The 57,671-nt window shown below is 39.8% G+C and carries 52 protein-coding genes and 2 pseudogenes (2 of these 54 running past the window's edge); 25 read left to right on the top strand and 29 right to left on the bottom strand.

Annotation, left to right across the window (positions count from 1 at the left end):
- On the bottom strand, positions 1 to 142 hold the 5' end (the start) of the coding sequence (locus tag F565_RS23405; RefSeq protein WP_020213235.1) for a GldL-related protein. Its footprint begins 449 nt before the window's first position; 142 of the gene's 591 nt are visible here — the first part of the coding sequence; the start codon lies at positions 140 to 142; the stop codon falls past the left edge of the window.
- 173 nt (positions 143 to 315) lie between these two features.
- Here F565_RS23405 and F565_RS0110755 point away from each other — a divergent pair, with 173 nt between their 5' ends.
- Positions 316 to 3,732 carry a hypothetical protein gene (locus F565_RS0110755; RefSeq protein ID WP_020213234.1) on the top strand — a complete coding sequence of 1,139 codons (3,417 nt, stop codon included), beginning with the start codon at positions 316 to 318 and terminating at the stop codon, positions 3,730 to 3,732.
- 69 nt (positions 3,733 to 3,801) lie between these two features.
- Here the strand turns inward: F565_RS0110755 and F565_RS0110750 are convergent, their stop codons facing one another.
- From F565_RS0110750 to F565_RS0110720, 7 genes are all read right to left on the bottom strand, one after another.
- Positions 3,802 to 4,572, bottom strand: coding sequence for a T9SS type A sorting domain-containing protein (locus F565_RS0110750; RefSeq protein ID WP_020213233.1), 771 nt, complete (start codon positions 4,570 to 4,572; stop codon positions 3,802 to 3,804).
- Between the two features lie 3 nt (positions 4,573 to 4,575).
- Complete coding sequence (locus tag F565_RS0110745; protein ID WP_020213232.1) at positions 4,576 to 5,091, bottom strand: ankyrin repeat domain-containing protein; 516 nt, start codon at positions 5,089 to 5,091, stop codon at positions 4,576 to 4,578.
- A 7-nt stretch (positions 5,092 to 5,098) separates the two neighbouring features.
- Positions 5,099 to 5,647, bottom strand: a complete 549-nt coding sequence (locus tag F565_RS0110740) for a YceI family protein (protein ID WP_020213231.1) — start codon at positions 5,645 to 5,647, stop codon at positions 5,099 to 5,101.
- A 12-nt stretch (positions 5,648 to 5,659) separates the two neighbouring features.
- Entirely contained in the window at positions 5,660 to 6,019 is a 360-nt protein-coding gene (locus tag F565_RS0110735; protein ID WP_231559647.1) for a cytochrome c, read from the bottom strand.
- Between the two features lie 8 nt (positions 6,020 to 6,027).
- Positions 6,028 to 6,870, bottom strand: coding sequence for a DUF5777 family beta-barrel protein (locus F565_RS0110730; protein ID WP_026300000.1), 843 nt, complete (start codon positions 6,868 to 6,870; stop codon positions 6,028 to 6,030).
- Between the two features lie 6 nt (positions 6,871 to 6,876).
- Positions 6,877 to 7,263 (bottom strand): OB-fold protein, encoded by a 387-nt coding sequence (locus F565_RS0110725; protein ID WP_020213228.1) that lies wholly within the window; start codon positions 7,261 to 7,263, stop codon positions 6,877 to 6,879.
- Between the two features lie 179 nt (positions 7,264 to 7,442).
- Entirely contained in the window at positions 7,443 to 7,931 is a 489-nt protein-coding gene (locus tag F565_RS0110720; protein WP_026299999.1) for a hypothetical protein, read from the bottom strand.
- 101 nt (positions 7,932 to 8,032) lie between these two features.
- Here F565_RS0110720 and F565_RS21475 point away from each other — a divergent pair, with 101 nt between their 5' ends.
- Complete coding sequence (locus F565_RS21475) at positions 8,033 to 8,623, top strand: tetratricopeptide repeat protein (protein ID WP_020213226.1); 591 nt, start codon at positions 8,033 to 8,035, stop codon at positions 8,621 to 8,623.
- A gap of 28 nt (positions 8,624 to 8,651) precedes the next feature.
- Here F565_RS21475 and F565_RS0110710 read toward each other — a convergent pair whose 3' ends face one another.
- Both F565_RS0110710 and F565_RS0110705 read right to left on the bottom strand, forming a co-directional pair.
- Entirely contained in the window at positions 8,652 to 10,052 is a 1,401-nt protein-coding gene (locus tag F565_RS0110710) for a di-heme oxidoreductase family protein (RefSeq protein WP_020213225.1), read from the bottom strand.
- Positions 10,053 to 10,116: 64 nt separating this feature from the next.
- Positions 10,117 to 11,322 carry an imelysin family protein gene (locus F565_RS0110705; RefSeq protein WP_020213224.1) on the bottom strand — a complete coding sequence of 402 codons (1,206 nt, stop codon included), beginning with the start codon at positions 11,320 to 11,322 and terminating at the stop codon, positions 10,117 to 10,119.
- A 164-nt stretch (positions 11,323 to 11,486) separates the two neighbouring features.
- Here F565_RS0110705 and F565_RS0110695 point away from each other — a divergent pair, with 164 nt between their 5' ends.
- The 11 genes from F565_RS0110695 to F565_RS0110645 all read left to right on the top strand — a co-directional run bounded on the left by F565_RS0110695 (position 11,487) and on the right by F565_RS0110645 (position 25,463).
- Positions 11,487 to 12,599 (top strand): imelysin family protein, encoded by a 1,113-nt coding sequence (locus tag F565_RS0110695; protein ID WP_026299998.1) that lies wholly within the window; start codon positions 11,487 to 11,489, stop codon positions 12,597 to 12,599.
- A gap of 3 nt (positions 12,600 to 12,602) precedes the next feature.
- Entirely contained in the window at positions 12,603 to 13,967 is a 1,365-nt protein-coding gene (locus F565_RS0110690; protein ID WP_020213221.1) for an HTTM domain-containing protein, read from the top strand.
- On the top strand, positions 13,906 to 16,383 hold the full coding sequence (locus F565_RS0110685) for a TonB-dependent receptor domain-containing protein (protein ID WP_231559646.1): 2,478 nt from the start codon (positions 13,906 to 13,908) through the stop codon (positions 16,381 to 16,383). Before F565_RS0110690 ends, F565_RS0110685 begins: the two co-directional genes overlap by 62 nt.
- A 153-nt stretch (positions 16,384 to 16,536) precedes the next feature.
- Positions 16,537 to 17,409 carry a hypothetical protein gene (locus F565_RS0110680; protein ID WP_020213219.1) on the top strand — a complete coding sequence of 291 codons (873 nt, stop codon included), beginning with the start codon at positions 16,537 to 16,539 and terminating at the stop codon, positions 17,407 to 17,409.
- Positions 17,409 to 17,852, top strand: coding sequence for a thioredoxin family protein (locus F565_RS0110675; protein WP_020213218.1), 444 nt, complete (start codon positions 17,409 to 17,411; stop codon positions 17,850 to 17,852). Before F565_RS0110680 ends, F565_RS0110675 begins: the two co-directional genes overlap by 1 nt.
- A 4-nt stretch (positions 17,853 to 17,856) precedes the next feature.
- A complete protein-coding gene (locus F565_RS0110670) occupies positions 17,857 to 18,846 on the top strand; it encodes an FAD:protein FMN transferase (RefSeq protein ID WP_020213217.1) in 990 nt (329 codons plus the stop codon).
- A gap of 6 nt (positions 18,847 to 18,852) precedes the next feature.
- Entirely contained in the window at positions 18,853 to 19,065 is a 213-nt protein-coding gene (locus F565_RS0110665; RefSeq protein WP_020213216.1) for a DUF4266 domain-containing protein, read from the top strand.
- A 3-nt stretch (positions 19,066 to 19,068) separates the two neighbouring features.
- Positions 19,069 to 20,565 carry a DUF3570 domain-containing protein gene (locus F565_RS0110660; RefSeq protein WP_020213215.1) on the top strand — a complete coding sequence of 499 codons (1,497 nt, stop codon included), beginning with the start codon at positions 19,069 to 19,071 and terminating at the stop codon, positions 20,563 to 20,565.
- A gap of 31 nt (positions 20,566 to 20,596) precedes the next feature.
- Complete coding sequence (locus F565_RS22355) at positions 20,597 to 21,244, top strand: lipocalin-like domain-containing protein (RefSeq protein WP_154652589.1); 648 nt, start codon at positions 20,597 to 20,599, stop codon at positions 21,242 to 21,244.
- 119 nt (positions 21,245 to 21,363) lie between these two features.
- Entirely contained in the window at positions 21,364 to 24,687 is a 3,324-nt protein-coding gene (locus F565_RS0110650) for an Ig-like domain-containing protein (RefSeq protein WP_020213213.1), read from the top strand.
- Entirely contained in the window at positions 24,684 to 25,463 is a 780-nt protein-coding gene (locus tag F565_RS0110645; protein WP_020213212.1) for a T9SS sorting signal type C domain-containing protein, read from the top strand. The genes F565_RS0110650 and F565_RS0110645 overlap by 4 nt, the downstream gene beginning before the upstream one ends.
- Positions 25,464 to 25,875: 412 nt before the next feature.
- Here F565_RS0110645 and F565_RS0110640 read toward each other — a convergent pair whose 3' ends face one another.
- Both F565_RS0110640 and F565_RS0110635 read right to left on the bottom strand, forming a co-directional pair.
- The gene (locus F565_RS0110640) at positions 25,876 to 26,328 is read right to left on the bottom strand and encodes a hypothetical protein (protein ID WP_020213211.1); all 453 of its coding nucleotides are present in this window, start codon (positions 26,326 to 26,328) and stop codon (positions 25,876 to 25,878) included.
- Positions 26,329 to 26,331: 3 nt separating this feature from the next.
- Complete coding sequence (locus F565_RS0110635) at positions 26,332 to 27,339, bottom strand: hypothetical protein (RefSeq protein ID WP_020213210.1); 1,008 nt, start codon at positions 27,337 to 27,339, stop codon at positions 26,332 to 26,334.
- Positions 27,340 to 27,508: 169 nt separating this feature from the next.
- On the opposite strand from F565_RS0110635, the pseudogene F565_RS23400 reads away from it, so the two are divergent.
- Positions 27,509 to 27,665: pseudogene (locus F565_RS23400) on the top strand (glutamate racemase); the annotation flags it as partial.
- A gap of 157 nt (positions 27,666 to 27,822) precedes the next feature.
- Here the strand turns inward: F565_RS23400 and F565_RS0110630 are convergent.
- Positions 27,823 to 28,239 (bottom strand): lysozyme inhibitor LprI family protein, encoded by a 417-nt coding sequence (locus F565_RS0110630; protein WP_020213209.1) that lies wholly within the window; start codon positions 28,237 to 28,239, stop codon positions 27,823 to 27,825.
- 212 nt (positions 28,240 to 28,451) lie between these two features.
- On the opposite strand from F565_RS0110630, the gene F565_RS22860 reads away from it, so the two are divergent.
- The gene (locus F565_RS22860; RefSeq protein WP_154652588.1) at positions 28,452 to 28,667 is read left to right on the top strand and encodes a hypothetical protein; all 216 of its coding nucleotides are present in this window, start codon (positions 28,452 to 28,454) and stop codon (positions 28,665 to 28,667) included.
- Between the two features lie 223 nt (positions 28,668 to 28,890).
- On the top strand, positions 28,891 to 29,673 hold the full coding sequence (gene murI, locus F565_RS0110620) for a glutamate racemase (RefSeq protein WP_020213207.1): 783 nt from the start codon (positions 28,891 to 28,893) through the stop codon (positions 29,671 to 29,673).
- A gap of 5 nt (positions 29,674 to 29,678) precedes the next feature.
- Here the strand turns inward: murI and F565_RS0110615 are convergent, their stop codons facing one another.
- Entirely contained in the window at positions 29,679 to 30,188 is a 510-nt protein-coding gene (locus F565_RS0110615; RefSeq protein ID WP_020213206.1) for a gamma carbonic anhydrase family protein, read from the bottom strand.
- A gap of 64 nt (positions 30,189 to 30,252) precedes the next feature.
- Positions 30,253 to 31,251, bottom strand: a complete 999-nt coding sequence (locus F565_RS0110610) for a PorP/SprF family type IX secretion system membrane protein (RefSeq protein ID WP_020213205.1) — start codon at positions 31,249 to 31,251, stop codon at positions 30,253 to 30,255.
- Between the two features lie 499 nt (positions 31,252 to 31,750).
- Between F565_RS0110610 and F565_RS0110600 the strand changes: the two genes are divergently transcribed.
- A complete protein-coding gene (locus F565_RS0110600; RefSeq protein WP_020213203.1) occupies positions 31,751 to 32,650 on the top strand; it encodes a NifU family protein in 900 nt (299 codons plus the stop codon).
- Positions 32,651 to 32,726: 76 nt separating this feature from the next.
- Here the strand turns inward: F565_RS0110600 and F565_RS0110595 are convergent, their stop codons facing one another.
- The 5 genes from F565_RS0110595 to F565_RS0110575 all read right to left on the bottom strand — a co-directional run bounded on the left by F565_RS0110595 (position 32,727) and on the right by F565_RS0110575 (position 39,226).
- The gene (locus F565_RS0110595) at positions 32,727 to 35,585 is read right to left on the bottom strand and encodes an AsmA family protein (RefSeq protein ID WP_051087089.1); all 2,859 of its coding nucleotides are present in this window, start codon (positions 35,583 to 35,585) and stop codon (positions 32,727 to 32,729) included.
- Between the two features lie 411 nt (positions 35,586 to 35,996).
- A complete protein-coding gene (locus F565_RS22675) occupies positions 35,997 to 36,122 on the bottom strand; it encodes a FeoB-associated Cys-rich membrane protein (protein ID WP_020213201.1) in 126 nt (41 codons plus the stop codon).
- A 5-nt stretch (positions 36,123 to 36,127) separates the two neighbouring features.
- Positions 36,128 to 38,239 (bottom strand): ferrous iron transport protein B, encoded by a 2,112-nt coding sequence (gene feoB / locus F565_RS0110585; protein ID WP_020213200.1) that lies wholly within the window; start codon positions 38,237 to 38,239, stop codon positions 36,128 to 36,130.
- Between the two features lie 4 nt (positions 38,240 to 38,243).
- Positions 38,244 to 38,477 (bottom strand): FeoA family protein, encoded by a 234-nt coding sequence (locus F565_RS0110580; protein WP_020213199.1) that lies wholly within the window; start codon positions 38,475 to 38,477, stop codon positions 38,244 to 38,246.
- A 56-nt stretch (positions 38,478 to 38,533) separates the two neighbouring features.
- Positions 38,534 to 39,226 (bottom strand): SCO family protein, encoded by a 693-nt coding sequence (locus F565_RS0110575; protein ID WP_020213198.1) that lies wholly within the window; start codon positions 39,224 to 39,226, stop codon positions 38,534 to 38,536.
- Positions 39,227 to 39,385: 159 nt separating this feature from the next.
- On the opposite strand from F565_RS0110575, the gene F565_RS0110570 reads away from it, so the two are divergent.
- On the top strand, positions 39,386 to 41,449 hold the full coding sequence (locus tag F565_RS0110570) for a M13 family metallopeptidase (protein WP_020213197.1): 2,064 nt from the start codon (positions 39,386 to 39,388) through the stop codon (positions 41,447 to 41,449).
- A 143-nt stretch (positions 41,450 to 41,592) separates the two neighbouring features.
- Positions 41,593 to 42,255 carry a response regulator gene (locus tag F565_RS0110565; protein ID WP_020213196.1) on the top strand — a complete coding sequence of 221 codons (663 nt, stop codon included), beginning with the start codon at positions 41,593 to 41,595 and terminating at the stop codon, positions 42,253 to 42,255.
- 80 nt (positions 42,256 to 42,335) lie between these two features.
- On the opposite strand, the gene F565_RS0110560 is transcribed toward F565_RS0110565, so the two are convergent.
- The 5 genes and pseudogenes from F565_RS0110560 to F565_RS0110530 form a co-directional block, all read right to left on the bottom strand.
- Positions 42,336 to 43,127 carry an SDR family oxidoreductase gene (locus F565_RS0110560; RefSeq protein WP_020213195.1) on the bottom strand — a complete coding sequence of 264 codons (792 nt, stop codon included), beginning with the start codon at positions 43,125 to 43,127 and terminating at the stop codon, positions 42,336 to 42,338.
- A 370-nt stretch (positions 43,128 to 43,497) separates the two neighbouring features.
- Positions 43,498 to 45,027: pseudogene (locus tag F565_RS21465) on the bottom strand (GNAT family N-acetyltransferase); the annotation flags it as partial.
- Between the two features lie 1,125 nt (positions 45,028 to 46,152).
- Positions 46,153 to 47,364 (bottom strand): NO-inducible flavohemoprotein, encoded by a 1,212-nt coding sequence (hmpA, locus tag F565_RS0110540; protein WP_020213191.1) that lies wholly within the window; start codon positions 47,362 to 47,364, stop codon positions 46,153 to 46,155.
- Between the two features lie 27 nt (positions 47,365 to 47,391).
- Entirely contained in the window at positions 47,392 to 47,682 is a 291-nt protein-coding gene (locus tag F565_RS0110535) for a hypothetical protein (RefSeq protein WP_020213190.1), read from the bottom strand.
- Positions 47,683 to 47,793: 111 nt separating this feature from the next.
- Positions 47,794 to 48,390, bottom strand: a complete 597-nt coding sequence (locus tag F565_RS0110530; protein WP_020213189.1) for a Crp/Fnr family transcriptional regulator — start codon at positions 48,388 to 48,390, stop codon at positions 47,794 to 47,796.
- A gap of 167 nt (positions 48,391 to 48,557) precedes the next feature.
- Here F565_RS0110530 and F565_RS0110525 point away from each other — a divergent pair, with 167 nt between their 5' ends.
- Positions 48,558 to 48,842 carry a hypothetical protein gene (locus tag F565_RS0110525; protein WP_020213188.1) on the top strand — a complete coding sequence of 95 codons (285 nt, stop codon included), beginning with the start codon at positions 48,558 to 48,560 and terminating at the stop codon, positions 48,840 to 48,842.
- Between the two features lie 32 nt (positions 48,843 to 48,874).
- On the opposite strand, the gene F565_RS0110520 is transcribed toward F565_RS0110525, so the two are convergent.
- The 4 genes from F565_RS0110520 to F565_RS0110505 form a co-directional block, all read right to left on the bottom strand.
- The gene (locus F565_RS0110520; RefSeq protein WP_020213187.1) at positions 48,875 to 49,870 is read right to left on the bottom strand and encodes an acyl-ACP desaturase; all 996 of its coding nucleotides are present in this window, start codon (positions 49,868 to 49,870) and stop codon (positions 48,875 to 48,877) included.
- 9 nt (positions 49,871 to 49,879) lie between these two features.
- Entirely contained in the window at positions 49,880 to 50,614 is a 735-nt protein-coding gene (locus F565_RS0110515; protein WP_020213186.1) for a lysophospholipid acyltransferase family protein, read from the bottom strand.
- A gap of 436 nt (positions 50,615 to 51,050) precedes the next feature.
- On the bottom strand, positions 51,051 to 51,461 hold the full coding sequence (locus tag F565_RS0110510) for a BrxA/BrxB family bacilliredoxin (RefSeq protein ID WP_020213185.1): 411 nt from the start codon (positions 51,459 to 51,461) through the stop codon (positions 51,051 to 51,053).
- 74 nt (positions 51,462 to 51,535) lie between these two features.
- The gene (locus F565_RS0110505) at positions 51,536 to 52,681 is read right to left on the bottom strand and encodes a lycopene cyclase family protein (protein WP_020213184.1); all 1,146 of its coding nucleotides are present in this window, start codon (positions 52,679 to 52,681) and stop codon (positions 51,536 to 51,538) included.
- 206 nt (positions 52,682 to 52,887) lie between these two features.
- Here F565_RS0110505 and F565_RS0110500 point away from each other — a divergent pair, with 206 nt between their 5' ends.
- The 5 genes from F565_RS0110500 to F565_RS0110470 all read left to right on the top strand — a co-directional run.
- Positions 52,888 to 54,042, top strand: coding sequence for an ATP-binding protein (locus F565_RS0110500; RefSeq protein WP_020213183.1), 1,155 nt, complete (start codon positions 52,888 to 52,890; stop codon positions 54,040 to 54,042).
- A 373-nt stretch (positions 54,043 to 54,415) separates the two neighbouring features.
- Positions 54,416 to 55,144 (top strand): metallophosphoesterase family protein, encoded by a 729-nt coding sequence (locus tag F565_RS0110490; RefSeq protein WP_020213181.1) that lies wholly within the window; start codon positions 54,416 to 54,418, stop codon positions 55,142 to 55,144.
- A 442-nt stretch (positions 55,145 to 55,586) separates the two neighbouring features.
- Positions 55,587 to 56,954 (top strand): PSP1 domain-containing protein, encoded by a 1,368-nt coding sequence (locus F565_RS0110480; RefSeq protein ID WP_020213179.1) that lies wholly within the window; start codon positions 55,587 to 55,589, stop codon positions 56,952 to 56,954.
- Positions 56,935 to 57,426, top strand: a complete 492-nt coding sequence (locus tag F565_RS0110475; RefSeq protein WP_020213178.1) for a gliding motility lipoprotein GldH — start codon at positions 56,935 to 56,937, stop codon at positions 57,424 to 57,426. Before F565_RS0110480 ends, F565_RS0110475 begins: the two co-directional genes overlap by 20 nt.
- Before the next feature lie 13 nt (positions 57,427 to 57,439).
- Positions 57,440 to 57,671: the start of a penicillin-binding protein 1A gene (locus F565_RS0110470; RefSeq protein WP_020213177.1), read on the top strand. The gene runs 2,081 nt beyond the window's last position; only the first 232 of its 2,313 coding nucleotides appear in the window; the start codon lies at positions 57,440 to 57,442; its stop codon lies beyond the right edge, outside the window.

Genomic DNA, 57,671 nt, shown 5'->3' with positions numbered 1-57,671 from the left:
GCGCGAAGCTGAGAAATAAATATAATATTGCCAACAATAAAAAGGAAAGTATTATGGTTATGCTTCCTCCCGGAAATAGCTTTAAACTTAAAACTACACCTGTTAGACCAAATCCCCCAAGAATTAATTCTACGTTTTTCATAATTTAATAGTATATGTTTCCAAATCTACTCAAATATAGTAACCTGCTAAATAAAATTATACCAGCAGTCCTATTATAATATTTTTTTTGAGTAAAAAACCAAGGCAAACCCATATCTTAAATCTTCTCTTTAAATACACTACTTTTGCTGTTTTTGAGTTTATATTTCTGTGATGCTTAAAAACAGGCTTTTATGGGTGCTTTTATGTTGCGTTTCTGTCGTTTACGGGCAGGAAACACCTACGCCCTATAAAAACATAAAAACCGCTGCCGTGCGCGATACCATACGTATAGACAGCGTGAGCATAAACCCTGCTTATTTTTCGCTTCAGGATTTAGCAGGCAAAACTATAGATACCAGTTATTATAAGGTTGATTATAATATCGGGCTCCTCACTTTTAAGAACGGCTTTACCACACAGGATTCGCTTACTGTAAACTATCTTGCTTACCCCGAATACCTTACTAAAAAATACAGCATATATAACAGCAGCCGTGTGGTGCCTAACGATGCAGATACCGGCCAACGCTATACTGTTGTACAGGACCCACTAAATACTTTTAAACCTTTTAGCGGGCTTACCACATCGGGTAGTATTACGCGGGGCGTTACCATTGGCAATAACCAGAATGCGGTTGTAAACTCTAACCTTGACCTGCAAATTACCGGAAAACTTAGCGACAAGGTTAGTCTGCGCGCCTCTATACAGGATAGTAATATACCCTTGCAGGAGGGCGGCTACTCGCAAAAGCTCGACGAGTTCGACCAGATATTTATAGAGATTTTTAGTGATAAATGGAACATCCGCGCAGGCGACCTTTTTCTCGAAAACCGGCAGTCGCGCTTTCTTAACTTTAATAAAAAGGTGCAAGGCTTATCTACCACATTCAGCTTTGGAACGCCCGAAGCCAAAACTAATATATTTGCCGCCGCGGCCCTTGTACGCGGCCAGTATGCCCGCAGCACATTTACAGGCACAGAAGGCAACCAGGGGCCGTATAAACTTACGGGCAATAATGGCGAATTGTATGTACTGGTAGTATCAGGGTCGGAACGGGTGTATGTTAACGGTATTTTATTGGAACGTGGCGAAAACAACGATTATGTTATAGATTATAATGCAGGCGAAATAATTTTCACCTCCCTGTTCCCCATTACGAGCGAAATGCGTATTAATGTAGAGTATCAGTACTCGCAGCAAAATTATACCCGCTTTGTTACCTATGGCGGTGTTACCCATGAGCGTGAAAAATGGAGCATCGGCGGTTTTGTATATTCTGAAAATGATATGAAAAACCAGCCACTCCAACAAAACCTTACACCCGAACAGGTAGCAATATTGCAGCAGGCAGGAGATAATACCGGCCAGATGATAGCGCCATCTGCATACGTAGATACCTATACCGAAAACAAGATACTATACCGAAAAATAAACAACGGCAGCATAGAAATTTACGAGTACAGCACTAACCCGGATGATGTTCTTTATAATGTCCGTTTCTCGTTAGTGGGTACTAACCAGGGTAACTATACGCTTAGCAACGCCGCAGCTGTGGGCAAAATTTACCAGTATATTGCCCCGGTAGACGGTGTTCCACAGGGTAATTATGAGCCGGTCATCAGGATTACTGCCCCCGAAAAAATTCAGATAGCCACAGTACTGGGCAAGTATAACCCAAGCGAAAAAACGATTATAGATTTTGAAGCAGGCATTAGCAATAACGACCTTAACCTGTACTCGCCTGTAGATGATGGCAACAACAACGGCATTGCCGGTAAGCTTAATGCAAAACAACGCGTGTATACAGGCAGCTGGCAGCTTGATGCGTTTGCCAATTACCAGTTTGTGCAAAAAGATTTCAGGACTATAGAACGCCTGTTTAATATAGAGTTTAACCGCGACTGGAATCTTAACAACCTTATTACTACCGATGCTAACCAAAGTTACCTTACAGCAGGTACAACTTTTAAATTGCCTAAGAACGGACAGGTAAATTACCAGTTGGAAAAGCTCGATTTTTCGAGTGCGTTTAATGGCACACGCCATGTGGTAGACGGGCAAATAAAATTTGGAAACTTCTTTATACAAAACAGGGGAAGTGTGTTACAGAGCGATGGTAACTATTCTAAATCAGAATTTGTAAGGAATGAGGCGTTATCCAAATATCATTTTGGCAAAAACTGGGTAGGCGGTACGCTGCGGCTTGAAGACAATAAAGAAACTATAAAGTCTACAAACCTGCTTTCTACGCTTAGCCAGCGTTTTACAGAGTATGGTGCTTTTGTGGGGCGTGGCGACAGTACTAAAGTATTTGTAGAGGTAGGCTATTTGCAACGGGCTAACGACAGTTTGTTTAACGGGCTGCTGCAAAAAGTAAATACCTCGCGCTCGTATTACCTTAAGTCGCGATTAATAAAAACAGAAAAAAGCGACCTGAGCCTTTTTGTAAATTACCGCAAGCTAAAATTTGAAGATCCTTCCATTGCCAGTGAACCCTCACTTAACTCACGATTGCTATATAACGACCGCTACTGGGATCAGTTAGTACAGGTTAGTACGGCTTATGAAACATCATCGGGCAGGATTGCGCGGCAGGAGTTTACCTACCTGCAGGTAGACCCCGGGCAGGGTGTGTACCGCTGGAATGATTATAACGGTAACGGCATACAGGAATTGCAGGAGTTTGAAGTGGCTCCCTTTCCGGACCAGGCTATATATGTACGCGTATATTTACCAAACCAGGTTTATATAGGAACCCACCAAAATAAATTTTCGCAATCGCTTACCTTGAATCCTAACCAGTGGCAGAGCAAGACCGGTGTAAGAAAATTACTTTCTTATTTTTATAACCAAAGCTCATTTTTAATAGATCGTAAGATTCAGCGCAAAGCCGATAATTTTGACCTCAATCCTTTTTCTACCAGCGAAAACGACTTGCTTGGGCTAAACTCATCGTTTAGAAACAGTTTGTTTTATAACCGCGGTAAGCAAAATCATTCTGTTACTTATACCTATTTAAGCAACCGCACCAAGAATTTGCTTACAGTAGGTTCTCAGGATGCAAAAATACTGTCGCACCAGTTGCAATATGCCCACCTTATACAAAAAACATGGCTGCTGAGTGTTGCCGGACAGGAAGGAAAATCATCAAGCACGGCAGAAGATTATGCCAGTAAAAACTACACCATAAACAATTATCAGGTGGGGCCTAAAGTGTCATACATATTTTCGCGCAACGCAAGTTGGGATGTGTTTTACGAATATCAAAACCAGGAAAATAAAATTGGCGAAATGGAAACGTTGCATCAGCAGCGTTTTGGCACATCGTTTAGTTATGCATCGCAAAAGCAGTTTACCGCCAGCGGCGAATTTTCGCTATATAAAAATGATTTTACAGGAAACCAGAACAGTGCCGCAGCCTACCAAATGCTTGAGGGTTTACAGCCCGGACAAAACCTTACATGGCGCTTACTCGTGCAAAAAAACCTTACCCAGTTTCTCGATATAAATGTAAACTACCAAGGGCGAAAAAGCGAAACCAGCAGTACCATACATACGGGTAATATACAGCTTAGGGCATATTTTTAAACACAGAAAAGGCCCCTTAAACAGGGAGCCTTTTCAAAAAACTAAAAACCAAGAGTTAGTAAGTATTATTTATTGCTTTACCACTTTTACAGAAGTTGTACGCCCATCGGCAGCAGTAATTTTAAACACATAAGTGCCTGTAGATAATCCGGATATATTGACCGGAACAGCGGTATCATTTGCTTTTTGCGATACTACTTCCTGACCTAAAAGGTTAACAACCCTTATCTCACTAAGTAATGCTTTATTTTTAACAGTCACTATGCCCGATGCCGGGTTAGGATATACCGTTAATCCTTCAAGGCTAAGTGCATTTGTAGCCAAAACATCGCTAAAGGTATTGCTCAGCCTGTAGCCCCTGTTTCCGCCATGCCCTTGTAATGTAAAACCTGCCGATGTACCGCGGGCATAAGCAAAGTCGATACTTTCGTTATCATAATTAAAAGTATAATCGTTAGCTCCGGCTGTAAAAGCCCTTGTAGCTACGATGGTTCTTACGGTTCCTGCAACCGTGTTAGAAGTTACCGCCCAGTTATTCGTATCGGAAGAAGGTACAGCACCAATACCGTTCATAGTGCCATCTACCAGTGTAGTGCCATTGTAGTACACCATATCCTGGCCCGATTCCATACCCTGACCATCGGCAAAAGAACCAAATTGCAATGCAAACCACCTGTCAGATGGGCCGGTAAGGGTTAAGGTAGCAGTAGTTGTGGTACTATCCAGCATTAACGTAGCGGTCATGCCCGTCATAAGGCTTACCGATCCTGTAGATTTTGCCTGTGCATTTACCCCCGCAGCGGTAAGGAATAATAAGGAAACAAGTAATAATTTTTTCATAGCTTATTTTTTTAGAAGGTTAATAATTTCATCATTTTTAGTAAAAAGGGCATAATCGTAAGGGGTTTTACCCTCTTTATCTGCCGTTAATGGGTTTGCTTTATATTGCAATAATAATTTTACAAGCTCGGTTTTTTGAAATTGGGCTGCGTAAACCAGTGGCGTAACACCCAGGGTATCGGCAATATTAGGATTGGCTTTACGCAGCAGTAATGCTTTTGTTACAGCCACGTTTCCTTTTATAACAGCCGCAGCAAGTGCCGTACCGTTAGAGCTGTTATAGTTTACATCTTTTACATTTTGTGCTAAATATTCGGCTACGGAGTTGTTGCCACGGTAACACGCAAGAATAAGTGGGGTAAAACCGGCGGCATTTACAGCATTGATAGTATCCTTGTTTTTTTGTACAAGCATTTTTATTTCGTCTACGGTACCGCTACGGGCAGTATCAAACACATCCTTAGATTGTGCATTACTAAAGGCACTTATTAATAGCAAAAAGGCAATTATCTTTTTCATAGTATCCTTAATTTGTAAGTTGTAATTTATAGCTAACCTCTATTTTATCGGCCACTTTTTTACTTACCACAGACGGTATTTCTATAGCAAAATCTTTAGGCTGTACCTGGAAACTTCCTGTTATTGTAATTGTATTTCCTGACTTAGAGATCTTTGCCGAATCGGTCACTTTTACGGTTTTACCATGCAGGGTTAAATCGCCGGTAATAGTATAAGGTTTTGCATCTGTTGTAAGCTTTGCAACATCCAGCCCGTCTACCTTACCTTTAAAAGTAGCCTTTGGGTATTTGTCAGACTCTACATAGTTCTCATTAAAATGCTCTTCCATTAATGCCACTTTAAACCTGAATCCTTTCATAAGGGCAAGCACGGCAATATTACCGGTTACTGGTTCCAATATAGCCGAAGCCGTTTTGTTCTCTCCCGCCACTTCTTCAAACGAAGGTACCGATGCCTCAAAACGTATCACGCCGATTTTCGTGCTGTATTTTTGTGCATAAAAGCAGGTGCTTACCGCAAGCATCAGTATTGTAAATACTACTTTAATCTTTTTCATAGTAATCTTAATTTAATTTTCTAAAAGCCCGTCGGCATTCCATTGCAATATCAGGTCTATATTATTTTGAGACATACGCCCCGTAGCAGGCATAATGCCCTGCTCGCCGTTTTGCCGTTGAATCCTGTCCAGCAAATCGGTGTTTTGTACAGCATCTTTAACCTCGGCATAATTGGTAAGCGGCCTAAAGCCTGCGTTACTGCCGGGAGAGTGGCAACCGGTACAATTTGCATCTATTATTGTTTTTATTTGTGCGTTGTAGGTTACGCTGCCGTCTACAATTACAGGCACCTCTATATCTTCATACGTGTGTGTATCGCAACTGTATAAAGCCATGGCAAAAAATGGTATGTATATAAACTTCTTCATCATTATAAACTTTAAAAAACCCTGTATAAATTAAACCCAAAGAAAAAATCGCCTTTGCCCCAGTTACCGGTTGCATTAGTCAGGTATCCACTCTCTGTCATAGACTGCGAGTTGGTAAATATTAACTGGAAAATATGTCCTCCTGTTTCTATATCTAACCCTACAGATAAAGGGTTTACATAAAAATCAGGCTGGTCTGCATTGTAAACATATTCTACATTTACAGATAATCTTTTAGTAAGTTTCATCCTGCCGCCGGCACCTAAAGAAAATTGCCTGTCGTTCTCTAAAGCGAGATTATACAAGTTGCGGTGTATGTAAGACGGCACCAGTTCCAGCGAAAAGCGTTCTGAAAACTTACGCGATATAAGCAACTGGCTCACATAAGTAAGCCTGTCGCCAAAGGTAATTTTGGGGTACTGCTCTTTTTCTAACTGTGTATTAATATCAATCGTACCATAAGCTGCAACGTCTACCGGGAAATTTGCATTTTGGCGTACCAGCCTTACCTTAGCCGATGTTTCGTAGGTTTTAAGCATAGTATGACGTGATGCACTTAGCGATAACCAGTTAGTAACACCATACACACCACCAAGTTTTGTGGTGGCACCATCAAGCCCAAAAAACTCATCGATACCGTTCTTAACCGTACCAAACCGGTGCGACACTAAAAAATAAAACTCTTTTGCAGCAGGCATCTTGGTAGTTTGCAAGGTTACAATTTGTAGCCCCTTAAAGGTTGCCGTAGCATAAGTGTCCTGTACCTGTGTAGAGTCCAGCTGGGTGAGTAGGTCATCCTGGGCATAGATGGCCACGGAAAGAAAAAAGCAAAAAGCGCTTAAAAAAAACTTCATATTACATTATGGTTTAATAGTACACTGATCCAGTTTTACTTCGTTAAATAATTCGTCATAGCCTATGCACCTGCCCTTTATGGTTATTATTTTAGAGTTTGCCGGGGCATTAGGCTTTTCGTCAAAACAGCATACAATTAGCGAATTGATAGTTACAACAGAGTCTGAAACCTGTGTAACATTCCCTGTAATTTGTATGGTTTTATTTAAATAATCAGCATTTGCCTGTTGCTGGTTGTTGGTATATTGGCTTACCAGCTCATCTGCCGTAAGGGTATAAGCCGGAGCTTCTTTGCTAATGTTTCTTACCTCTTTATACAGGTAGCCTTTGTACAGCCAGACCCCGGCTAACAGTACGACAGCAATAGTAATTATGACGACTTTTTTGCGCATGGTTATTTATTTTCCTGCTCAAAAGTATTTAACCATAAGGCCCTAAATTAAAAATATAAGCCAACGGCGGCTTTGATTTAGAATTTGCAGGCTCTTACCGAGAATTTGCATTTACGACAAAACGGGACAAAAAAAATACAGCCTAAGCTGTATTTGATGTATTATATTTATGATAAATGTTAATTGAATGCTATTTTCTCTTTAGCCTTAAAAGCATCACATTGCATGATGTATGCTTTGGTAAACGCTTTTAAATCATCCGGTTGAGAAGCATAATTTTTTATAAGGAATGCTTTATCTTCTTTAATATCTCCAGTATAACCGGTTATCCAGGGTACATTATCCTGTATGTTAAGGCGAATAAGCCGAGCCTCATAATTATCGGGTGCTTTTTTTATGGCAAGCTCTAATAAAGAGGTACCGCGGTTAAAAAGGCGTGTTTTACTAAACAGGCCGCTTTCATACTTGGCTAATAGTACTATAGATGCTGCTTTATAAGCTAAAATAGTATGATTATCGTGGTTTTCGTTTATGTTTTCGAGGGTTTTATAAAAGGCATCTGCGCTTACCTGAGATGTTGCTGCGCTAACATAATGTGCACGAAGGGTAGACAACTCCGGGACAGGGTTTATAAAAAGCAACAGAAAACACAGCGACGCTAATTTCATAAAATTAAAAGTAAGGTTTTTATGGCAAATAAACGCAATCATACCAAGTTATACTACATTTGAGTTTAAATTATTTATTTAGTAATAACAATTACAATGCCATGATAAAAACCTTTGCCTGTATCCTGTTGCTTACCACATTTATATCTTACGCACAAGTTAACAAAAGCGACCCAAATCTTTTAAAGAAATACAATAAGGCGCTTAAAAATTACAATAAAGAAAATGACTCTGTAACAAGCCCTGCCGAATATTATTATAAACGTGGCGGCCTGCGCCAGGACTATTTTGACCTTCAGGGAGCTATTACAGATTATAATAAAACTATAGACATTAATCCTGATTATATAAAAGCATGGTACAACCGTGGCCTTGCAAAATTAGACCTCAGCCTGCTTAAAGAAGCTGAACGCGACTTTGATAAGGTTATAGACCTTGACCCTAAAAATGTATATGCCTATAATAATCGCGGGATATGTAAAAATTACATGCTTAATTTTCAGGGTGCTATAAGAGACTATTCTGCCGCAATAGATTTAGACCCTAAGTATGCCGAGGCTTATAACAATCGTGGGATAAGTAAAATTAAAATGGGGCTGAATGATGAAGGCTGCGAAGATTTACATACAGCGCTGAAACTTGGTGATGTAAAGAGTGAGCGGAATATAAAGAAGCTTTGCAATAAAAAATAAATCCCGGCTGGTTTGCCGGGATCATTAATTATAGTGAGTTAAGGAAAGCCAACAGGTCTTCCCTGTCTTTAGCCGATAGTTTCTTAAATTTTTGTTTAGCTTGTTCTGCCTCGCCACCATGCCATAGTATAGCCTCGGTAGCATTGCTGGCACGCCCATCGTGCATAAGCGTGGTATGCCCATTTACAACCCTAACCAGCCCCATACCCCATAATGGCGGGGTGCGCCACTCGCTGCCGGTAGCAAGAAAATCAGGGGCATTATCTGCAAGGGCAGTCCCCATATCATGCAAAAGCAAATCGGTATATGGCCTAATGGTTTGGTTACGCATGCCTGTAAGTACATGGTCGTTACCGGTTTGCATTTTAGGTATATGGCAGGCCACGCAATTTAGCTCTCCAAAAATTTGCTTACCCCTTAATACATTCTGGTCATTATAATTGCGCCTGATAGGCACAGATAATACCTGGCTGTAAAGTACAACACGGTTAAAATTAAGATCGGGAATTTCGGGGCTGCCACCATTAGGTATAGCGCCACAATCAACACCGGGCGGGCATAGTTCGTTAGGAAAAAGATATGATGTAATACCTAAGTCTCCGGAAAATGCTGCAGCAACCTGTTGCTTTACACTGGGCTGATTTGCTTTCCAGCCAAAACGTCCCATTTTTAAAGAATTACTCTCTATATCATACACATAGTTTGCACGGCCGGATATACCATTGCCATCACTGTCAAACTCATCGGCAAAGCTTAAAAGTGTTGCCTGCGGCACAGCCTCCAGAAGGCCAAGTCCTACAATCTGATTAGCTATACGGGGCGAAAACAGCACTCCATTATCAAGGTTGCCATACCCTAAATTATCTATACGATATATTGGTTTTTGTAAATTTACAGTAGTACCATCGTCAAAGGTTTCCACAATGGTTTGATAGGTAATACCTATATGTCCTTTTACAACGGGGCCTATAATGGCATTGTCCTGCAACTGATGCCCATAAACAGGATCTGGCAGTGAGCCGCCATGAGCATCCATACCCGGCATGCTAAGGCGCAAAAGCAGGCCCTTGCCAAATTCGCCATCAAAGGCAGGCGGGCGGCCGCGGCCATCTTTAAAATGACAGTTAGAACATGAGGTAGCATTATAAAAAGGCCCAAGCCCGTCGCGTGCGGTGGTAGATGATGGTGCAGAAACCCAACTTAAGCGAAACAATGAGTTTCCTACACCAAAATCGTCCTGCTGAGAAGATGTTAATGTGGTACTTGCAAAGCCAAAAGCCTCCTGGGTGGCATTTCGTACAGTTGATGTCCCTCCGGAGTATTGCTCACCTTCTTCTGCAGTTAGCGGCACATACTCATCTTCATTTTTGCTGCATCCCGTAATATAAAAAGACAGGACTAACAGGCAGGAAATCAGTTTTTTATTCATGGTATTAAAAACACAAAAGAGTGCCGCAAATATACGGCACTCTTTTATTATAAGCTAAAAAAAATTATTCTGCCGGATTTACTTCAAGTCCAAGGGCAAATGCCCCGGCAAGGAAGTTTTGAGACATTGTGCGTATTTGCTGTGCAGCAACCTTTACCTTAGCACCTTCTACAGATGTTTCACCACCATCAATTGCTAAGTCAAACGGTATTAATATTGCAGAAACTTTAGTTTTTGCACCGGCTATGGATGTATCTGTAGTAGTCGAAATATCATTATTTGCAGCCTTAACAAGGTCTTGCAGAGAAGGCCCGTCTATATTGCCATATTTACCTTCGTAAACATTAATAATGCCTTGCAGGTTAAGTGCAATATCACGGTGGGTATTATCGCTAAAGCAAGAATGCTCATCTTCCTGGCTTTGGTTAAGCAGGGCAACCGTCATACGTTCTGTAGGAAGTTCAGAGTCAGACAATGTTACAATACCAAGGTATATATTTACAAGGGCCACATCTTTATCAAGGGCAAGAAAAGTTGTTCTGTAAGACCCACCCGGTTTCCATTCCTGCACTAAATAATTAAGGTTATCAATTAGTAAATCTGCACAAATATTAAGGTAATCACGTCTTCTTCCTTCGTTATCTGCTGTAGTACCATTATCTACATAATCAGTATAAACCCTTTGTCCGGGTTTATTTTCAGATGGTGCCGTTAAATCCTGGCCCCATAGTAAAAACTCTATAGCGTGGTAACCCACACTTACACTTGCTTCACTTTCTGCACCGTTAAGCTCTTCAAGTAATTGTTTAGTAATGTTAGGATATAAATCTGCCCTATTAATAATACCGCCATTCTCTATTGTATTCGTTTCGGTATTTAATACATAATCAATATAATTTTCATCAAGCGGCCATGAGTTAAGCAACCCTTCCGGAGCATCATACTCAAGTTCGTTATCAATGGGGCCATTAGCAAAACGAAAAGCCTCTGTAGTACCATAAGTTTCTCTTGATTCTCTCCATTTTGTTTTTGCAATAGTAAAATTAGCATCTGTAGGGCTTGCCGTAAAAGCGTTGATTGCAGTTTTAAGTTCTACCGCATCATCATAAGCATCTTTATAATTTGCATAAACAATGTTAGCATAGTTTTCTACAACTGTAGCTTTTGTAGCATCGTTATTTGTAATATTATTATTGTCGTCATCACTACATGCAGCCACAAACAAGCCGGTTGCAGCAAGAAGCGTTAGGCTAAGGGAAATTTTCTTCATGGTTTTGTGTTTTCTTATTTAGATTTATTAAAAACAACGCAAAATTAGAAACTTTTAATACATGACCAAATAAAAGACTCCCAAATTTTGCCTCTAAGGTAAAATTATTTAGAATTAATATACATAAGTACATGATGTTTCATACTTTTGCCAAAATTTTTACAATGAAAAAATTATTTATAGCGTTTGCAGTCATTGCATTTGCAGCAGGATGCTCCTCCGGCGACAGTAATGAAGCAGTTACATCCGGCAGTTACGACAGGACAGCTTTGCTAACTGGCTGGGCAGATAATATTATTATACCTGCTTTTACAAACTACCAGGCTGAAGTAAATGCATTATCCGAAAAAACAGCTACTTATACAACTACCCCTACTACAGAAAACCTAATAGCATTAAGGGCATCATGGCTTGCTGCTTATAAGGCATACCAGTATGTAGGCATACATGATATAGGTAAAGCATCGGAACTTTACTTAATAGAATCTACCAACATCTTCCCTACAGATGCCGCAGGTATTACTGCAAATATAGCATCGGGCAACTACGTGCTTACACAGCCCGTACAGTATGCCAAACAGGGCTTTCCCGCATTAGATTTTTTAATAAACGGCCTTGGCACTACAGATGATGCTATAGTTTCTTTTTATACTACCAATGCCCGTGCAACAGGCTACAAAAAATATGTTACCGATGTGGTTGCCCGCATTAAAACTACCGCCGATGCTATTGTAGCCGACTGGAATGGCGGTTACCGTGCAACATATATTGCAAACACCACCACCTCTATAAGTGGTGCAGTAGGACAGACAACCAATAATTTTATTAAAAATTACGAAAAAGATGTGCGTTTCCCTAAACTGGGCGTACCCGCCGGCCTTTTTAGTAATGGTACTACCTACCCAGATAAAGTGGAGGCATTTTACAAAAAAGACGTTAGTAAAGAATTACTGCTTGATGCCATTAAAGCATCTCAGGACTTTTTTAACGGCAAAAACTTTACTACCGGTGCAGAAGGGCCGGGCCTTAAAGGCTATCTTGATGCTGTAAGTGCAGGCGGCAGTACACCGCTTAGTGGCGTAATAAACAGTAAATATGCTGCTGCCATTACAGCCGTAAACGGATTAAACAATAACCTCTCGCAACAAATTACTACAGATAATACTGCTGCCGTAAATGCTTACAATGCTGTACAGCAGGTTGTAATATTTACAAAAGTAGACATGCTTAACGCACTGCATATTCCTATTGATTATGTAGATGGCGATGGCGACTAAACCATGCTACACATAAGGGCATATTTAAACACTTACACTCATGCTGCTACGCTGGCCTTTTTCAGGCTGGCGTTTGGGCTTATGATGTTTTTTGGCATTGTTCGTTTTATGAGCTATGGCTGGATAGATAAGTTTTACATAAAGCCTGTTTTTCATTTTACTTACTATGGTTTTAGCTGGGTAAAACCCTATGGCGTGTTTACTTATGCAGCATTTATAGTATGTGGGCTATCGGCACTTATGGTAGCGGTGGGTTATAAATACAGGTTATCTATAATATTGTTCTTCCTCACGTTTACCTATACCGAGCTTCTTGATAAGACCACGTACCTAAACCATTATTACTTTGTATCGGTAATAAGTTTTGCAATGATTTTTTTACCTGCTAATGCTTATTTTTCGGCAGATGCCTATAAAAACCCAAATAAGGCTTTTACTCAAATTCCGCGCTGGACTACCGATATACTTAAGCTGCTACTTGCCATAGTATACTTTTATGCCGGCCTTGCCAAGCTTAATACCGACTGGCTTATTAATGCCATGCCGCTTAAAATATGGCTGCCCGGCAATGCCGATCTGCCTGTAATTGGTCCGTTGCTTACTAAACAATGGGTGGCTTATACCTTTAGCTATGCAGGCGCTGTTTACGACCTTGGTATTGTGTTCCTGCTGCTTTACAAACGCACACGTTGGTTGGGGTTTGCACTGGTAGTGATCTTTCATATCCTGACAAAAATATTATTCCCTATAGGTATTTTCCCGTATGTAATGATCGTGGCGTCGTTACTGTTTTTCTCTGCCGGTTTTCATATAAAAGTGTTGGGCTACATTGCACAGCTTTTAAAATTACCATTCAACCCTTCGGCGGAAGCCAGAATAAAAGTTGCAGCCAATACACCCCTTTACAATTTTAAGATTGCTTTCCTGGCTGCCTTCATTTTGCTGCAGCTGGCATTCCCTTTCCGCTACCTGTTTTACCCGCAGGAATTGTTCTGGGCAGAGGAAGGCTTTCGCTTTTCATGGCGCGTTATGCTTATGGAAAAAGCAGGCTATGCCGAATTTATGGTATCCGATCCTGTAACCGGAAAAGGGCTTACGGTAGATAACAGCAAGTTCCTTACACCGTTTCAGGAAAAACAGATGTCTTTCCAACCCGATTTTATACTGGAGTATGCCCATTTTTTACATGACCATTACCAGGCACAGGGCATGCATGACCCCGAAGTACGGGTAAGCAGCTATGTAGCGCTTAACGGCCGCCTGAGTACATTATATATAGACCCAAACGTAAACCTTGCTAAACAAGATGAATCATTTTTGCATAAAACCTGGATACTGCCGTTTCGGGATACTATTAAAGGTTTTTAGCTGCCTGCTGTTATTACTATCGGTTTCAGGAATGGCTCAATCCATTACGGGAACGATAACCAATAGCGATGGCGAAAAGCTGGCACAGGCCGAGGTTATAAACCGCACTACAGATAGCCGCGTTACTACAGGTAGCGATGGCAGCTTTACTATAACCGTTATACAGGGCGATAACCAGATAGCGTTTTATAAAGACGGGCATTTATTTCAGGAACAAACCATTTCATCTTCTCAAAGTAATATAGCTATTGTTTTACAAAAGGTTATAGAGCTTAATGAAGTAGTTATACAAAAGGAAAAAGACAAATTATTTGCGCTGAGCCACCTTAAAGATATTGAGGAAACTGCAATATATGCCGGTAAAAAAACAGAGGTCATTGTACTCGATAAAGTAATGGCCAACAAAGCTGTAAATAATGCACGCCAGATATTTGCGCAGGTAGTGGGGCTTACTATAAACGAATATTCTAACGGGGGGCTGCAGCTAAGCATAGGCGGCCGTGGCCTGGACCCTAACCGAACCTCTAACTTTAATACCCGCCAGAACGGTTATGATATGAGTGCCGATGTTTTAGGCTACCCCGAAAGTTACTACACCCCTCCTACCGAAGCATTAGAAGAAATTCAGGTAATACGCGGTGCGGCATCATTGCAGTACGGTACACAGTTTGGCGGGCTTATAAATTTTAAATTAAAATTGCCCACTGCAAAACCCATAGAGGTTGTTACAAGGGCAACGGCAGGGTCGTACGGGCTGCTTACCAATTTTACATCGGTTAGTGGTACAAACGGCAAGTTTAGCTATTATACATTTTTTAATTACAAAGAGGGCGATGGTTTCCGTGCTAACTCGGCGTTTAGCAGCAGGAATTTTTTCATCAACCTGAACTACCAGTTTACGGCAAAAACATCGCTGCATTTTGATTATACGCTGTTTGATTATCTTGCAAAACAACCCGGCGGACTTACCGATTATATATTTAACCAAAATATGTATCAGAGCAACCGGACCCGCAACTGGTTTGACGTTAACTGGAATTTATTTGCCCTGCGCTTAAAGCATAAATTTACAGAGCAGTCAGATTTTTCGTTGCAGCTCTTTGGCCTTGATGCCAGCAGGAAAACGGTGGGCTTTCTTGCAAACCGCGTAGTTAGTACCGATGTACCCAATACAGAACGCGACCTTATAACCGGCAAATTTGTAAACTGGGGTGCAGAGGCACGCTATCTGCAAAAATATACTATAAAGAATTATACCAGTGCCCTGCTGGTAGGCGCTAAATATTATCAGGCACGTAATGCCGCAACACAGGGGCCCGGCAGCGGTGGCACCGGTGCCGATTTTAATCAGGACAACAATACCTTCCCACTATACAAGAGCCAGAGCGATTATACCTACCCTAATATAAATTTCTCGTTTTTTGGGGAAAACCTGTTCAGGCTATCCAATAAATTTACGGTAACACCCGGTTTTAGGTTTGAAACGATACGCACGCAGGCCGAAGGCTATTACCGACAGATAAATCTTGATAACGCCGGCAACGTACTGCTTGATGAACGGCACGAAGAAAATGTAGTAAAGAACAGGAACTTTATATTGCTGGGAATTGGCCTAAGTTATAAGCCTACGACCAACACAGAATTTTATGGCAACATATCGCAAAACTACCGATCGGTTACGTTTAACGATATCCGGACGGCAAATCTTGGCGTGGTGGTAGACCCCAACATTACCGACGAAAAAGGATTTACAACCGATGTTGGGGTGCGCGGTAAAATAGACGATCGCTTTTCGTTTGATACCAGCATTTATGCATTGATGTATAATGACAAGATTGGCGAGTTTCAGGCACGCAACCCTAACGGCGGCGGTGCACCCGTGCGCTACAGGACAAACATAGGCACCGGGATTACCTACGGCTGGGAAATTATGGCCGACTGGAATATTGCAAAAACATTCTTTAAAGAAAACGAATCTTTCTCGTGGAATGTATTTGTAAACAATGCTATTACAAACTCTCAATACCTAAAAAGCAGAATTGCAGATGTAGACATAAAAGGTAATGATGTAGAGTTTGTACCGTTGCTTAATTTAAAAACCGGTACTACCGCAGGCTATAAAAACTTTATAGCAAGCCTGCAGCTTACTTACTTATCCTCTCAGTTTACAGATGCCGGCAACACGCCAACAGATAATTCTCAGGAAAATCCGTACGGTATTTTTGGGGAGATACCATCCTATTATGTCGCTGATTTTTCGGCATCTTACAAGTGGAGGCGCTTTAAACTGGAGGCCGGCATCAACAATTTTACCAATAATTATTACTTTACCCGCAGGGCAACGGGGTATCCTGGGCCGGGCATTTTACCGTCAGACCCGCGTACGTACTACACTACGCTTCAGTTTACTTTCTAAATCCGAGCTGTTTTGCATTTCTTAAAATTTACTTAAATTTTTCCAAAATATTTTTTGATTGGTAGGAAAACATTTCCTAATATTGTAAAATAATTTAGAATCAGTTTAAATAAAAATAATGTGATTATTTAATCACGCATTACATAACCTGCTATGATAAAAAAATTACTTAACTGCACATTTACTTTACTGCTTACTGCTACAACTTTGCAGGCACAAACTATAGTAACTGTAGGCACCGGGTCGGGGTCAGGTACATCTGCTCCTATCGCATCATGGTATGAGTCATCGGCTACAGAAAGTATTTATACCGCTACAGAGATAAACGCTACGGGCAATATAACTACCCTTGCGTACCAAAAAGCATCGGGCAACAGTACTGTACCACCAGCAGTAAAAATATACCTAAAAAATACTACAGCCGCCGCAGTAGCTGCAGCAAATTACAGCATAGGAGATGGCTTTAACGGTTACACGCTGGTTTATGACGGTACATTACCTAATAACTCCCAAACAGGCTGGATGCAGGTAACCCTGCAAACACCATTTGCATTAACTGCAAACTCTAACCTTAGCATATTAACGGTAGGTTCTACCTGTATAGAATCGGGCAGGCCTCAATATACGTACACAAGTGCATCGGGTACTAAAATGTCGGCAGGATATAACGATGGTTCTATAGGCTGCGGAGGCAATAGCCCGTGGGACCCGGCATCTGTAATGCGTCCGGTTTGGGAACGCCCTAACGTAAGGCTAAGCATAACAAGCCAACTTTCTACAGATAATGTTACTAAAGCTAATAATAGCGTTATCGTTTACAATAATGCCGGCAAACTGACTGTAAAATCAGCCAATACAGCTATAAACAACATAACTGTATATGATGTGCAGGGCAAACAAGTATTTAATACTTTAGTGAACAACAACGATTATGTGCTTGATGCCCTTGCCTCTACAGGACAATTATTGTTTGTAAAAGTAACCGATGCAAACAACGCTGTATCTACTACAAAAACAGTATACTAATGCAGGCTTTTAAAAAATTTATATTCCTTGCTGCATTGCTGTGTTTTGCAAACAGCTACAGTCAAAACTGGGTAACCAGCCTTGACGAAGCTAAAGCTATCGCGCAAAACGAGAATAAAAATATTATCCTCGTTTTTTCGGGGTCAGACTGGTGCGCACCATGCATAAAGCTGGATAAGAACATCTGGGCATCGGACGATTTTAAAAAAGAAGCCGCGGCAAACTGGGTATTGCTTAAAGCCGATTTCCCAAAGAAGAAAGTTAATGCCTTACCCGAAGAACTGCAAAAGCAAAACGGGTCGTTATCTGACAAATACAACAAAGAAGGCAACTTTCCGCTTGTGGTAGTAATGGATAAAAACGGTAAAGCCCTGGGCAAAACCGGGTATAAAAACATTGCGCCTGCTGCTTATATAGCCCTTTTACATTCTTTCGAAAAATAAGATAATGAAAAACGTATTGCTTCTTTTCATGGTAGTGGTGTTTACTGTTTGCAATGCGCAAACAGTGCGCAAACGTACTCTTATGCTTATGGGCAGCCGTTTTGATATTACCATTGTAGCTAAAGATAAAGAGACTGCCGAAGCTTACATAGACTCTGCAGTTACTGAGATTACCCGCATAGAAAACCTTATAAGCGAATGGAGGCCGGAAACGCAGGTATCAATAGTAAATAAATATGCAGGCATACAGCCCGTTGAAGTAGATAAAGAATTATTTGACCTTACCGAAAGGGCACTATACTTCTCTAAAATTACCGATGGAGCTTTTGACATTAGTTTTGCGGCAATGGACAGGATATGGAAGTACGATGGATCGATGACCGAAATGCCATCCGCGGAAGCCATAAAAAAGTCGGTTGAAAAGGTAGGTTACGGGAACATTATACTGGATAAAGAAAAGCAAACGATCTTTCTTAAAAAAGAGGGTATGAAAATAGGTTTCGGGTCGATAGGTAAAGGATATGCCGCCGATAAAACCCGCGAACTACTGATGGAAAAAGGCGTTACTGCAGGCATTATAAATGCATCCGGCGATATGAATACCTGGGGCAAACAGCCCGATGGCAAGCCATGGACTGCCGGTATAACCAACCCTATAAATAAAAACAAGGTATTTGCCGTGATCCCGCTTGATAAGGAAAGCGCCATAGTAACGTCCGGCAGTTACGAAAAATATGTAATGCTAAATGGCAAACGCTACACGCATATAATAAATCCGGTTACGGGCTACCCTGCAACGGGGTTAAGCAGTGTAACAGTGGCCGGGCCAAGTGCCGAAATGGCAAACGGTTTCAGCACCGCGATTATGGTACTGGGCAAAGATATTGGCCTGAGCCTTATTAACCAGTTCCCGGCACTTAAATGCATTGTTGTTACAGATGAAGGTGCCCTATTTTCGTCTAAAAACATCGACCTTAAAAAATACAAACAATAACTGTACATGAAAATACTATTACTATTGCTTTTATTAGGCACCCTTAGCCTGCAATCGTGTGTGGCGGTAAAGGAGTACAAAAAACAATATATAAACGACCCCGATATGGCGCTTAGCGCAAAACCGGCAGAGCGTTACGAAACTAATTTTCAGGTATACCGCGAAGGCGCATCGGGCGCTAACGGAGGTAAAACAGGCGGAGGCTGCGGTTGTAACTAAGTTATGAAAATACTACCTGCCCTTTTACTGCTTTTATGCTGTTGCCCGTTATTTGCCCAGGAACCTGTGGCAGATACTACTGTTGTATTTAAAAAACGCGTACTCGAAACTATCGAGGTAGACCTGCTTTCCAGTTACTACAAGCAGGAGGGTATACACTCTGCTGTAGGTGGTGGCCTTGGTACCGAGAAGCTTACCGATGTTGCAGCCGACATTATTGTGGCTGTGCCGCTTAATGACGACGATGTGCTTACGTTTGATGCCGGATTCTCTGCATACACCTCTGCTTCTTCAAGCAACATCAATCCGTTTTTTACCGACGGAACGTATAGCAATACCAACAATACAGGTGCATCCCGCCGTTATGCAGCAGGTGCTGCAAACCGCGATGGCGATGATGACGATGATTACGAAAATCCGGTAGCTACCCCTGCCCCTTATGGCAGCCCCTGGATACAGTCTACCGGAGCATCAAGAAAAGATGTGCTTACTACATTGAGCGTAGTGTACAGCCATAGCTCTGACGACAGGAATACGATATGGAATACCAATGTTTCGGGCTCTAACGAGTACGATTACCAGTCGTTTGGCTTTGGCGCAGGCCTTGCAAGGCTGTTTAATGAAAAAAATACCGAGGTTAGCCTTAAAGCAAGTGCTTACCTTGATAAGTGGAAACCCATTTACCCAACAGAGCTGCATGAATATGCCCAAAATGGTTTTAACTTTTTAACCCGTGGTTATTTTAATGGTGTTACCATTTATGACCAGAACGGAGTAGAAAGCTCTAACTACCTGCCATCGGCTTTTAAAGAATTCAGCAATAAAAAAAGAAATTCATATTCGGTGTCCTTTGGCTTTACCCAGGTACTGACTAAGAAGCTGCAACTATCTTTATTCCTGGATGTGCTGTATCAGGAGGGGTTACTTTCTACGCCATACCACAGAATGTATTTTGCCGATAAGGCTAACTACTACATAGGCCAGGCACGCTATATACCCGTTTACAATACGGCAGATAATAAAGGCATCTTCAGGCTTGCCGATGATGTGGAACGCCTGCCGGATACCCGATACAAATTCCCCATTGGCGCAAGGCTTAACTACTACCTTAACGACTTTATGGTACTGCGCACCTACTACCGCTATTATACCGACGACTGGGGGCTGCAATCGCACACTGCCAGTATAGAAGTGCCTGTAAAACTGGGAGGGGGTTTTAGCATAATGCCTATGTACCGTTTTTATACACAGGTTGCCGCAAAGTATTTTGCCAAACAGGACATGCACTACTCTTTCGAGAAATATTACACATCTGATTATGACCTGTCTTCTTTTGACAGCCACCAGTATGGCATGGGTGCATCGTATACAGATATTATGCAGGGCTTCAAAATATTATCTATGGGGCTAAAAACCATCGATTTTAGATACAACCATTACCAGAGAAGTGATTCGCTTGAGGCGGATATATTTAGCCTTGGGATAAAATTTGCGCATTAAAAATTACCAGAACAATCAAATATATAACAAAATGAAAAAACAATTATCTTTAGTATTTAGCCTCGTGGCAGCGTTTCTTATACTGATAGGCTGCAACAATGACGATGACAGCCCTGCTACAGCAAACCCTATTATAGGCACATGGAAGCTTACAGAAGTTTACCTTAACGGACAGGCTGTGGCTACAAACTCCTGCGAACTTGAGGAAACGTACATTTTTGGCGCAGACCAATTTACACACGAGCTTTACGGAAACTCCGGAGCAAGGATAGCAAGCAACTTTAGAAGTTCCATGGGCCATGACGACAGCGACGAGGATAGTGATGAAAACAGTGATGAAGACAGTGACGAGCATAACGATGACAGCGATGAAGACACCGACGAAACCCCAACCACGCCAACAGATCCTACTACACCAACAACAGATAATGATACTGATGAAGACAGTGACGAAGGATCTGATGATGATAATGGCGGTGGCAGCGGTACATGTGTAAACACTGAGAGAATTTTAGGGTACTGGACAGCCCAAAATAATGTTTACTCGCTTACTACAAACGATACCACAACACAAACTACAATTGTATTTGAAAACGGAAATAACCGTATGTATTATGAAGTAACTACAACAGTTAACGGCCAGGTACGCACAAGGCGTTACGTTTTCCAGAGGCAATAAGTATTGACAGCACCTAAAAAAGGGCGTACAGGTTACGTCCTTTTTTAGGACTAATTTTTCAATTTATAATTAGTTTAAATAAGAATAATAAATTTATAACTATATTCCCCAATATACAAATGAATACTAAAAACTACCAAAGCTATTTTACAAGGGTGTTGCTCCTTATGCTCTTATTTAGCACTAAAAGCATTTTAGCACAAACTACGGTTACTGTAGGTAATACTGCCTCTACAAGCACTACAGAAAAAGTAATAAACAGAAATTACAATTATTCAGCCGAAGAAATAATTTATCTGTCAACAGAAATACCTACTACGGGTAATCTAACAAAATTAGCACTATATAAATATAGTGGATCTAACGTTACAGCTATTGATGCTGTTACAATATACCTTAAAAATACAAGCGCTGCTACATTAACATCGGCGGCAATAGGCACTTCAGATTTTGCAGGATATACACAGGTATATACCGGTTCGTTTCCTAACGCCACAACGAGCGGATGGGCAGAAGTAGAGCTGAATACCGCATTCTCTTACACTGGAAACAATCTCTCAGTACTTATTATTAAAGGAAATCAAGCATATTTGTCAAGTGGTTATCCAACCTATCAGTATACTAGTACAAGCAGTGTAAACCGCACCCGTTACTATCAAAATGACACTGCCGCCTGGACAGCAGGTACATCTATGACCGTAACTGGTAATCGGCCAAATATCCGTTTTACAATTGCATCGGGCAACGGTTGTAATTCTCCCACAAATCTTGCCTCTTCAAATATAACAGCTACAGCAGCTACATTATCATGGGCTGCCCCATCTGCAGGTAATACACCAGAAAGCTACCAGTGGGAAGTACGTTCTGCCGGTACAGCCGGCAGTGGCACTGATGGTTTAGTAGCTAACAATCTTAACGCTACAACAACCAGTGCAAATATTATTGGGTTAACCGGCAATACCCTTTACAGTTACTATGTTCGTACAAATTGCGGCAGCGGTACTTACAGTACATGGGCAAGCGGTACATTTACAACACAGTGTGGCGCTGTAGCGGCACCTTACAGTCAAAATTTTGATAGTGCTACAACACCCGCCCTGCCATCGTGTTTTACTACAGAAAATGTAAACGGAGACAGCTCTACATGGAAAACTTATGGTTTTACAAATAACTCTGCTCCAAACTCTGTTTACGTTCCATCTGCATCGGGTAGTAATAACGATAATTTATACACTCAGGGTATCAGCTTAACTGCAGGCTCAACTTACAGGCTTTCATTTAAATATTACATACCCTATTCATTTAATTACAAAACAGATTTTACTGTCAAATACGGAATGAGCCCATCGGCAGCCGGAATGCAACAAACATTATTATCACTAACAGATGCTGTGGGTATTTCTGGCAACTATGCCTTTACAACATATTTGGGCGATTTTATACCTACACAAACAGGAACATATTATATAGGCTTCCAGGCACAGGACCAGGGAGAAATATATGTAGATGATATTTCACTCGTACTTATTCCGCCATGCACAACTTTTACATTTCCAACAACTGCTACAGCCACAGTTTCTAAAACCACTATATGCAGCCAGGAATCTTTAAGCTTTAATTTAAGCACACCAATGCCAACAGCAACAGGAATAACATATCAGTGGAAATCATCGCCGGATGGTGTAACGTATTTAAACGAGGGTTTACCAGCAGCCACACCTGTAAGAATAATGACCGCTAACACAAATGCGAACTACTTTAAATGTGATGTGCTTTGTAATGGTACTGTGGTATTAACATCTGCACCCATCGAAATAAACATACAGGTATCTGTGTTATCAACAACAGAAGGTACAGGCTGTGGTAATACACCAATAAACCTTTCGGCAACTACACAAACCGGTAATACTCTTAAATGGTATGATGCAGCCACGGGTGGCACAGCATTAAGCACTGGTAATATATTCACTATCGACTCATTAACACAAACAACAGATTATTATGTTGCGGCTACAGGAACCGAAAGTAATATAACTACAGGTGCTCCTGACCCGGCAACACTTGGCAGCCTGGGTTCTACTAATAATGGCGAAGCAGTAATTTTTTCTGCAACGTCTGCTACAAAATTACATTCAGTTACAATTTACCCAGTAGATTCAGGAACCAACAATAAGATAATTCTAAAAAATTCTGCGGGGGCTACCCTTCAGGAATACACATTTACTATAACTCCAGCCGAAGCTAACTCAACAAACTCATCGGTTGGATCACCAAAAGTAGTAACACTTAACTGGGATATACCTACCGGTACCGGATACCAGCTTAAGTGGGATAATCCCGGCGGCGCGACAGTGAACCGTGTAATGCGAAATTTAGGCGGAGCAGCAAATTATTACAATCGTGCAAATGAGAATATTACTATTACAGGTAATACCGCTTCAACAAGCACTTCATGGTATTATTTTTACAATTGGCAGTTTATCAATGGCTGCGGAGAGTCGGCAATACGTGTGCCTGTTACCGCTACTGTAAAAGCAGAGTGGACCGGCGATGCCGACAGCAACTGGAGTAACCCTGCAAACTGGTGTGGCAATGCGCTGCCTACGGCGGCAACAAATGTTACTGTAAACACATCATCTCATAATCCTGAAATAGCCACGGGTACTGCTTATGCCAATAGCCTTACATTACAGCCAGGCACAGCATTAACCGTAAAAACAGGTGCAACCCTAAGTGTAGAAAATACCCTTACAACTACAGGCGCAACCCTTACTGCGCAAAATAATGCTGCCCTTTTGCAGGGAAGTTTAGCCACTACAAATACAAATGTGGGCAACATAACAGCTATTAAAAACAGTAATTCTTTATACAGGCTGGATTATACACTATGGTCGGCACCGGTAAGCGGGCAAAACCTGCACGATTTTTCACAACAAACTGTTACAACCCGCTTTTACGAATATAAATATGTTGAGCAGTACAACCAGGAATATTACACTACTGTAGACCCATTTGAAACATCGTTTGCAACAGCAAAATCATACCTTATACGTATGCCCGATACTGACAGTACCCCTAATTACAATAACGGCACAGCACCAATTAGCTTTGCAGGTACCTTTACAGGCGCACCACACAATGGTACAATAACGGTAGATGCTTCTGTAAACGGCAGGCGTTATACAGCCATAGGCAACCCTTACCCATCGCCTATAAGTATTGCTTCGTTCTTTACCCAAAACTCCGGCGTGCTCGATCCTGCTTCGGCAATATACTTCTGGAGAAAAAAGAACAATGCCTCTAAACCATCTTATGCTACCATAACAAGAGCCGGATACATTGCAAATACAGCAGGTGGCGGTGCAGGCAACCAGTTAGACTTTTATGGCGACCCCGATAATTATGCCAACTGGCTTATAGCACCGGACAGGGATTTATTGTGAGAACAAAAGTAAACCCGGAAAATACGCAGTTTTTATTTAACAACGCCATGAGAAGGGCTGCCCGGCCATCTGGTACGCAGGGGTTCTTTAGGACAGCACCTACAGGAGCATCGCGCTTTTGGTTAAACCTTAACGCTGCCGAAGACAGCTTTAGCCAGATGGCTGTTGCCTATACTGAAGAAGCTACTACTGGTATTGACTTTGGTTTTGACGGAAGGGCTTTTGCCGACAGCGATAACATTGCATTATACACAGTAGCCCAGGACATTAAACTATCTATACAGGCAAGGCCATCTTTTGCAGATACCGATGTTGTTGCTATGGGCTACAGGGCTACTGATGCAGGTAACTATACCATTGCCATAGACCATACCGATGGTGCTTTTGCAGGTGAACAGGCTATTTTTATTAAAGATGCTGTTTCAGGAAACGTTCATAACCTTAAAGAAAGCAATTATACATTTGCTACCGAAGCCGGAACATTTAACGACCGTTTCGAAATTGTATATACCACAGAGGCTCTTGGCACCCATAATCCTGCGCTTACAACTGATAACGTAATAGTATTTAAAGAAGGTAATGTTATTAATGTAGCAGCCGACAATGCTGTTATAACAGCTATTAATGTTTGCGATATTAGGGGCAGAAAGTTATACAACAACCAAAACATTAATGCAGTGCAAACTACTGTAAAAGAGCTTACTGCACAGCAACAGGTTCTTATTATAGAGGTCACTACCACCAAAGGAAAAACCAGTAAAAAATTAGTGTTCTAATATCCAAACCAACCAATTAGTTTTTTCATTAAATTCCCGTTGCAGGCTGTTAAGGTTTGTAGCGGGAATTTTTTTTGATACGTCTAAGTAAGAATTTATTTTTAATAGTAAAAATCAGTTTTTCTTTAGCCATTCCCAACTATCGTTGTATTTATGTTTAATAATGATACTAAAGGCGATACATTTTCATCTACACTTTTGCTTCAAATATATAGATAAATAATTGTTCTTATCCTTAATCGGGCATAGTACGGCAAGCAGCTCATTTAACCGCTATGTGCACTATGCCCAAGCTTATATGGATAGAGAAATTGATAAGGCGCATGGTAAACTTGAGGTTTATAGTATGTAAGTATTATCGGCACGAGCCAAGAAGCTAGCTCTAGTAGGGAATTCCGGAAGTTGAAATCATTTACTTTCTATCCAATTTAGTCAATTCTGTAAATGTATATCCGGGATATTCATTAGTGTAAACTAGTGTTAATTTACCTTCAATTTTTTTGACAACTAAATATCTATATCTTTCATAAATATACTCCTCAATATGTAATAGATTATTATTTACATTAAAAATGTAACTATCCGGATTATTGGTTATAAAAATTATTTTTCCAAAAACTGAATTTATCTTTTCATTTAAAATATCGTTAAAAACTATTTCCTCGGAAGTAACTTCTTGCAAGAATATTTTATCACCAATCATTGAGTTTTCAAATATAATACATAGAGACAGATGAAATTTGGACTCGCTTCTTTCTATTTCAAATTCTTTCTTGAACTCACTTTTGTCATAATGAAATTGGCCAACAGATTTATAAGAATTTAAGAAACATAATATAAGTATAATTGTGATTTTACTTTTCATTTTTTATTGATTAGGTATTACTATTTCATCTTTACTTGGAGTAAGTTTAACTGCTTCTTTACTTTCGTAATTTTCCTTACCTGCCATAATATTCTCCTTTATTGATTTTAATTGAGCTGCATTTAGTAAAAAATCTACTTTATTAGATGAAGATTGAAATAAATTATTAACCTGATTATTAACATCAATTTTTCTTCGTACTGATAAAACTGTGCTTCCTTTTTTATCGATCATACGATTAGAATCGTCACCGACGGCAGGTGGCTTATGATCTTCAGTTCCTTTTATTGTTTGCGAAATTAAATGAACAAAAAATTCATGAAAAATTGTAAACGCAGCATTTAATTTTTCCACTTTATCTCCATTAACTCTAGTTACACTAGTCGATTCACTTTGTAGGGAAGTATTTTCTGATTTTATAAAAACTGAACCAGTAATTGAATTACCTTTTTGAGATTGAGGTGTAATGGCAGCGCCACTTGCATCTGCCTTACTTTCAACAGTATTAAATATCTTTGGACCCTTTTTTACAGCGGTTTTTTGAAAAGAATCAACTATATAAACGTTAATTGTGGCTTTTGGATCATACGTAGCGGAAAAACTTATATAATCACTATCTGTATCAAAGCCATTAAATTGTTTAATATCTGTTGTAACTTGAAAGATGATCTTATTTAAATAATCTTGTGAAATAACAAAATCTTCCATATTATTAACTATTTTAAATGCAACACTAATATGCCATCCCTTTTCTGTTTTTTTAATATCAAATTCACGTCCTTCCAATTCAACACAGTCAATAACCCTATTTTCGCTGAATGCATAAGGTGAATTATGAGGGTATCTTGGTGATAAGGGATCTATCGCAAAAAACCTGCCAATTCTTGGGTCATGCATCCTAAAGGTATAATTAATACTATTACCTTCCCCTTTTATTTCATCATACATTTCCTGCCCCTGGTAGCCGTAGCGGTAATCTGGTGTATTAGCATGCCTATTAGGTACAAGCATCCCGAAAGGATAGTAATCCTGTAGCCGATATTGTCAATATTTGCAGGATCTCCCGTTAAAAAACTTCAGGCTAAAATTACAATTAAAACAAAACCCTCACATTTAAAGTTTTACCCTCACACTCTTGTTTGGCTTACAATATACAATTAAAAAAAATTATATTTGCTGTATGGATAAAAGCACAAACCCCATAGGATTATATCGACTCCGGTATAGGTGGCACGTCTATATGGAAAGAGATACACCGCCTTTTGCCTAACGAAGATACCGTTTACCTTGCCGACAGTAAAAATGCCCCTTGCGGACCACGTTCTAAAGATGAGATATAGACCAGAGCACTTTAATATACCTACTATAATCATGGTATTTTAGCCTGCACAAAACCGGCAGTTGTTCATATTAAACAACACTATCCCATTATTAACAATTATTACCGGCACGAGCCAAGAGGCTCGCGCAAGCGGGGGAGAATTCTATAATATGTTAACCATCTCTTCCTGCCCCACATAAATCTTCTTTTTCAACACCTTCTAAATAAATTTTCAACTGATTAATGCGCTCTTCAGTCCAATCCATTAGCTTAGAAAATCTACATAATGGTTGCATTGAACCATAAAAAACTTGTGAATCGGCATAATTTGGAAAAAAAGCTTCTATCTCCAAATCTCTCCATTTAATCCATTTTTTTTGGGCTTTTTTAAAATTTTTTAAAAATAACTTGTCATTGTTGCTTTTCTTGATAATTTGGTTATAAATATTTACCATTTGAATATTCATTTCTTCATATGATTTAAATGCATTCAAATTCATTTCTGATTGAGTGTCACCAACAAAATCTCTCGACTGAGCAATAGCATTTGTGTTTAAAAATATTAATAGTAAAATAATTGAATATTTCATAATGTTCTAAATTTATTGAGCTCTACAAATAATTACATCTATAATTAAAATCCAAACGGTAATTTGGTTTCTTCCCCCGCTCGCCCGAGCCATAAGACTCTGAATGCGAAGGAGGTATAATATTTAATTAGGTTTGTTTTGCAAAGTAGATTAATATTATTGAAGCCTGAATGATTGTTATCAAAATATAAAAATGACTCAGTTTAAAATTAATGTCAAAAAAAATATCAAAGGGATTAACAACTTTATTATCGAAAGCATTTGAAATTAAGGAGAGAACTTTATTTAAAAATCTAATCAAAAATGAAAATGAAATCAAGAAAAAGTCAATATTTAAAATCATGGGTATAATTCCTTTGCCTTTAAAATCGATTGTAAATACCGCAATGCCTATTGAAATTATTAATATAACAAATCCAATTATATAAAATAAATACTTTGGAATAAAATTGTTTTTAAGTATAAAAAAATAAACTAAATTTTTCACTAAAAGACCTAATAAAAAAAGACTCTCTAACATATTAAAACTATTTTATCGTTGCAAATATCTTCTATCTCTTTAAAAGAGCTTTATTACTCCCTCAAAAAAATCAAATACACACAATACTCTTCATCATATTATTTAACAGCAAAAAAAATTATATTTGCTGTATGGATAAAAGCACAAACCCCATAGGATTATTCGACTCCGGTATAGGTGGCACGTCTATATGGAAAGAGATACACCGCCTTTTGCCTAACGAAGATACCGTTTACCTTGCCGATAGTAAAAATGCCCCTTACGGGCCACGTTCTAAAGATGAGATAATAGACCTGAGCTTTAAAAACACCGATTATTTACTGAGCAAAGGCAGCAAAATAATTGTGGTTGCCTGCAACACCGCCACTACAAATGCCATTGAAGAGCTGCGTGCCAACTACGACGTTCCTTTTATAGGTATAGAGCCCGCCATTAAACCCGCGGCCATACACACTAAAACTAATGCTATAGGCATACTTGCCACACAAGGAACACTATCGAGCGAATTGTTTAACAAAACCGTTGCCGGCTTTACTAATGTAGATGTTATAGAACAGGTGGGCACCGGACTGGTGACCCTGATTGAAAATGGCCAGTTAGAGTCGGAAGAAATGCATGAGCTGCTAGAAAAATACCTGCACCCCATGATAGCCGCTAATATAGACTACCTTGTTTTGGGCTGCAGCCACTACCCTTACCTTGTACCGCAAATACGCAAAATAGTACCCGAGCATCTTACCATTATAGACTCCGGCGAAGCCGTTGCAAGGCAAACAAAAAAGATCCTGCAAAAACACGGTCTGCTTAATACTAAGGAGCACAATGCTTTTCAGGAGTTTTATACGAATGCTAATCCTGCTGTTTTACAGAACATTATTGGCACTGAATATTCTGCTATAAAAACTGACTTCTAAAACACTTACTTAACCCAAGAAGAATACATAACATAATTGTTAGCTATTCTTTCTATTTCGCCGGCAAAGTCGGATACATTAATGTCTTTTACTTTTTTTGCGGGTACACCGGCATATATAGTGCCCGATTCTACCACGGTGTTCTGTGTTACCACAGCGCCAGCCGCTATAATGCAGTTACTTTCTATAACGCAGTTGTCCATTACAATAGCACCCATACCTATAAGCACATTATCATTAACGGTACAACCATGCACAATGGCATTATGGCCTATAGATACATTGTTGCCTATAACTGTGGGGTGTTTTAAGTAGGTGCAGTGTATAACGGCACCATCCTGAATATTTACTTTGTTGCCTATTTTTATGTAATGCACATCGCCCCTTAATACGGCATTGTACCACACGCTGCATTGCATGCCAAAGGTAACATCGCCTATTATGGTTGCATTCTCTGCCACAAAACAATCTTCAGGTATTTGCGGGTATTTACCATTAACTTCTTTAATCAGCATAGCTTTAAAATAAAAACGTCCCAATAGAGTATATCGGGACGGAATTAATAATAGGTATATTATATTAGTTAACTGCCGGACAGTGGCAATCGTATTTATCTTTTTTACAGTTAAGGTTAAGACCAATAGTAATCTGGTGGAAACCGCTGTTATCAAACTTAACATCTCCCGTTAGGTAGCTGTAAGTATACGAGAACATAAAGCTTTTATAGTTAACACCTATAATAGGAGTTATGTATTGCAGGTACTGTTCTTTAACTGTACCGCCAAACCTATCCTGGTACTGTGCACCTTCTAAGCCCCTGCGGTAAGACAAACCTCCCCAAAGCCTTCCAAAGTCCATTTCCCTGTATGCTTTAAGGTTAATATCGATAGTTTTTTCTTTAGTCTCACTGATAGCCTGGAACATTACCGATGGCTCTAATGACCAAATATCATCGTTAAGGCCAAACACATAACCTAAAGTAAATAAGTATGATGTTAAGTTAGAGCTTTCTACATCTGTATAAAGTTCCCTTTTACTTTTTATAACGTTCTTGGCAGTAAAGTGAGCATAAAAATCAAGGTAGTGGTATGATGCTCCTATGTCAACATTAAAGTAAGAATCTTTTACAATATCGCCACCGCGTATAGCAGGGTCAAAACCTTCAAATTCTGTTTCGTCAAGGCGGCTTTGTACAAGGCCTGCACTCATACCAAACGAAAGCTGGTTAAGATCGTAATCACTTCTCGAAAAGCGAATGTGGTGGGCATACGTTAATTTAGCTCCGGTTTGAGAGTGGTAACCATTTTTATCATTAAATATAATAGCACCAATACCCGAATTTGATCCTAAAGCCGTATTAAAACTCACGGTTTGTAACTGCGGAGCATCATCCTGGCCAAACCATTGCTGGCGTGCCGTAACCCTTATCTTGGCACAGTTTGCCGCACCCGCCATAGATGGGTGAATTAGATAATAGTTATCTGACAAATAATCCGAGTAAACCGCAACGCCTTCCTGGCCGAAAGACATCTGGGCTAAAAATAATCCAAAAATGAGATAAATCTTTTTAAAATTCATGTTGACCTTATCGTTTAATGAAAAATGCGCTATTTAGTTAGACCTTTGGCAATTATTGTTTAATAAGCTCATTTCATATACAGGCTTGCACCCATCTTAATATGCTTACCGTCCACTAATTTTCCATAGCGGTCAAATATATAAATTTTTATATTAGGTTGGTTACATAAAATAAATATTATTCCAAAAAATACTGCGTTCTTTGTCAGCATTTACCGTTTATACCTCTGTTTTAGCATTTCGTAGATAATTAGATGTTAAATTGTTTTTATATACATATTAACTTAGTCTATAAAGGCCATAAAACATCCTTTTTATGCTTATTTTAAACTTAAAAACACCTGTAATTTCTTACAGTTTTATAAAAAAACGTCAGGTGTAATCATTTTACGAATAATTACCCGCAAAACTATACCTTATTATAGTATATGTAAACAGATAGGTCTCAAAAATATTATGTAAGCTTTTTTACTGTAATTTTGCAGAAATTTTTTGACGTATGGAAACGATAACTATAAGGCCTACCCAAAACGCTTCGATCGTAAAATTCGAGTTTAGCGATTTTATAGCCAACAATAATAATTACGAGTACAAGAATATAGACGAGACTGCAAACTCTCCGCTTGCCAAACAATTGTTCTTTTTACCGTTTGTAAAAACGGTATACATATCGGGCAATTTTATTGGTATAGAAAAATACTCTATCGTAGAGTGGGCAGATGTTCAGGACGATGTTGCAAAACAAATTGAAGATTTTGTAAACAACGGCGGTGTTATCCTGGCAGAGAATGCACAGACTAAAAAGAAAGTGCCAAGCACAGTATATGTAGAGGCTACACCAAACCCGGCAACGCTTAAGTTTGTAGCCAACAAGCTACTGACAAAAACCAGTGCCGAATTTAAAAATATAGACGACACTGCGGCATCGCCACTGGCAAGGGAACTTTTTAAATTCCCGTTTATTAAAGAGATATTTATAGATGAGAATTACATATCTATAACTAAGTATGCCATGACCGAGTGGGATGAGATAACGCCGGAAGTTCGCAGCTTTATTAAGGTATACCTCGAAGAGAGTAAACCGGTTATAGATGAGTCGCTGATACAAAAATTACCACAGGCCGAAAAACAGCAGGAGGCATACTTTGATGCGCTTGATACTACATCGCAGCAAATCATCAACATTCTTGAAGAGTATGTAAAGCCGGCAGTACAGGCCGATGGCGGAAACATTGCCTTTGAAAGTTATGATGAAACCGAAAAACGTGTTAAAGTAGTACTACAGGGTGCCTGCAGCGGATGCCCAAGCAGTACTTTTACCCTTAAAAGCGGTATAGAGAACATGCTTAAAGATATGCTTAACGATAACGACATTAAAGTAGAAGCTATTAATGCTTAACCTTTAACTTACACTTACAAACACAAAAATCCCGCCTTAAGCGGGATTTTTTATTAATGTGAAGTGTGGTAAAACACTATCCTTTTTTCTTTTTATCTTCCTGTTCTTTTTTCTCTTTCATGTTTTCCCTTTCTTTCTTAGTAGGGTTTCTTTTTTCTTCCTTTACAACGGTATTGGTCTTTTCGTTATAAATAGCATCAGTAATTCGTTGGCCGGTTTTACTAAACACTTTAATTTTAGGAGCTTCGTGCGTACCGGTTACCACGATAGGTATACCTATAAGCCCGCCCGGTGGCAACCCAAGCCTTATGCGTATATCAAGAAGCCCGTCAAAACTGGTTGTCCCTTTTATAGTGGGCCTGAATAAGGATACTTTAAAATCGAACGGCTCTATACGTATAAGGTTATTGTTAATAGTGGTTTTTATATCAATACCTTTTAGGGTAGGGTTGTTTAGTCCATCCTGGCCTGTTTTTTCGCTAAGCCCGTTAAAAAGTTTTAATCCGCTTACCTTAACATCGCGCAGGTTTATGGTACCGCCACCTTCCAACGATTCATATATAGGCCCCATATTTGCATTAAGGTCACCTTTAATTTTATAATCTATAGATATTATACCCTCTGCTTTCTCTGCCGCAGTTACCATATCATGAAACATAGGTATCTCTTTATAGGCACGCTGTACGCTAAAATCTTTTGCTCTTAAATGGGCATCAAAGTTTGCTGCGGTAGGCGACTCATCATCATACCTGGCATCTATACCTACATTGCAGCCTATAATATTAAAAGTAGTATTTTCAAGATACAATTCGCCTTTGCCAATACCCACTTTACCAATAAGGTTGTTAAGTACAAGCCCGTTATATTGTACCTTATCAGCATTGGCAACTAACGATACATTAAGGTTTGTAGGCAGTACCACTACTCCGCTTGCTTTAGGGTTATCTTCTTTAGCATATTCTACAGCCGTTTTGCGATCTTTGTTCTCGCCCTCTTTTAGTGCCATAAACTCATCTACATTAATAAGTTTCGACTTTACATTAAAGTTACCGCTTAGTGTACCGCGCGATTCTAAAAAGTAATTGATGGTGTTAAGCAGATAACCGTTTATGGCAAAATCTGACTTACCGTAGCTTGCCCCAAATTTTTCGAACCACATTTTTTCATTCTCAAACCTAAACAACCCTTCCTTTATAAAGAATGCTTTCGGGAAAAGCTCGGATGTGGTTTTTATATCTTTTAATAAAATGGTGCCTTTGTTATCAAGCTTACTGTACTGTCCGGTTGTAGCATAGCTCTGGCGGCCTTTAAGCGAAAGGTCGGCTTTGGCGTAACCGGTAACATCCAGCCCTTTTTGAGAAAACACTTTATATATCCTGCCTATATTAAGTTCCCCTTTTATAATGGCATCATAAAACATATCATCAAAATCAGATACCGATGCGTTTACATAAACAGGATTTCCTTCAAACTTAAAAGAGGCAGGAGTTACAGCCACCTTAAGATCCTGAAACGTACCGGAATTATTTATAACCTTGGTTACAAAAGTAATATCGGTAATAGGGTTAGGATAGTAGCTTGTTTTTAGCCAGCCTTTTTGCAGGTTTATACCACCTTTGGTTTTTGGGAACAGTTTCTTTTCGGCACTATAAGTACCGTTAGCGGTAATATCTGTTTTAAGGCTGCCTTTAAGATCAAAGTCTTTAAGCCCAAGTGCAGCATCTACCGTTTGCAGGTTAAGCGATCCTTTTATGTTGGCTTTAACCGCCATTTCACTTAAGCCTTTTGTAATAACAAACGCTTTAAAGTAATCTTTATCGCCAACTTTAAAGTCAAACTTTTTAAGGTTTACCTGTAGTTTTTCTACATCAAGGGCAGGTAAGTAAGCAGCCATATCTACCTGCATATCGCTTATAGGTACGGGAGCTCCTTTATACTCTACACCACCATCATGTACCTGAAATTTAAATCCAAGGTTAGGCTGCAATTTTTTTGCCACATTATATTCTCCCTGAAAGCGGAACATTAAATCGGCACGGCCTTTTATTTTTGTTTGCTCCATCCAGGTTAAATACTGTGGCGGTGCTACAGATAGCAGGTCATCCAGGGTAGTGTTTTTAGATGATGCATCGATATTTATCTTATAACCATCGCGCAAAATGGTAAAAAAACCTGTAAACTCTAACGGAAGCTCATTTATTTTAAGCTCGTTTTTTTGCAATATAAACGATAATGCATTGGTATTTATACGGGTAATAAGATCGGCACGAACGTGTTTTTTCTTAAGGTAAGGTACACGGTCGTAATAAAAATCAATAGAATCTATACGGGCGTCGGTTTGTAAATCAAATACATCTTCGCTCAGGTTGCCTTTACCCACATAATTAAAGCCCTGCGCATCTACCAGTATTTTAGCCGAACGGTCGTTGTATTTTATATGGCAGTTTTCAAAATCTATACGGTCCAGCCTTATAGCCGCACCTTCGGCAGTAGTATCTTTAGGCTGTTCATTTTCGGGCACATAAATATTATAATTAGCCTGCCCTTTCTCGTTAACCATTACATTTATAAAGGCATCAGAAACATATAGCTTATCTATTTTAATAATGTTATCAAAAATCAGTCTTTTAAGGTTAATACCAAAAGCAACCTGGTCTGCATTAAGCAGCGGCTGGTTAGAATATGGTGCCGAACCGGTTACCGAAATACTATCAAGCGAAACAGTTAACGACGGAAAATGAGTAAAGAATGACAGTTTAGACCGCTTAAAATCCAGTTTGGCATCAAGGTTTTTGTTCGCCACGATTTTAACCTGCTCTGCTATGGTACCCGGAAAAAGAATGGGTAACAGGAACATAAGCAATAGTATAAAAGCGATAAAGATACCCGTCCACTTGAGTACCTTAAGGGTTATTTTTTTTACAGACACTTTCATAATATGCTTTTTTTTTAAATACATAAATAAAAGTAGGTTTTACCTGTCAATATAGTATTGTATTTAACGAAGTGTTAATACATAAGGGTTTGTTAAGAGACGGAGAAATTACAATGGTATTAAGTTAAAACCAAATGATCAGTATTCAGGAGATTACGAACTAACTAATACTGTATCGATATATTTTAGCCTTATTTTTTACTATCCTAATGTCACGCAAAGCTGTATGCCAAAGTAGGTTCCGTTACAGCGACTGATAAGTTGATCAGTCGCTTTGTGGGTAGGATTGTGTACCTAGCTTTGCGTCTTCGCGCCTTTGCGTGATAAATTATTGAGACTGCTTTATATCATTATTGGTATAGCCTGAAGATTTTTTAAACCTCTTGGGTGGAATACTTAAAACAACATTTATCAATGGCACCCGCAATCGTCGCCACCGCAATTGCCGGCTTTCTTTTTCTTGAAAAAATATTTTTTAACCAAAAAAGCTGTTGCAGCTGCAACAAGCAGGTATACTATAATTTGCTGAATATCCATAAACTTTACTTTAATAACTGGTATGTTATAAACGACACTATGTAAGCAAAACCGCTCATACCCACCAGTTGTATTATAGGCCATTTCCAGGAATTGGTCTCTTTTTTAGTAATTGCCAGCGTGCTTATACACTGCATGGCAAATGCATAAAAGAGCAATAATGATGCCCCGGTTGCAAAATTAAAAATTTTCTCTCCGGTTACAGGGTTTACCTCAGCAGCCATACGCTGGCGTATAGTTCCTTCGTCTTCATTTTCGGCACTGCTGCCTATGTTGTAAATAGTGGCAAGCGTGCCCACAAACACTTCGCGCGCCGCGAATGACGATACTATGGCAATGCCTATTTTCCAGTCGTAACCCAGTGGGCGTATAACAGGTTCTATACCTTTACCGGCAATACCTATGTAAGAATTTTCTAACTGGTAAGCCGCTATGGCATCATTAAGCTGGCTCTCTGTTAAGGTTTTACTCTGCGGCATTGCCGTAACAATAGCCGGGGCATCGCTAAATTTTTTGCCCGGGCCGTGCGACCCTAAAAACCATATTATGATAGACAGCGCCAGTATTATCTTACCGGCACCATATACAAATGCCTTGGTTTTTTCTAATACGGTAAGCCCGATATTTTTAAGCAGCGGAAGTTTGTAGTTGGGCATTTCGGCTACAAAAAAGCTTTTATGTTTTATATCCAGCACTTTGTTTAATATCCAGGCCGAAAGTATTGCCCCGGTAAACCCAAGCAGGTATAGCAGCATAAGTGTGAGGCCCTGCAGATTAAATATACCAAGCACATACCTGTTAGGGATTATAAGCGATATTAATATGCTGTATACCGGCAGCCTTGCAGAACAGGTGGTAAAAGGTGTAACCAGTATGGTAATAAGCCTTTCCCGCCAGTTCTCTATATTTCGGGCAGCCATTATGGCGGGAATGGCACATGCTGTACCCGATATTAACGGCACAACACTTTTACCGCTAAGCCCAAAACGTTTCATAACATTGTCCATAAGGAATACCACGCGGCTCATGTAACCGGTTTCTTCCAGCACCGATATAAAGAGGAACAAAAATGCTATTTGCGGAATAAAGATAACCACACCGCCTATACCGGGAATGATACCCTGTGTTATCAGGTCGGTTAATTTGCCGGGCTGCATGTGCTGTGATGTAAAGGCAGACAGCCATGCAAAACTCTCGTCGATAAAATTCATAGGTATTTCCGACCATGAAAATATAGACTGGAAGATAAGCATGAGTATCCCGAAGAAGATAACGTAGCCAAAAATCCTGTGGGTAAGCACCCTGTCCAGTTTAGCACGTAAATCATTTGCTTTACTATGGTCTATAACCTGCCCTGTTTTAAGCACATCGTTAATAAACTGGTAGCGTTTTATGGTTTCTTTTTGCTGAAGCCTTTTTAGCTCTGATTTTGTTTTGGTAAATGCCGTACCCTGAAGTTCTTTAAGGTCTATAAGCCCAAAGTTTACATCCTGGGTGATTACAAGCCACAGCTTGTACAGCAACTGGTTAGGAAAAGTCTGCCGAAGTTTATTAAAATAGTCGGGGTCTATAGACGATGCATTGAGGCAGGGCTCTGTAGGCAATGCTGCGTAATTAACGATCAGCTCTTTAAGATGGTCTATACCCGTACCCTTGCGCGAGCTTATTAATGCAATACGTGTTTTAAGGTGGCTTTCTAAATAAGGTATATCTACTGTTATGCCTTTTTTATCCATTCTGTCGGCCATATTAATAACCAGTATAGCAGGTATTTCAAGATCTTTAATCTGGGTAAAAAGCAATAAATTACGCTTTAGGTTCTCTACATCGGTTACTACTACGGCAACATCCGGGTAATCTTTGTCATTTTTATTAAGGAGCAGCTCTATAACTACATTCTCATCCATAGAGCTGGCATTAAGGCTGTAGGTTCCGGGTAAATCAAGTATGGTGCCCTTAGTACCATTAGGCAAACGGCACGAACCTACTTTACGCTCTACAGTAATGCCGGGGTAGTTACCCACCTGCTGGTTAAGGCCGGTAAGCAGGTTAAAGACAGATGTTTTTCCGGTATTCGGGTTGCCTATCAAGGCTATTTTTAGGGAGGAGCCAGCCATTAAATTAGTCCGTTATAATTATAACGTCTATTTCGGCAGCTGTTTCTTTTCGAATTGCCACATGGCTGTCGTTAACGTTAATGTAAATAGGGTCGCCCATAGGGGCAGTTTGTAAAAGTTGCACCTGGTTGCCGGGCAGGCACCCCATTTCAAGCAGCTTTAATGGTATCGCATCCACATTAAAGTCGGTAATAATGGCTTTTTGCCCTTTTTTAAGAACTGCAAGAGTGGTTTTCAACTTTTATTTAGAATCAATTAATATTACAAAAGTACTAATAAATATCTACAACATGCTTAATTTTCATTTTCAGATAACCATTTAATATCTTCCAGGAGCTGTTTCACGTTTTTTGCATCTTTATCAGGCCTGTCCAGGTTAGTACCATCATAAAATCCGCGTATCCTGCCTTTTTTATCCACCAGTATAAAATTTTCTGTATGCACCATATCGTATAGTTCCGATGATGTTGTGGTCTTAACCGCCAAATATGATTTTCGTGCTATATAATAAATATCTTTTTTATCTCCGGTAACAAGGTTCCACTTACCATCTATTGCGCCTTTTTCATCGGCATAAGCCCTGAGTACAGGTACCGTATCAATATCCGGCGTTACCGAATGTGACAGCAGCATAACACCGGGCATACTCTTTATTTGTTCCTGCAGCCACGCCATGTTCTTTGTCATCTTAGGGCAAATGCTCTGGCAGGTGGTAAAAAAGAAATCAGCCACATATATTTTACCCTCATAATCTTTCTGAGTAATGGTCTTGCCATTCTGGTTGGTAAAAGCAAATGGGGCAATATTGTGATGGTGGGCAACGCTTTGTATGGTGCTATCGGCCAGTTCCGGGTTTACATCGGCGGGGCTGTATATTTTAAGTGTTTTTTGTGGTGTAAGCGCACTATTAAATAATGCAAGTATGACTGCCGAAAGGATAAGGAAAACTATGAAGAACAGTTTATATTTTTTAAAGAAGGATAACATGGGCAAAATTTTTGCAAAATTACAAAACAACAGGTTGCATACAGGCTACAAATTGCACTTTTATCAGCCTTAAAGTGCTTTATAACGATATTTAACAACAATTGGAAAGGTTTTTGCCTTTCATACTTTTATATTTGTAAACCAAAAGTTTAAAATTAAATGAAAATAAACATCAATGCTAAATATGCTGCGGCTGCCCTTATACTGGGTACCGGCATGAGCAATGCACAAACTACACCCGCAAAACAGGAAAAACCGGGCATTAACCTGCAATACATGGACAAGAGCGTTACTCCCGGCAACGACTTTTTTAGGTATGTAAATGGTAAATGGGTAGACAACACAGAGATTCCCGGCAACAAAACCCGCTGGGGAAGTTTTGACGAACTTCGTGAGCGTACTAACAACGATGCACTTGCCATACTTAAAGAGGCTGCGGCCAATAAAAGCCTGGCAGCAACGTCAGATCAGGGTAAGGCTGCTGCATTGTATAATACCATAATGGATACCGTAGCCCGTAACAAGGCAGGTGTTACCCCGCTTCGCCCCTACCTTAAACAAATAGATGGCGTTAAAACCGCAAAAGACCTTGAGGCACTTATCATTCAAATGGAACCGCTTGGTGGTATTGGCTTTTTTGGCACTTACATAGGTGCCGATGCTAAAGACAGCAATAAAAATACTGTATATCTTGGTGTAGCCAGCCTTGGACTTCCTGACAGGGATTATTACGTATCTGAAGATGCCGACTCTAAAGAGAAACGCGAAAAGTATGTAGCACATGTTGCTAAAATGCTTGGCTTTATAGGCTATGACGGTAAAATTGCTACTGAGCAGGCTAAAAAGATACTTGCGCTTGAAACTGCTTTTGCACAGCCTATGATGGACAGGGTAGAAAGCCGTGACGACCGTAAAAGCTACAACCCAATGACCGTTGCAGAACTGCAAAAACTTGCTCCTGCCATTAACTGGACGACTTATTTTACAGGTATTGGCGTTGCAAAACCACAGGAAATTATTGTTAGCCAACCTAAATATATAGCTGCGCTTCAAACTATACTGGCTAAAAAAGATGTTGATTCATGGAAAGCATATTTAAAATGGACACTTTTAAGGAGGTCTTCATCGATGCTTTCTACTAACATTGAAACTGCAAACTGGGATTTTTACAGCAAAACGCTTAGGGGTGCGCTTAAAGAAGAGTACCGTGATAAAAATGCACTGCAAACTATAAACAATAGTGTGGGCGAAGCTTTAGGTAAACTATATGTTGAGAAAAAATTCCCTGCCGAGGCTAAGGCTAAAGCAGAGAGCATGATTAACAATGTTATTAAAGCTTATGAAAACCGTATTAACCACCTGCCATGGATGGCTAAAGAAACTAAGCTTAGCGCTATAGATAAACTGCACAAGCTTAGCATTAAAATAGGTTACCCGGATAAGTGGGAAGATTATAGCGCGCTTACTATAAAAAGCCCTGCTCAGGGAGGCACTTTTTTCAGCAATATGCAAAGTGTTTCGCGCTGGGAGCATAAAAAAGACATGGATAAACTGGGTAAACCGGTAGACAAAACGGAGTGGGGCATGGCACCACAAATTGTAAATGCTTACTTTAACCCGTCTTATAACGAAATTGTATTCCCGGCAGGTATATTACAGCCGCCTTTTTATGACTACAGGGCAGATGAAGCCGTTAACTATGGTGGTATAGGTGCTGTTATAGGCCACGAAATTTCGCATGGTTTTGACGATTCGGGTGCGCGTTACAATGCCGATGGCAACCTTGTTAACTGGTGGAATGACCAGGACCTTACACAATTTACAGGCCTGGGTGGCGCCCTTGCTGACCAATATAGTAAGCTACAGCCGCTACCGGGTATTTTTGTAGATGGTAAGTTTACACTTGGCGAAAACATAGGCGACCTTGGTGGTGTTAATGCTGCTTACGATGGTTTACAGCTATACCTTAAAGAAAAAGGAAATCCGGGATTGATAGACGGCTATACACCAGAGCAGCGTTTCTTTATTTCGTGGGCTACTATATGGCGCACAAAAGCAAGGGATGAAGCTATTAAAAACCAGGTAAAGACAGACCCACATTCGCCGGGAGTATACAGGGCTTATGTACCATTACAAAATGTTGATGCTTTTTATACCGCTTTTGGCATTAAACCGGGCGATGCTATGTATGTAGCACCGGATAAACGTGTGAAAATCTGGTAAGTACCATACTATTTTCTCAAAAGCCTGCGTTGTATTTTAAACAACGCAGGCTTTTTTTGTTTAATACTGATAATTTACTCAAATTTGTATTTTAAATGATTATTTAAAAATTAACTTTGTGTTGCTAAAACGATTGCTAAGTTTTGAAGAAGAAGTTACATGTATTTGCTGTAGATGACCACGAGGCTATACTTGATGGTTACAATTTTATGTTCGAAAATATCGAATACAATCAGGATGAGCTAATGTTTACTAAGGCTTCTGACTGCGAATCGGCATTCAACAAAATTAAAGAACATACCGAAACTCCGTTTGATATTGCCCTTATAGACTACAGTATACCCGCCTTTGCAGATATGGATTTACAATCTGGCCGGGACATTGCAATGCTTATAAGAAAAACAATGCCCCATTGTAAAATTGTAGTGTTAACCATGCACCGGGAAGTAAGCATATTAAGTAACGTACTCCTTGCGGTAAACCCGGAAGGTTTTATAAACAAAAGCGATTGTAATATAGACGACCTGTGCGATGCCTTTACAAGGGTTTTAAAAGGCGATACCTACTACAGTAAAACAATAGTAAACTACAGTAACCGCAAAGAAAAAGGGATTACCCTTGAGGATATAGATGTACGCATTATTGTACTGTTAAGCAAAGGGATAAAAAATAAAAACTTAAGCAGGTACATACCACTTACAGACAGCATTATAGCTACACGCAAGCATAAAATTAAAAAACTGCTTAAGGTAGAAGGCGATGATAAAGACCTCATTCATGTAGCCAAAAGCCAGGGGTATATTTAATAGTTTGTTATCTGGTAATTTGTTTATTTGATTTGTAGTGAATGATACTTAGTGCTAAAGCCTATATTTCTACAAAAAATTTAAAGAAGATTTTTATACTCATACCCCAATACCTCAACCACTTTATTGCCCGATACAGTTTTACCTGTAGATGGTTCACTATGATTAAATTGTGGCAGAGGCAAATTTAATTGAGACGCTTTAGCCGTATAATATGCTTTGCGCGAAGGATGATGTGGCGATACACCATTATAAACTTCACCCCAACTATCTGCTGTTATAATCTTAAGGATAATACCAATGCAATCGTCCTGATGGATTAAATTTACAGGAGCATCAGGGTTGGCAAGATTCTCTTTTCCGGCAAGGAATTTTACAGGATGCCTGCCTTCGCCTATCAGTCCGCCAAAGCGAATTATGGTAGTTTTAAAAGCTGTGGCTTCCTCAAAAAGCAGCTCAGCTTCTAACACCTGCTTACCACTTTCGGTATCAGGCACAGGTAACGTAAATTCTGTTACCAAAGTGTTATCATCGGCATAGACCGAAGTAGAACTTACAAACAAGACCTTACTTATCCCCTCTTGCCCTATGTAGGGCAATAACTGACTTAATCTATCAGCGTAGGTTGCCTCGCTTGCCTTTACACGTGGCGGAATATTAATGATAAGTATATCGCTTCCGCTTAAAAATTCGGCGGTAGTATCAGGAACATAATTTTCAACGTCTATAAGATAAGGATCAATCCCGGCATCTTTAAGCAGGGTTAACTTAGCGTAAGTAGTTGTAGACCCTTTTACACTAAAACCTTTAGCAAGCAATGCTTTGGCAAGCGGCAGCCCCAGCCACCCACACCCCAATACAGATACCTGCATCAGGTTGCCAATTTATGGTCAACAATTAATTCATAAGATATACTGTAGTTGCGACCCACAATTTTTTTACTGCGTTTGGGATACTTTCTTTCCATTACCCTTTTACCTGTCTTTTAGTAGATTTTATTTCAGTTCCTGTTCCTGTAGGCTTTGGCGGAGTAGCGCGGGGTGCACGCGGGGTGTTTGTAGCACGTGGTGCTGTAATAACCTTTACAGGTGCAGGAGTTCTCTTTGCCGGGGTAACCTTTGTAGTACCCGTAACCCTTGGCGTTCTGGCCGGTGCAGGCTTTAATGGCTTAGGTATCTCTATACCCTCCATATTTATTTCGGCAAGGCTCTCGCTTTTAGGTTCGGGTTTGGTTACCGGTTGTTTTTTAATGCGGTATAAGTCCTGACGGCGGTCTTTAAGTATTCGCACACTACCAAACTCATGCAGCTCCTTAAGCAAATCCAGGTCTACGTCTACAATAATGGTCATCTCTGTATTAGGCGTAGCCTCTGCTTTTATCCCGTTAGACGGAAAAGAAAAGTCAGATGGGGTAAACACTGCTGTTTGTGCATACTGAATATCCATGTTGTTAACGCCGGGAAGGTTACCCACACAGCCCGCAATAGCAACATAACATTCGTTTTCTATGGCGCGTGCCTGTGCACAGTGTTTTACGCGTGTGTAACCATTTTGGGTATCGGTAAGGAACGGTACAAACAGGATATCCATCCCTTCATCTGCCATTAGCCTTGCGAGCTCGGGGAACTCTACATCATAACATATCATGATGCCTATTTTGCCACAATCGGTATCAAAAGTCTTAATTTCGCTACCGCCCACCATACCCCAGTAGCTAACCTCGTTTGGTGTAATGTGTATCTTGGTATACGTTTCATACGTACCATCGCGTTTGCACAAAAAGCCCACGTTATACAGGTTACCGTCTTCTACCATGGGCATACTGCCGGTAATGATGTTAATGTTATATGATATTGCCATTTCCTGGAAACGCTTGCGTATGGGTTCGCAATAACGCGCAATTTCCCTAATGGCATCAGCCTCGCTAAGATGGTTAAAGTCGGCCATGAGCGGTGCCACGAACAGTTCCGGGAACAGTGCAAAGTCGCTGCCGTAACCCGAAACGGCATCTATAAAAAATTCAGCCTGTTCAAATAACGCTTCTACATTTGCCAGCGGGCGCATTTGCCACTGCACCAGTCCTAAACGGATAATACTTTTACGGGTATTAATAAGCGAAGGGCTCTTATCATAATAAATATTGTTCCACTCCATAAGCACAGCATAGTCCTGAGAGTCTTTATCGCCTTCAAGGTAGTTGCGCATTACTTTAATAACGTGAAAATCGTTACTTAGCTGAAAAGCCATTACAGGATCGTGAATTTCTTTAAGCCTCACTTTCTCTATATATTCTTTTGGGGTAGTATCTTCGCTATGCTCACTATAGTTAGGCATCCTGCCAGCAAAAATTATGCTTTTAAGGTTAAGCTGTTCACACAGTTCTTTACGCGCATCATATAGCCTTCGGCCCAGGCGCAGCCCACGGTAAGCAGGATCTATAAAAACATCTATACCATATAGTACCTCAGCATCATAGTCGTGGGTACTAAAGGTATAGTTGCCGGTAATTTTCTCGTATGTGTGGTTTGCCGTTGCTTTTTTATAGTCTACAATTAATGACAATGCCGAGCCTACCACTTTGCCGTCTACCAGAACAACCAACTGTCCTTCGGGGAAAATTTTAAGGAGGCGTTTTATATCCTGCTCGCCCCAGTAGGGTTCTTCCATATCCATATCAACTTCCTTGTAGGCGTGCTGCATGGTAAGGCGCAGTTCTTTATAATCTTCTACACGTAAATTTCGTAGTTCTACTTTATTTATTTCTGTCTGCATAGTATACTTTCTTCTGTGTATAAATATACAAAAACCGTTCCGTTTGTAAGAGTTTGTAAATGGTTAAGGGGGTGTTAATGATTATTAGGTTACAAGAAAAATGCAGAATAAAAAATCTCCAATTACGAAAAATTTTAATATTCTGCATTTAATAGTAACTATTTTATTTATAGCTTTAAATAGCTTTGTTTTATTTAAAATATGTCATACATAAAAGAATTGCCAATAATATATGTATAATATAATTCCCTGTATCCCTAATGCTAACGTATTTATAGATATATCCAAGATTTGATATCATCATAACGAGCAGCAATAATTTAAGGTCATTACCTATTTTACCAATCATAAATGAAAAATATGATAATACAATAATTAACGACATCATAAAACCTCTTAAGAAATCGAAAACAGTTAGTGCAGTATTTTGTTTTAAAATTATTCCTTTCAATGGAAAAAAATAAATAGCTAATCCTAAACTAAAAAAAAGGTAGATTACCTGCGATAGATTTGTTTTAAGTAGTAAGAAATAAAAAACCAATATAAACCCTAAGAAAAAAATCTCTATTTTTTGTACTTTAATCATTTTCATTTCTTTAAATTATTTGGTGTTACTTCCCTATCTCAAACACAATAGTTATATTTTCTTCAAGTAGAGTATTGTTATTATTTTATTTTCCACTTACAAACGCTTACAAACACCTACAACAGAATGTAAGTAGTTACTAACCGGTTAACAGGTAATGCCTGCCGCATCTTTTGCAGTGTAGAAAATTACAACAAATAACAATAACTCTTAAAAATTTCTATATATGAAAGATGGAGTTCCGGTTAGGGCATAAAACACCCAAGCCTTCAGTTTCCTGAAGGCTTGGCTATCAATACCAACGCTTTTTAAAATTACAAACCACCTTAAAATTTCGGATTATATTAGAAAAAATAACGAAGGCGAAAAAGTTAGAGATGGCAGCCGCAACCAGCCACGACCGCATCCAGAAAAACACAAACAAAGATTTGTCATTGCAGTTTATACCCGCCAGTACCAGTGTTATAAAAAAGGTTACTGTGCAGTTGCGCAGTACAATTTTTAAATTACCACTTGTGTTGCCTGATAACCCTAACGGTTTAGTTAAGGTTGATGATCTGCGGGCCAAACTCTTCATAAAAAATGTTGTCTTTATTTATATTAAGGTTTAGCAACGACTGGTATTGCGCCTTAATAAACAACTCAGGGCCGCATATATAATAGTTGGCATCGTTTAGTAAAATGGCATCTTTGCATTTGTGCAGGTCTACCCTGCCGGGCAGCACATTATCGCCGTGGTTTTCGTGTGCATGTATAGTGTCATAAAAGGTGTATGTTTCCAGCCAGTGTAGTTCTTCCTTAAGTGTAGTTAACTGCTCCCTGAATGCGTGAAGCGAATGGCTGCGGCAGCCATGTACCCATACTGTTTTGCTGTTTTCTATATTTGCTTTGTTAGTTTCGAGCATGCTTAGCATAGGCGTAAACCCAACACCGCCGCTTATAAGTACCAACGGACTTTTAGCCTCTTTGTGCATGTGGAAAATTCCTGCGGGTGCCGATAGCATTACGGTATCGCCCTCTGATTTTGTGTGCAGCGTTTGCGATACCATACCATTAGGATTAGGCACTATGCCTGTTTCCCGTTTTACCGATATCCTGTAATATTCCGGGTTAAAACCACTCGAAAGGCTGTACTGCCTTGGTTGCAGTAATTGCAGCTCCGGTACAAAAACCTGAACGCTTACATACTGCCCGGCTAAAAAGTTAGCTATGGCACCGCCATCTTCCGGGTACAGGTAAAACGACTTTACCTCGTCAGACTCTGACACTATTTTTTTAATTACAAACTTTCGCCAGCCATTCCAGCTTCCGGGTTTTGCGGCATTCTCGGCATACATTTCCTTTTCAATGTTTATCATAATGTCTGCCAGCTGATAGTAAGCCACTGTCCATGCCTCTAATATTTCCGGTGTGGCAGCCTCGCCTACTACTTCTGCTATAGATGCAATTAAATGGTTGCCCACTATTTTATATTGTTCAGGCTGTATGTTAAGGCTTCTGTGCTTAGTGCTTATTCCTTTTAAAGCACCTATAAGTACACCGGGATTTTCTATGTTTTCGGCGTATGCCAGTACTGCATTTGCCAGTGCCGATTTTTGCCTGCCATTAGCCTGGTTGCCCATGTTAAAGGTGTTTTTTAATTCGGGGTGCGCTTTTAGCATACGGGCATAAAAATAATTAGTAAGTGTTTCTCCTCCAGCCCTTAATATAGGCACTGTAGCTGTAATTAGCTCTTTTTGCTTATTGGTCATATAAATTTATATTGGGTAGTAAGTAATTTAGATAAGTTCGTGTATGTTTAATGCAATACACAATAGACTGGTAACTACACTAATGGTAAGTATGGCAAAAGAAACGCTGGCTTTTTGCTGAGACAAAACCGCCCCGTTATAGATCATACAAAAAATGGTTACAAAAAACAGTTGTACCATTTGTAAAAGTGTGGTGCCACCCATAAGTACAAACATAGCTGCTATAGAGCCTAAACAGCTCTGGCCTAATATGCTTATTGTTGCAAAACCAATAATACCGTGTTTATAATTTTCCTGATATTTTAAATAAGTGTTCATGATTAAAGTGCTTTAGTATTTATATATGTAAAGGTAAATACACATACAGGGAGCACTTTATGACCCAAATCATAACAGTAAAAAAAACAGGATTTTTTTAAGTGAAAAATTTTAGCGGTATACTTTACGGTCTTCTATTGTAAGAAAACCTTTTTTCTCTAAAGCTTTTATAGATCGTATTACGGTTTCTACACGCAGGCCGGTAAGGTCGGCAATTTGCTGGCGCGTAAGTTCTACCTTATACCTGTCGGCAGGCTTAAGCTTGCTTACAGTTTCTTTAAAATAATCAATAAGCTTAAGGATACGGTGCTCCGGTTCCTGCGATGAAATCTCTGATGCCATAACCGATTTAAAGTACAGCCGCTGTGCCAGGTTAACCGTCATGCTTAAGTGTGCTTCGGGGTGTACAAAGAGCAGTTTAAAAAAAGCCTCTTTAGCAATGGCATAAATTTCTGAATCTAAAATTGCAACGCCATTTGCCGGATAAGGTTTATCTATAAATAAAGGCGGCTCGCCAAAGCAGCTGCCCACAGCAAATATACTTTGTATAAATTCCTTGCCCTCATCGTTATAATTATTCATTTTAACTTCGCCCGATTTTATCTGGTAGAAATATTTTGCCGTGTCACCTTCTTCAAAAAGCACATCGCCTTTTTTTATAAATATGATACCGGCACCAAATTGTTCCAAAAGATTTTCATCGATCATTATAATTGAAATTATACACCCAAAGTTACAGATTAGAGGTTTATGTATGTAAAAAATTATTTATAATCCATAAGTGTTTCTATAGGGAACAGGATGCAAACGTATAGTATTGATATACGACACAATAACATTATGTATCTATAGTTAATAATGGTAATCCTTATTGTATGAAAAAAACTGTGACTCTAATTGTATCCTTATTTGGTTTAGTGTTTTTTAGCACTTTAATTACGGCTGTGGGCATAGAGATATATTATGCGAGAAAATTTAATGCTACCGATATTAATGTACCACTTGCAAACCTTAGAGAAAATTGGGGCAAAGAGGATAAAAGCATTCTATACAATGGTAAAATAGTCATTTTTTACAAAAGTGGATTTCTTGGCGACTCTTACGTTTTTAAAATTAATGCTGATACACAGATTTTAAACAGCAAATTTTTAGATGATTAAATGCCACAAAAAAGAGGCCTGAGCCTCTTTTACTATTTTACTAATGCAGGTGTAACCCATTTAAATATATGCGCTTCCTGTGGTATAACCAGCCTTTCGGATATTTTTGCCATCCTGTCCGGTAATCTCATAAGGTAATCACGGGCTTTTTCTGCCTCGGCAGTTAAGCCTGTAATTTTATCTATCTGCCATTTTTCTACCAGCTTGCGCAATATGTCTACATAATCGGCAGCGGTGTATACTCCTGCACGTTGTGCCGAATCGGAAAACTGCTCGAAAGCACTGCTTATAGCATTACCCGATTCTCTTAAAAAATGGGCAGGCATTACAATTTTTTGTTTCATCATGTACTGGAAAGCCAGCATCATTTCGCTTGGGTCTACCTTAAAAATCTGGTCTACAAACTCGCTGTAGGCCATGTGGTGGCGCATCTCGTCGCCGGCAATAAGCCTGCACATTTTAGACAGTTTATTATCGCCATATTTTTTAGCCATTTGCCCCACACGGTTGTGCGAAATATAGGTAGCAAGTTCCTGAAAACTTGTATACACAAAGTTTTTATACGGGTCGCGGCCTGTACCAATATCAAACCCGTCGTTTATTAAATACTGCGTAGTAATTTCTACCTCGCGCATGTTTACACGGCCACTTAGGTAAAGGTATTTATTAAGTACATCGCCGTGGCGGTTTTCTTCGCCCGTCCAGTTACGTATCCATTTGCTCCATCCGTTACCCACATTTTCGGTTTGGTGCACACCCTCTACATCCATAAGCCACGACTCATAGGTAGGCAGTGCCTCCTCTGTAATGGTGTCGCCCACAAGGGTAACCCAAAAATCATAAGGCAGGTCTTTAGCAATTTCGCGTAGTTCTTTTACCTCTTCATAAAAGTTTTCGTTTTGCGAATCAGGCAGCAAATCTGTAGGCTGCCATATCTTTTCCACTGGTATAAGGTAGTTATCCACAAAAGAATCTATGTTCTTTTCAAGGAACAGCATTACCTCCAGGCGGACGTTTTTTATAGACATAGTATATTTTTAATTTTTTATTCCTTGTATTACTGCGTTCTCTGTTCTCTCCATCACTTCTTCAAACGGAATATTTTTTATGGCAAAAGGTTCCTGAATGGTAAAAGTTAGCCGGCTGCCCAACCCTAACGGATACTGGCCAAAGCGCACTATCTTCCATGAGTTGTTTATACTAATAGGTACAATATACGCCGATGGGGCATATTTACAAAGTATTTTAAGACCGTTTTCACTAAAGCGTTTGGGTACTCCGTCTTTGCTGCGTGTGCCTTCCGGAAAAATAACAGCGCTCCTGTTATGCTTTTGTATATATTCGCCAAGGCCTTTTATGGCGGGTAATGCCTGCTTGGCATCTTTCCTGTCTATTAAAACGCTGCCCCCATGCCTTAAATTGTAAGACACGCTGGGTATTCCTTTACCTAATTCTTTCTTGCTGATAAATTTAGGGTGAAACTTGCGCATAAACCAGATAATGGGTGGTATATCATACATGCTCTGGTGGTTTGCCACTATAATAAGCGGCACACCCTGTGGTACTTTCTCTATACCCTTAAATGCAATAGTAGTGCCAAGAATATGAAGGCTCCTTACCAGGAGGCTGTTTAGCACATCGACACTTTTTTTATGTGCCCTGTACCCAAAAACATTAAAGCACAGCCACTGCACCGGATGAAAGATGAGCAGGAACACCAAAAACACCAGGTAAAATACAACAGATACGAAATAAGAGAGTACCTTTTCCATTTTGTTTATAAAAAATCCGCGTAAAAGTACTGTCTTTTTATGGAATAATAAAAACTTTTAATATACAGCGGTAATTTAGCCTCTCCCAAGCCTCTTCAAAAGGAGAGAGGACAGATTTACTCATCCCATTACTCGCAATAATAGAAATTTAGAGCATTGCCTGTAATAATATTTCTAAGAGTTAGCAAATCCGAGTGAAGCTAAGGCCTTAAACTTCGTTGCGTTAAGCAAATTATAAGTTGAGTCGTTAAAAATCATTTGCTGTTTGAGCACAGCGAGTTCAAATGATTTAGCCGAAGCTTGTAATTTGTAGCATAAGAAGTTAGAGCCTTGTCCCGATAGCTATCGGGATTGCTTCTTTTGTTTCAGGACAAAAGAAGATGCCATAAAAAAACCACGCCGTTGCGTGGTTTTAAAAATTGTAACTCTAAAAAGATTAGCAATACTCGTCGTAAGCATCTTTAAGGTTTTCAGCAATCATCTCCGCAGGACGGCCTTCAATGTGGTGACGCTCCAGCATGTGTACCAGCTCGCCATCTTTAAATAAAGCCATACTTGGAGACGATGGAGGAAAAGGGAACATAAGGCTGCGGGCCTCATCTACCGCTTCTTTATCTACACCTGCAAAAACAGTGATAATATTATCAGGGGTTTTGCCATTAGCAAGGCTCATTTTAGCGCCCGGCCTTGCATTACGTGCTGCACAGCCACATACAGAGTTTACTACCACAAGCGTAGTACCTTTTTGTGTTAGCGCATTCTTTACCTCTTCGGCTGTATATAAATCTTTAAAACCTGCATCCGATAGTTCGGCACGCATTGGTTTTACCAGTTCTTCAGGATACATAATTTTACTCTTTAAAGTTAAAGGTACAAAGGTAAATAAAAATTAATCAACTACTATAACCGTAATCTTTATTATTACATATTTAATATTCGCTGCATAAGCGCGCTTATAAACAAGCCTTTAGGGCATTGCCAAATTACCTCAAGGTCCTGGGCAAAAGTAGTTTCCTCGTCCAGAAATTTAAAAATGTGTGCTGCCCTGCCGTCCTTAAACATGGCACTAAAAATACTGCTGCCTTTATGGTTTTTCTTTGCCAGTATATCCAGCAGCAGTAAATCGTAAAACCAAAATTTATTTTTTTTATACAGCCTGGTAAAATCGTCCTGCTTTTGCAGAAAGCTTGCTAACTGTGCCGATTTTTTGTCGGCATTTCTAAACGTGTAGCCGGTGCTGGCTTTTGTCCACCCGCCTGCCGACCCAATATGGAGTACGTTTTTACTGTTGTTTTTCCAGAACGGGTAAGATGTCATCGGGATGCTGCCACGCTCTTTATCTACAATTTCATACTCTGTAGCCCCTTTAGTCACTAAATACTCTTTTATAGCATCCTCATATTCTGCTTCTGGCAAAAGGTCTTTAGAAAATAAGGTGTACTCTACAATAGCCTCGGTTTCAGAAAATGGCAGTACATACATAAAACGTGTATTGCCACGTTGGGCAACACTAAAATCCATAAACGAGGGTAGGACAGGATTAAACACAGGTATCGTTGTTTTTACATGCCAGCCTATAAAATGCTGTTGCAGCACAGGGTATTTAGTTTGGCTTGCCGCCAGTGCCGGATTGTAAATACTGTTTAGCAGTTTATTGCAGGTATAACTTTCGGCTTCGGCCTTTACCAGCACATTAAAACCGCTGTCTTTAAAATCGACTACTTTCTGGTTAACGAATTTAATATTAGGATGCTTCTTTAATTCGGAGAAAATAAAGGTATAAAAGTCGATACCCTTAATCATGTTATAGCGGTACCCCTCAAAGTCAAGGTTGGTAGTAAAGCTTTCGTTGGCAAAAACAGCGGTATCCCACTTTCTGTAAACAATACTTTGCCATGCGCTGCTACCTTGTTGCCAGAAACACCAGGTACGGTCATTTGCCTGCTTGGTATCGGGGTCAATTAGTAATATGCTCTCATCCTTAAACGCCCCCGATGTTGCCATGCGATATACCGTCATTAAACTGGCAAGCCCCGCCCCGGCAAAAATGTAGTGGTAGTGTTTCATCAACCCAAAAATAATCATTAATTGCCACATCATTATTCCGTTAAATATAATAGAGTGTTTTTGTATCCGTTTATTATTTAATAGATTTGTAAGGAGGGGATTAATCGCATTGATAGCACTTTCAGGCTTCAATATAATTTAAACCTGCAAGGCCGGGCGAAACCTGAGTGCAGCTCAATCTAAAATCTACAATCTGAAATCAAAAAATGATCAACAAGCGCCTACTCATAAAAAACCTGCTCGCCCATAACGACGAGAGCAGTTTTTATGACAAAAAGCGCCAGCTAAACCTGCATACTAAAGAAGGTAAGGGCAAATTTGTAAAGCACATTTGTGCGCTATCTAACTCTAACCCTAATAACAACTCATATATTGTTGTAGGTGTAGAAGACCATGACAACGAAATTATTGGCACCGATTTTTACGACGACAGCCGCATCCAGAACCTTGTTAATGCCTTTTTAATCAATCCGCCACGCATACAGTATGAGAACGTGCCTTTTCCGCATTTGGCTAAAGACCGCGTAGTAGGATTGGTTACCATAAGCCCTAATGCTAAAACATCTTACTTTAAAAAGAATGTGCATACCATAACCGCAGGTACAGTATTTATCCGTCGCGGGAGCAACTCACTACCGGTAGATACCGATGATGTTAACCCGGAAAATACCCAAAACACCGATACGGTTACCGCTATAGAAAACAGTTCGCACAATAGTATAGAGTATACCCTGGAAGGCGTGATGGATTTTATAACCAACCGCCATAAAGACATGACGGCTAAGTACAAGGTTTTTAAAGAGCTTTTTATAGTATGCTGGGCAGGGCATAAAAAAGTGGTTAAAGGCAAAACCTACTTTAGCCGGGTAGATATTGAACTAATAAACGAGCAGGTAAAACTATTTTATTCTGCGCTCGATGAAGTAAGCATAGAATATACCGATGATAGTTTTGTAATAACCGAATATGTAGCCCTGGGACTTAACGACAAGACCAGCTATTACCCTTTAGAACAGGTAAGCATAAACTTTCAGGATAACGGGTATTATAAAATTGAGTCGGCTTTGCTATTCGAGCCCCCACAGTTTAACCGTAAGATGATGTTTCATATTTACAATTCTAACCTTGTATTGCTGGATAAACTGCAAAAGGGAATACCATTATCTGAAAGGGAAAAGAAAGACATGCTAAACCTGCCGCACACCCTTATGGTGTGTTATCTTAACGGTTTTACAGAGGCGCGCTACAAGCTTATAGATGCAAAACCATTGCTAAAGGCATACCATGAAGAAGCCGTTTATATTTCTTTTAAAGAGGCCATGCGCGTTATGCGAAAAATGAAATATGACCGTGCGCAGTAAATATGCTGTTGATTATTTCCCGCACCTCTTACTGCAAAGAACATTAACACTATTTATACAAACTTTAATGATGTCACGCAAAGGCGCAGAGCCGCAAAGCATAAAATGAATATTTTCTGCATTTCAGCGACTGTTAAGTCGCAAAGCTTTGCGACTTAACAGTCGCTGAAAAATGTAAAGTTAGGATACAAACTTTGCGGCTCTGCGCCTTTGCGTGACAAAAATGTGAAATCTTAAATAGTTATAATGCTACATGAGACCTTTTTATTTTACTGAATGCAGTTTAAACTAAAAATTGCCAATGTATAGCAAAAGTATTTTTTGATACCAAACAAAACTTCTACCTTAGCCTTTTGTCATAATTTCACTTTAAATGAGCAGGACCCTTGTTATAGGCGATATTCACGGTAGTTATAAAGCACTGTTGCAAATACTGGAACGCGCAGCTGTTACCCCTAATGACCTTTTGGTTTTTCTTGGCGATTATGTAGATGGCTGGGGGCAGTCGCCCGAAGTAATAGACTACCTTATAAGTCTTAAATCGTCGCACAACTGTGTGTTTGTACGTGGTAACCATGACGAGTTGCTGCATAACTGGCTTACCACAGGCGAGTACAGCGAGCAGTGGTTTAACCACGGCGGCCGTATTACTATGGACACTTATAATGAACTGACCGAAGAAAAAAAACAGTTGCATACCCTGTTTTTAGAAAGTCTTGAAGACTATTATTTAGATGCAGATAACCGCCTGTTTGTTCATGCCGGGTTTACTAATATGAATGGTGTAACGAGCGAATATTTCCCTAAAATGCTGTATTGGGACCGTACCCTTTGGGAAACCGCCCTGGCACTCGACCCTTCAATTGATATTTTACATCCTTTTTACCCAAAACGTTTTACGCAATATAAAGAAATATTTATAGGCCACACCCCTGTTACCCGCATAGACGAGACCACTCCGGTAAACAGGGCTAACATTTGGAATGTAGATACCGGCGCAGCCTTTAAGGGCCCGCTTACCATTCTTGATGCTGATACTAAAGAGTACTGGCAAAGCGAACCCGTACAGGAATTATACCCGGAAGAGAAAGGGAGGAATTAATATATATCAGATTTAAGAAGGTAGATTTTAGATTTAGCTTTGCCCGCCTACTTAAATAAAAAAATGTCTTGTTTAATTATTGGAGATTTCTCCTTCGTCGAATGGAAAAGCGCTGTGTTCCATTTCGACAGCAGCGTAGCGAAGTGAAGAAATCTCAGAGTTAATATGATAATAAATTATTTCCACTACATAATTTCTAAACCGTATAAAGTTTAGGTTTATTCCCGGATTAGTCCGGGAACTTTTTTATTATTTAGATATTATGGTTTGGCTTACAAGCCTGCTACACTTTAGCATCAGCTAACTACCATCTGCAATAATGCCCCAAAAAGCCCTTTGCAGGTATCCCACAAAAAAATACTATCTTTACCCACAAAATCGTTTTTTAATAACACGCGAATCGTAGTGGCTAAGCCACGATCTATATATACAAAATAACACTATGGCATGTACAAACTGTTCTACGGGATCTAAAGACGGAACCCCAAAAGGATGTAAAAATAATGGGACCTGCGGCACCGATAGCTGCAACAAACTAACTGTTTTCGACTGGCTTTCTAACATGACACTACCCGGGGGCGAAGCTCCGTTTGACTGTGTAGAGGTGCGTTTTAAGAACGGAAGAAAAGAATTTTACCGCAATACCGATAAACTTACCCTGAGCATAGGCGACATTGTTGCTACTGAAGGCTCGCCGGGGCATGACATTGGTATTGTTACCCTTACGGGCGAACTGGTAAAAATGCAAATGAAGAAAAAAGGTGTTAAGCCACACGGCGAAGTGCCTAAAATATACCGAAAAGCATCGCAAAAGGATATAGATATCTGGAGTGATGCCCGCGATAAAGAAGAACCCATGAAGGTTGTAGCCCGCGAACTTGCGATTAAGCTAAAACTGGAAATGAAAATATCGGATATCGAATTTCAGGGGGATGCATCAAAAGCTACGTTTTATTATACGGCTAATGACAGGGTAGATTTCCGCCAGCTAATTAAAGATTTTGCCCGCGAATTTAGCGTGCGTATCGAGATGAAGCAGGTAGGTTTCCGTCAGGAAGCATCGCGCCTTGGCGGTATAGGCTCTTGTGGCCGCGAGCTTTGCTGCAGCACCTGGCTAACCGATTTTAGGAGTGTAAATACATCTGCAGCGCGTTACCAACAGTTATCGTTAAACCCACAAAAGCTTGCAGGACAATGCGGTAAGCTTAAATGCTGCCTTAACTATGAGCTTGATACGTATCTTGATGCCCTTAAAGGCATACCTGATATGGATACTAAGATATATACCGAAAAAGGCGACGCTGTATGCCAAAAGGTGGACATTTTTAAAGGCCTTATGTGGTTTGCCTACCTTAACGATATGGCACACTGGCATATTATTAAGGCAGAGCAGGTTAAAGAAATGGTAACGCTTAATAAAAATAAAGAGCGTGTTACAGCGTTAGAAGACTATGCTGTAGAAGTTGCCGCTATAGAGCCGGAGAAAAACTTCCAAAATGCTGTAGGCCAGGATAGCCTTACCCGTTTTGATGCGCCTAAAAATAAAAAGAGAAGGCCTAATAACAATAAAGGTGGTGGCGATGGCAGCAACAAAATTGTTGCTAAAAGCGCAGCCGTGGCAGAGGGTGGTAATAAAATTATTGCTAAGAACAATCAACCCCCTGCAAAAGAAGGCGGTAATATTATTAAGCCTAACAATGGCAACCAGAATAACAACAGGAACAATAACAATAAGAAAAAACCATCAGGCCCGCCTAAAAGTGGCCCTGCAATAACGCCAAACAACAAAAATGCAGATAATAAAAATTAGCCTGCTGGCCCTGGGGCTTCTGTTTTTAGTTTGCTCCTGCGATAAAGCAAGGGTTTTTGACGACTATAAAGAATTTGACGGCAAGTGGAATAAAGACGCTGTTGCCGCATTTACATTCGAGCAAAAAGATACTACATCGCTGTACAATCTTTTTGTAACAATGCGCAATAACAATGATTACCCGTACAATAACATATACCTTATTGTACAAATGGAAGAGCCGGGAACTAAGATTACTAAGGTAGACACCCTTGAATACCAAATGGCTAACCCCGATGGAAGCCTTATGGGCAACGGTTTTAGCGACATTAAGGAAAGCAAGCTTTGGTATAAAGAAAAAGTACGTTTCCCTAAGGTGGGTAAGTACACTGTAAAGATACAGCAGGCCGTAAGGCAGGCCGGGCAGGTACCCGGTGTGCAGGAGCTGGACGGGGTTACAGAAGTAGGATTTAGAATAGAATCAACACAATAGATTAAAGACTATTATGGCAGTAAAAAACAATAGCAATTCAGCACATGGTAATTCGTATTACGTTAAAAAGTTCTGGCAGATATTCGGTATCGGGTTTCTTTGCGTAGTGCTTTTTTTCCTGCTGGCTTCGTGGGGAGTATTTGGCAAAATGCCCTCGTTTGACCAATTAGAAAACCCAAACTCTAACGTAGCTACAGAGATCATTTCGTCTGACGGTGTAACAATAGGTAAATTTTACCTGCAAA

The sequence above is a fragment of the Flavobacterium rivuli WB 3.3-2 = DSM 21788 genome, from assembly GCF_000378485.1.
GTDB lineage: Bacteria > Bacteroidota > Bacteroidia > Flavobacteriales > Flavobacteriaceae > Flavobacterium > Flavobacterium rivuli.
Note: the sequence above shows the minus strand (reverse complement) of the source record. Positions and strands in the feature narration are given on the sequence as shown.

Bases quoted from the DNA above. Each gene is read 5' to 3' on its own strand.
- F565_RS0110745 (WP_020213232.1), bottom strand. From the start codon at position 5,091: ATGAAAAAGATAATTGCCTTTTTGCTATTAATAAGTGCCTTTAGTAAT.
- F565_RS0110510 (WP_020213185.1), bottom strand. From the start codon at position 51,461: ATGTATCCTGAAGAACTGGTAAAACCAATGCGTGCCGAACTATCGGAT.
- F565_RS0110680 (WP_020213219.1), top strand. From the start codon at position 16,537: ATGATAAAAAAATTACTTAACTGCACATTTACTTTACTGCTTACTGCT.
- F565_RS0110730 (WP_026300000.1), bottom strand. From the start codon at position 6,870: ATGAAGTTTTTTTTAAGCGCTTTTTGCTTTTTTCTTTCCGTGGCCATC.
- F565_RS0110755 (WP_020213234.1), top strand. From the start codon at position 316: ATGCTTAAAAACAGGCTTTTATGGGTGCTTTTATGTTGCGTTTCTGTC.
- F565_RS0110515 (WP_020213186.1), bottom strand. From the start codon at position 50,614: ATGGAAAAGGTACTCTCTTATTTCGTATCTGTTGTATTTTACCTGGTG.
- F565_RS0110660 (WP_020213215.1), top strand. From the start codon at position 19,069: ATGAAAATACTACCTGCCCTTTTACTGCTTTTATGCTGTTGCCCGTTA.
- F565_RS0110595 (WP_051087089.1), bottom strand. From the start codon at position 35,585: ATGAAAGTGTCTGTAAAAAAAATAACCCTTAAGGTACTCAAGTGGACG.
- F565_RS0110630 (WP_020213209.1), bottom strand. From the start codon at position 28,239: ATGAAATATTCAATTATTTTACTATTAATATTTTTAAACACAAATGCT.
- F565_RS0110520 (WP_020213187.1), bottom strand. From the start codon at position 49,870: ATGTCTATAAAAAACGTCCGCCTGGAGGTAATGCTGTTCCTTGAAAAG.
- F565_RS0110640 (WP_020213211.1), bottom strand. From the start codon at position 26,328: ATGAAAAGTAAAATCACAATTATACTTATATTATGTTTCTTAAATTCT.
- F565_RS0110695 (WP_026299998.1), top strand. From the start codon at position 11,487: ATGAAAAAATTATTTATAGCGTTTGCAGTCATTGCATTTGCAGCAGGA.
- F565_RS0110750 (WP_020213233.1), bottom strand. From the start codon at position 4,572: ATGAAAAAATTATTACTTGTTTCCTTATTATTCCTTACCGCTGCGGGG.
- F565_RS0110665 (WP_020213216.1), top strand. From the start codon at position 18,853: ATGAAAATACTATTACTATTGCTTTTATTAGGCACCCTTAGCCTGCAA.
- feoB (WP_020213200.1), bottom strand. From the start codon at position 38,239: ATGGCTGGCTCCTCCCTAAAAATAGCCTTGATAGGCAACCCGAATACC.
- F565_RS0110710 (WP_020213225.1), bottom strand. From the start codon at position 10,052: ATGAATAAAAAACTGATTTCCTGCCTGTTAGTCCTGTCTTTTTATATT.
- F565_RS0110705 (WP_020213224.1), bottom strand. From the start codon at position 11,322: ATGAAGAAAATTTCCCTTAGCCTAACGCTTCTTGCTGCAACCGGCTTG.
- F565_RS0110735 (WP_231559647.1), bottom strand. From the start codon at position 6,019: ATGATGAAGAAGTTTATATACATACCATTTTTTGCCATGGCTTTATAC.
- F565_RS0110570 (WP_020213197.1), top strand. From the start codon at position 39,386: ATGAAAATAAACATCAATGCTAAATATGCTGCGGCTGCCCTTATACTG.
- hmpA (WP_020213191.1), bottom strand. From the start codon at position 47,364: ATGACCAATAAGCAAAAAGAGCTAATTACAGCTACAGTGCCTATATTA.
- F565_RS0110500 (WP_020213183.1), top strand. From the start codon at position 52,888: ATGATCAACAAGCGCCTACTCATAAAAAACCTGCTCGCCCATAACGAC.
- F565_RS0110530 (WP_020213189.1), bottom strand. From the start codon at position 48,390: ATGATCGATGAAAATCTTTTGGAACAATTTGGTGCCGGTATCATATTT.
- F565_RS22860 (WP_154652588.1), top strand. From the start codon at position 28,452: ATGTCAAAAAAAATATCAAAGGGATTAACAACTTTATTATCGAAAGCA.
- F565_RS0110525 (WP_020213188.1), top strand. From the start codon at position 48,558: ATGAAAAAAACTGTGACTCTAATTGTATCCTTATTTGGTTTAGTGTTT.
- F565_RS0110575 (WP_020213198.1), bottom strand. From the start codon at position 39,226: ATGTTATCCTTCTTTAAAAAATATAAACTGTTCTTCATAGTTTTCCTT.
- F565_RS0110505 (WP_020213184.1), bottom strand. From the start codon at position 52,681: ATGAAACACTACCACTACATTTTTGCCGGGGCGGGGCTTGCCAGTTTA.
- F565_RS0110635 (WP_020213210.1), bottom strand. From the start codon at position 27,339: ATGCTTGTACCTAATAGGCATGCTAATACACCAGATTACCGCTACGGC.
- murI (WP_020213207.1), top strand. From the start codon at position 28,891: ATGGATAAAAGCACAAACCCCATAGGATTATTCGACTCCGGTATAGGT.
- F565_RS21475 (WP_020213226.1), top strand. From the start codon at position 8,033: ATGATAAAAACCTTTGCCTGTATCCTGTTGCTTACCACATTTATATCT.
- F565_RS0110690 (WP_020213221.1), top strand. From the start codon at position 12,603: ATGCTACACATAAGGGCATATTTAAACACTTACACTCATGCTGCTACG.
- F565_RS22675 (WP_020213201.1), bottom strand. From the start codon at position 36,122: ATGGATATTCAGCAAATTATAGTATACCTGCTTGTTGCAGCTGCAACA.
- F565_RS0110685 (WP_231559646.1), top strand. From the start codon at position 13,906: ATGAATCATTTTTGCATAAAACCTGGATACTGCCGTTTCGGGATACTA.
- F565_RS0110490 (WP_020213181.1), top strand. From the start codon at position 54,416: ATGAGCAGGACCCTTGTTATAGGCGATATTCACGGTAGTTATAAAGCA.
- F565_RS0110740 (WP_020213231.1), bottom strand. From the start codon at position 5,647: ATGAAAAAGATTAAAGTAGTATTTACAATACTGATGCTTGCGGTAAGC.
- F565_RS0110615 (WP_020213206.1), bottom strand. From the start codon at position 30,188: ATGCTGATTAAAGAAGTTAATGGTAAATACCCGCAAATACCTGAAGAT.
- F565_RS0110600 (WP_020213203.1), top strand. From the start codon at position 31,751: ATGGAAACGATAACTATAAGGCCTACCCAAAACGCTTCGATCGTAAAA.
- F565_RS0110725 (WP_020213228.1), bottom strand. From the start codon at position 7,263: ATGCGCAAAAAAGTCGTCATAATTACTATTGCTGTCGTACTGTTAGCC.
- F565_RS0110675 (WP_020213218.1), top strand. From the start codon at position 17,409: ATGCAGGCTTTTAAAAAATTTATATTCCTTGCTGCATTGCTGTGTTTT.
- F565_RS0110535 (WP_020213190.1), bottom strand. From the start codon at position 47,682: ATGAACACTTATTTAAAATATCAGGAAAATTATAAACACGGTATTATT.
- F565_RS0110475 (WP_020213178.1), top strand. From the start codon at position 56,935: ATGCAGATAATAAAAATTAGCCTGCTGGCCCTGGGGCTTCTGTTTTTA.
- F565_RS0110480 (WP_020213179.1), top strand. From the start codon at position 55,587: ATGGCATGTACAAACTGTTCTACGGGATCTAAAGACGGAACCCCAAAA.
- F565_RS0110670 (WP_020213217.1), top strand. From the start codon at position 17,857: ATGAAAAACGTATTGCTTCTTTTCATGGTAGTGGTGTTTACTGTTTGC.
- F565_RS0110560 (WP_020213195.1), bottom strand. From the start codon at position 43,127: ATGCAGGTATCTGTATTGGGGTGTGGGTGGCTGGGGCTGCCGCTTGCC.
- F565_RS22355 (WP_154652589.1), top strand. From the start codon at position 20,597: ATGAAAAAACAATTATCTTTAGTATTTAGCCTCGTGGCAGCGTTTCTT.
- F565_RS0110610 (WP_020213205.1), bottom strand. From the start codon at position 31,251: ATGAATTTTAAAAAGATTTATCTCATTTTTGGATTATTTTTAGCCCAG.
- F565_RS0110720 (WP_026299999.1), bottom strand. From the start codon at position 7,931: ATGAAATTAGCGTCGCTGTGTTTTCTGTTGCTTTTTATAAACCCTGTC.
- F565_RS0110650 (WP_020213213.1), top strand. From the start codon at position 21,364: ATGAATACTAAAAACTACCAAAGCTATTTTACAAGGGTGTTGCTCCTT.